The sequence below is a fragment of the Rugamonas fusca genome (genome assembly GCF_014042365.1).
GTDB lineage: Bacteria > Pseudomonadota > Gammaproteobacteria > Burkholderiales > Burkholderiaceae_D > Rugamonas > Rugamonas fusca.
On the sequence record NZ_JACEZS010000027.1, the window covers coordinates 1 to 56,848 of the forward strand.

48 protein-coding genes and 1 other RNA gene (1 of these 49 cut by a window edge) are annotated in these 56,848 nt (G+C 65.7%); 28 read left to right on the forward strand and 21 right to left on the reverse strand.

Annotation, left to right across the window (positions count from 1 at the left end):
• Positions 1–200: 200 nt before the first annotated feature.
• The 4 genes from H3H36_RS22860 to H3H36_RS22875 form a co-directional block, all read right to left on the reverse strand.
• Entirely contained in the window at positions 201–803 is a 603-nt protein-coding gene (locus H3H36_RS22860) for a short chain dehydrogenase (protein ID WP_182220375.1), read from the reverse strand.
• Positions 804–1,047: 244 nt separating this feature from the next.
• Positions 1,048–2,520, reverse strand: a complete 1,473-nt coding sequence (locus H3H36_RS22865) for an efflux transporter outer membrane subunit (RefSeq protein ID WP_182220376.1) — start codon at positions 2,518–2,520, stop codon at positions 1,048–1,050.
• Between the two features lie 48 nt (positions 2,521–2,568).
• Positions 2,569–4,182, reverse strand: coding sequence for a DHA2 family efflux MFS transporter permease subunit (locus H3H36_RS22870; protein WP_182220377.1), 1,614 nt, complete (start codon positions 4,180–4,182; stop codon positions 2,569–2,571).
• A gap of 12 nt (positions 4,183–4,194) precedes the next feature.
• A complete protein-coding gene (locus H3H36_RS22875; protein WP_182220378.1) occupies positions 4,195–5,352 on the reverse strand; it encodes an HlyD family secretion protein in 1,158 nt (385 codons plus the stop codon).
• 128 nt (positions 5,353–5,480) lie between these two features.
• On the opposite strand from H3H36_RS22875, the gene H3H36_RS22880 reads away from it, so the two are divergent.
• From H3H36_RS22880 to H3H36_RS22895, 4 genes are all read left to right on the forward strand, one after another.
• On the forward strand, positions 5,481–6,206 hold the full coding sequence (locus tag H3H36_RS22880) for a TetR/AcrR family transcriptional regulator (protein ID WP_182220379.1): 726 nt from the start codon (positions 5,481–5,483) through the stop codon (positions 6,204–6,206).
• Positions 6,207–6,261: 55 nt separating this feature from the next.
• On the forward strand, positions 6,262–6,444 hold the full coding sequence (locus H3H36_RS22885; RefSeq protein ID WP_182220427.1) for a hypothetical protein: 183 nt from the start codon (positions 6,262–6,264) through the stop codon (positions 6,442–6,444).
• 236 nt (positions 6,445–6,680) lie between these two features.
• Entirely contained in the window at positions 6,681–8,585 is a 1,905-nt protein-coding gene (locus H3H36_RS27175) for a methyl-accepting chemotaxis protein (protein ID WP_229220059.1), read from the forward strand.
• A gap of 347 nt (positions 8,586–8,932) precedes the next feature.
• The gene (locus H3H36_RS22895) at positions 8,933–10,798 is read left to right on the forward strand and encodes a methyl-accepting chemotaxis protein (RefSeq protein WP_182220380.1); all 1,866 of its coding nucleotides are present in this window, start codon (positions 8,933–8,935) and stop codon (positions 10,796–10,798) included.
• Between the two features lie 16 nt (positions 10,799–10,814).
• Here H3H36_RS22895 and H3H36_RS22900 read toward each other — a convergent pair whose 3' ends face one another.
• From H3H36_RS22900 to aceE, 4 genes are all read right to left on the reverse strand, one after another.
• Positions 10,815–11,276, reverse strand: a complete 462-nt coding sequence (locus tag H3H36_RS22900; protein WP_182220381.1) for a cache domain-containing protein — start codon at positions 11,274–11,276, stop codon at positions 10,815–10,817.
• Positions 11,277–11,460: 184 nt separating this feature from the next.
• The gene (lpdA, locus tag H3H36_RS22905) at positions 11,461–13,239 is read right to left on the reverse strand and encodes a dihydrolipoyl dehydrogenase (protein WP_182220382.1); all 1,779 of its coding nucleotides are present in this window, start codon (positions 13,237–13,239) and stop codon (positions 11,461–11,463) included.
• Between the two features lie 12 nt (positions 13,240–13,251).
• Positions 13,252–14,919 carry a dihydrolipoyllysine-residue acetyltransferase gene (aceF, locus tag H3H36_RS22910; protein ID WP_182220383.1) on the reverse strand — a complete coding sequence of 556 codons (1,668 nt, stop codon included), beginning with the start codon at positions 14,917–14,919 and terminating at the stop codon, positions 13,252–13,254.
• Between the two features lie 21 nt (positions 14,920–14,940).
• A complete protein-coding gene (gene aceE / locus H3H36_RS22915) occupies positions 14,941–17,637 on the reverse strand; it encodes a pyruvate dehydrogenase (acetyl-transferring), homodimeric type (protein ID WP_182220384.1) in 2,697 nt (898 codons plus the stop codon).
• A gap of 483 nt (positions 17,638–18,120) precedes the next feature.
• Between aceE and arsD the strand changes: the two genes are divergently transcribed.
• The 9 genes from arsD (at position 18,121) to H3H36_RS22960 (ending at position 26,731) form a co-directional block, all read left to right on the forward strand.
• Positions 18,121–18,480 (forward strand): arsenite efflux transporter metallochaperone ArsD, encoded by a 360-nt coding sequence (gene arsD, locus H3H36_RS22920; RefSeq protein WP_182220385.1) that lies wholly within the window; start codon positions 18,121–18,123, stop codon positions 18,478–18,480.
• 14 nt (positions 18,481–18,494) lie between these two features.
• Entirely contained in the window at positions 18,495–20,267 is a 1,773-nt protein-coding gene (gene arsA, locus H3H36_RS22925) for an arsenical pump-driving ATPase (protein ID WP_182220386.1), read from the forward strand.
• Positions 20,268–20,456: 189 nt separating this feature from the next.
• Positions 20,457–20,834 (forward strand): hypothetical protein, encoded by a 378-nt coding sequence (locus H3H36_RS22930; RefSeq protein ID WP_182220387.1) that lies wholly within the window; start codon positions 20,457–20,459, stop codon positions 20,832–20,834.
• A 29-nt stretch (positions 20,835–20,863) separates the two neighbouring features.
• Positions 20,864–21,709: a bifunctional methylenetetrahydrofolate dehydrogenase/methenyltetrahydrofolate cyclohydrolase FolD gene (folD, locus tag H3H36_RS22935; RefSeq protein WP_182220388.1), complete on the forward strand. Its 846-nt coding sequence runs from the start codon at positions 20,864–20,866 to the stop codon at positions 21,707–21,709.
• 125 nt (positions 21,710–21,834) lie between these two features.
• Positions 21,835–23,919: a M3 family metallopeptidase gene (locus H3H36_RS22940; RefSeq protein WP_182220389.1), complete on the forward strand. Its 2,085-nt coding sequence runs from the start codon at positions 21,835–21,837 to the stop codon at positions 23,917–23,919.
• 27 nt (positions 23,920–23,946) lie between these two features.
• Positions 23,947–24,615 carry a glutaredoxin family protein gene (locus H3H36_RS22945; RefSeq protein WP_182220390.1) on the forward strand — a complete coding sequence of 223 codons (669 nt, stop codon included), beginning with the start codon at positions 23,947–23,949 and terminating at the stop codon, positions 24,613–24,615.
• A 45-nt stretch (positions 24,616–24,660) separates the two neighbouring features.
• Positions 24,661–25,086 (forward strand): DNA polymerase III subunit chi, encoded by a 426-nt coding sequence (locus H3H36_RS22950; protein WP_182220391.1) that lies wholly within the window; start codon positions 24,661–24,663, stop codon positions 25,084–25,086.
• Positions 25,083–25,463, forward strand: coding sequence for a DUF2486 family protein (locus tag H3H36_RS22955; RefSeq protein WP_182220392.1), 381 nt, complete (start codon positions 25,083–25,085; stop codon positions 25,461–25,463). Before H3H36_RS22950 ends, H3H36_RS22955 begins: the two co-directional genes overlap by 4 nt.
• A 125-nt stretch (positions 25,464–25,588) precedes the next feature.
• The gene (locus H3H36_RS22960) at positions 25,589–26,731 is read left to right on the forward strand and encodes a branched-chain amino acid ABC transporter substrate-binding protein (protein WP_182220393.1); all 1,143 of its coding nucleotides are present in this window, start codon (positions 25,589–25,591) and stop codon (positions 26,729–26,731) included.
• 98 nt (positions 26,732–26,829) lie between these two features.
• Here the strand turns inward: H3H36_RS22960 and H3H36_RS22965 are convergent, their stop codons facing one another.
• Positions 26,830–27,147, reverse strand: coding sequence for a c-type cytochrome (locus H3H36_RS22965; RefSeq protein WP_182220394.1), 318 nt, complete (start codon positions 27,145–27,147; stop codon positions 26,830–26,832).
• Between the two features lie 167 nt (positions 27,148–27,314).
• Here H3H36_RS22965 and H3H36_RS22970 point away from each other — a divergent pair, with 167 nt between their 5' ends.
• On the forward strand, positions 27,315–27,542 hold the full coding sequence (locus H3H36_RS22970) for a TIGR04438 family Trp-rich protein (protein WP_182220395.1): 228 nt from the start codon (positions 27,315–27,317) through the stop codon (positions 27,540–27,542).
• Between the two features lie 27 nt (positions 27,543–27,569).
• Here the strand turns inward: H3H36_RS22970 and H3H36_RS22975 are convergent, their stop codons facing one another.
• Together H3H36_RS22975 and ilvD are read right to left on the reverse strand one after the other, a co-directional pair.
• Positions 27,570–29,003: an aldehyde dehydrogenase family protein gene (locus H3H36_RS22975; protein ID WP_182220396.1), complete on the reverse strand. Its 1,434-nt coding sequence runs from the start codon at positions 29,001–29,003 to the stop codon at positions 27,570–27,572.
• A 213-nt stretch (positions 29,004–29,216) separates the two neighbouring features.
• Positions 29,217–31,079 (reverse strand): dihydroxy-acid dehydratase, encoded by a 1,863-nt coding sequence (gene ilvD, locus H3H36_RS22980; protein ID WP_182220397.1) that lies wholly within the window; start codon positions 31,077–31,079, stop codon positions 29,217–29,219.
• 155 nt (positions 31,080–31,234) lie between these two features.
• On the opposite strand from ilvD, the gene H3H36_RS22985 reads away from it, so the two are divergent.
• Both H3H36_RS22985 and lgt read left to right on the forward strand, forming a co-directional pair.
• Positions 31,235–32,137 carry a LysR family transcriptional regulator gene (locus tag H3H36_RS22985; RefSeq protein ID WP_182220398.1) on the forward strand — a complete coding sequence of 301 codons (903 nt, stop codon included), beginning with the start codon at positions 31,235–31,237 and terminating at the stop codon, positions 32,135–32,137.
• Entirely contained in the window at positions 32,131–32,991 is an 861-nt protein-coding gene (gene lgt / locus H3H36_RS22990) for a prolipoprotein diacylglyceryl transferase (protein WP_182220399.1), read from the forward strand. Before H3H36_RS22985 ends, lgt begins: the two co-directional genes overlap by 7 nt.
• Before the next feature lie 4 nt (positions 32,992–32,995).
• Here the strand turns inward: lgt and H3H36_RS22995 are convergent, their stop codons facing one another.
• The 6 genes from H3H36_RS22995 to H3H36_RS23020 form a co-directional block, all read right to left on the reverse strand.
• Entirely contained in the window at positions 32,996–33,799 is an 804-nt protein-coding gene (locus tag H3H36_RS22995) for a sulfite exporter TauE/SafE family protein (RefSeq protein WP_182220400.1), read from the reverse strand.
• Positions 33,799–34,266 (reverse strand): EVE domain-containing protein, encoded by a 468-nt coding sequence (locus H3H36_RS23000; RefSeq protein ID WP_182220401.1) that lies wholly within the window; start codon positions 34,264–34,266, stop codon positions 33,799–33,801. The genes H3H36_RS22995 and H3H36_RS23000 overlap by 1 nt, the downstream gene beginning before the upstream one ends.
• A gap of 77 nt (positions 34,267–34,343) precedes the next feature.
• Positions 34,344–34,523: non-coding RNA, 6S RNA (gene ssrS / locus H3H36_RS23005), on the reverse strand.
• 48 nt (positions 34,524–34,571) lie between these two features.
• Positions 34,572–34,883: a cell division protein ZapA gene (locus H3H36_RS23010; RefSeq protein ID WP_182220402.1), complete on the reverse strand. Its 312-nt coding sequence runs from the start codon at positions 34,881–34,883 to the stop codon at positions 34,572–34,574.
• Positions 34,880–35,155 carry a hypothetical protein gene (locus tag H3H36_RS23015; RefSeq protein WP_182220403.1) on the reverse strand — a complete coding sequence of 92 codons (276 nt, stop codon included), beginning with the start codon at positions 35,153–35,155 and terminating at the stop codon, positions 34,880–34,882. Before H3H36_RS23015 ends, H3H36_RS23010 begins: the two co-directional genes overlap by 4 nt.
• 134 nt (positions 35,156–35,289) lie before the next feature.
• On the reverse strand, positions 35,290–36,225 hold the full coding sequence (locus H3H36_RS23020; RefSeq protein ID WP_182220404.1) for an AraC family transcriptional regulator: 936 nt from the start codon (positions 36,223–36,225) through the stop codon (positions 35,290–35,292).
• Between the two features lie 146 nt (positions 36,226–36,371).
• Here H3H36_RS23020 and H3H36_RS23025 point away from each other — a divergent pair, with 146 nt between their 5' ends.
• The 5 genes from H3H36_RS23025 (at position 36,372) to H3H36_RS23045 (ending at position 40,718) form a co-directional block, all read left to right on the forward strand.
• A complete protein-coding gene (locus H3H36_RS23025) occupies positions 36,372–36,908 on the forward strand; it encodes a carboxymuconolactone decarboxylase family protein (RefSeq protein ID WP_182220405.1) in 537 nt (178 codons plus the stop codon).
• Positions 36,909–37,136: 228 nt separating this feature from the next.
• The gene (gene groES / locus H3H36_RS23030) at positions 37,137–37,427 is read left to right on the forward strand and encodes a co-chaperone GroES (protein WP_161015212.1); all 291 of its coding nucleotides are present in this window, start codon (positions 37,137–37,139) and stop codon (positions 37,425–37,427) included.
• 46 nt (positions 37,428–37,473) lie between these two features.
• Positions 37,474–39,120 carry a chaperonin GroEL gene (gene groL, locus H3H36_RS23035; protein ID WP_182220406.1) on the forward strand — a complete coding sequence of 549 codons (1,647 nt, stop codon included), beginning with the start codon at positions 37,474–37,476 and terminating at the stop codon, positions 39,118–39,120.
• Between the two features lie 156 nt (positions 39,121–39,276).
• A complete protein-coding gene (locus H3H36_RS23040) occupies positions 39,277–40,092 on the forward strand; it encodes a class I SAM-dependent methyltransferase (RefSeq protein ID WP_182220407.1) in 816 nt (271 codons plus the stop codon).
• Between the two features lie 74 nt (positions 40,093–40,166).
• Entirely contained in the window at positions 40,167–40,718 is a 552-nt protein-coding gene (locus tag H3H36_RS23045) for a hypothetical protein (protein ID WP_229220060.1), read from the forward strand.
• 69 nt (positions 40,719–40,787) lie between these two features.
• Here the strand turns inward: H3H36_RS23045 and H3H36_RS23050 are convergent, their stop codons facing one another.
• The 4 genes from H3H36_RS23050 to H3H36_RS23065 all read right to left on the reverse strand — a co-directional run bounded on the left by H3H36_RS23050 (position 40,788) and on the right by H3H36_RS23065 (position 46,545).
• The gene (locus H3H36_RS23050) at positions 40,788–42,017 is read right to left on the reverse strand and encodes an MFS transporter (protein ID WP_182220408.1); all 1,230 of its coding nucleotides are present in this window, start codon (positions 42,015–42,017) and stop codon (positions 40,788–40,790) included.
• Positions 42,018–42,054: 37 nt separating this feature from the next.
• Positions 42,055–42,582 carry a PadR family transcriptional regulator gene (locus H3H36_RS23055; RefSeq protein WP_182220409.1) on the reverse strand — a complete coding sequence of 176 codons (528 nt, stop codon included), beginning with the start codon at positions 42,580–42,582 and terminating at the stop codon, positions 42,055–42,057.
• A 196-nt stretch (positions 42,583–42,778) separates the two neighbouring features.
• Positions 42,779–44,653 (reverse strand): glucokinase, encoded by a 1,875-nt coding sequence (locus H3H36_RS23060; protein ID WP_182220410.1) that lies wholly within the window; start codon positions 44,651–44,653, stop codon positions 42,779–42,781.
• Positions 44,654–44,892: 239 nt separating this feature from the next.
• Positions 44,893–46,545, reverse strand: coding sequence for an alpha-glucosidase (locus tag H3H36_RS23065; RefSeq protein WP_182220411.1), 1,653 nt, complete (start codon positions 46,543–46,545; stop codon positions 44,893–44,895).
• Positions 46,546–46,748: 203 nt separating this feature from the next.
• Between H3H36_RS23065 and H3H36_RS23070 the strand changes: the two genes are divergently transcribed.
• The 7 genes from H3H36_RS23070 to H3H36_RS23100 form a co-directional block, all read left to right on the forward strand.
• On the forward strand, positions 46,749–48,269 hold the full coding sequence (locus H3H36_RS23070) for a POT-type proton-dependent oligopeptide transporter (RefSeq protein WP_182220412.1): 1,521 nt from the start codon (positions 46,749–46,751) through the stop codon (positions 48,267–48,269).
• 296 nt (positions 48,270–48,565) lie between these two features.
• Positions 48,566–49,531, forward strand: coding sequence for an ABC transporter substrate-binding protein (locus H3H36_RS23075; protein ID WP_182220413.1), 966 nt, complete (start codon positions 48,566–48,568; stop codon positions 49,529–49,531).
• A gap of 12 nt (positions 49,532–49,543) precedes the next feature.
• Positions 49,544–50,365, forward strand: coding sequence for an ABC transporter permease (locus H3H36_RS23080; protein WP_182220414.1), 822 nt, complete (start codon positions 49,544–49,546; stop codon positions 50,363–50,365).
• 1 nt (position 50,366) lies between these two features.
• Positions 50,367–51,164 carry an ABC transporter ATP-binding protein gene (locus H3H36_RS23085; protein WP_182163335.1) on the forward strand — a complete coding sequence of 266 codons (798 nt, stop codon included), beginning with the start codon at positions 50,367–50,369 and terminating at the stop codon, positions 51,162–51,164.
• A gap of 201 nt (positions 51,165–51,365) precedes the next feature.
• The gene (locus H3H36_RS23090; protein ID WP_182220415.1) at positions 51,366–53,198 is read left to right on the forward strand and encodes a sensor histidine kinase; all 1,833 of its coding nucleotides are present in this window, start codon (positions 51,366–51,368) and stop codon (positions 53,196–53,198) included.
• A 10-nt stretch (positions 53,199–53,208) separates the two neighbouring features.
• On the forward strand, positions 53,209–54,579 hold the full coding sequence (locus H3H36_RS23095; protein ID WP_182220425.1) for a sigma-54-dependent transcriptional regulator: 1,371 nt from the start codon (positions 53,209–53,211) through the stop codon (positions 54,577–54,579).
• A 183-nt stretch (positions 54,580–54,762) separates the two neighbouring features.
• Positions 54,763–56,848, forward strand: the 5' portion of a protein-coding gene (locus H3H36_RS23100) for an alpha-1,6-glucosidase domain-containing protein (protein WP_182220416.1). It continues 647 nt past the right edge of the window; 2,086 of the gene's 2,733 nt are visible here — the first part of the coding sequence; it begins with the start codon at positions 54,763–54,765; its stop codon lies off the right edge, out of view.

Consider the following 56,848-nt stretch of genomic DNA (forward strand, 5'->3'; position numbering starts at 1 on the left):
TACCGCTATACTTGCTCATACCAGCCTCCCTGTACGTAAGTTCAACTCGACATTGAATGCTTACTGTACCCCCGGCGTATGCCGGAGGGAGGTTGGCTAGATGATTATCAGGTCCGGCATCGCGCCACATTGGTGGCGCGATGCCGGACCTGACCCCGCTTTCCCCGCGCTTACCTGTGACCCAGCTTACCTGCCCCCGCTTACCAGACGCGGTATTCCTGCCCCGTCTCGGCGCCATCGACGCTGCGCGCGTAAGCCAGCGCCACGCGGCTGGCCTTGACCGGCTCGAAGCCGACAAAGAACGGGCCATACACGGGCATCGATTCTTCCAGCACGCTGGGGCTGACCAGGTTGATGCGCAAGCCGCGCCGCAGGTCGATGGCGGCGCCGCGCACGAAGCCGGCCAGCGCGCAGTTGACGGCGGCCGCGCTGCTGGCGTGGCGGATCAGCGGCCGGTCGCCGACGATGCCGCTGGTGAGGGTGATGGAGCCGCCATCGTTCAGGCAATGCTGGGCCACCATGGCTACGTTGACCTGCCCCATCAACTTGCTGTCCACGCCCACGCGGAATTCCTCGGGCGTGATGTCGGCGAATGGCACCAGCCGCAACGCGCCGGCGGCCACCACCACCTCCTCGACCTTGCCGACCTGCTCGAACAAGCGGCGCACCTGGGCAATATCCGATATGTCAGCCTGGTACTGGCCGCTGCTGGCGCCCACGGTGATGATGTCATGGCGCTGGCCCAGTTGTTCCACCACGGCCTTGCCAATGGTGCCGGCGGCACCGATAACGACGACTTTCATGGTCTTGCTCCTGTCTGAGTGAGTGAGAAGCGACAGTGTGACCACGAACCAATAATACAGAAATAGCCCCGCACTTAGATCATCCGAAACAAAAAGTTAGGAATGCGGATGGCGCAAGGGGATGGCAAGCAGCCGGCAAACGCATCGGGCCAGCGGCACATTTGCCGCTGGCCTCTTCCGCGTTTTCTTGGGGAGGGAGGGGAACCCGGATCGCGGCGCAGCAGCCAGGCCGCCGCGCCTTCGCTTACTGCGCCTTGGCGGCGGCGCCGGTGGACACGGCCGCCAATGCCGGCGACGGCTGCCAGCCGGCGCCCAGTGCGCGCGCCACGTTCACGGTGGCGAGCAGGCGCTGGGTGTTGATCTGCACGGCGGCGCGGTCGGCCGCCAGCGCGCTGCGCTGGGCGTCCGTCACGTCCAGGTAGGTCGACACGCCACGCTCGTAGCGGGCGCGCGCCACCAGGTAGGCGCGCGCGGCCGCCACTTGCGAGGCCGCTTGCGCCTGGCCCTGCAACTGGCGCTGCTCGGCGTCCGACAGCGCATCCTCCACTTCGCGCAGGGCCGTCAGCAGCTTGCTCTCGTGGTTGGCCACGGCTTCCTCGTAACGGGCCTTGGCCACGGCCAGGTTGGCCTTGTTGCGGCCACCGTCAAAAATTGGCAGCGACAGCGCCAGCGGGCCGACGCTGAACTGGCGCGCGGCGCCCTTGGACAGTTCGCGCAGGCTTTCGGAGGCGAAGCCGAAATTGCTGGTCAGCGACAGCGAAGGATAGAACGCCCCTTCGGCCACGCCGATCTGGGCGTTGGCCGCGCGCAGGCTGGCCACGCTGCCGGCCAGGTCGGGACGCTGGGCCAGCAGGCTGGCCGGCAGGCCGACGGGAATGGCGGGCGGCTGCGGCAGCGCGCCGGCGTTGTCGGCCGCCGGCAAGCGCATGGCCGATGGCGAGGCGCCCACCAGCGTGGCCAGGCTGTGTTCAAGCAGGTTGCGCTGGCGTTGTACTTCATGCAGGTCGGCCTGGGCATTGGCGCGCTCGATGCGGGCGCGCGACACATCCAGTTCATTCGACAGGCCGGCGTCGAAGCGGGCCGTGACCAGTTCCTCCGTTTCGCGGCGCGTGTCGAGCGCGCCCTTCAGGATCGCCATTTCCGCGTCCATGCCGCGCAACTGCCAGTAGGTGGTGGCCACTTGCGACGACAGCAGCAACAGCACGCCGTCGCGGTCCGCTTCGGCCGCCAGCGCTTGCGCGTCGGACGCTTCCACCAGGCGGCGCACGCGGCCCAGCAGGTCCACTTCATACGACATCGAGGCGCCCACCGTGTACTGGTTGCCCTTGATGGCGCGGCCGCCCAGCGCCAGCGCCTGCGACGTTTCGGCCGAAGTACGGGAGTTGGCGGCCGAGGTGCTCAGGTTCACGGACGGCGACTGGCTGGCGCGCGTCACGTCCGATTGCGCCTGCACTTGCAGCAGGCGCTGGCCGGCCGCCTTCACGCTGGGGTTGTCGCGCAGGGCCGTCTGCTCCAGGCGGTCCAGGGTGGCGTCGCCGAACACGGTCCACCACTGGGCCGGCAGATGCGCCTCGCTGGCGGCGCCGGGCGCCTGGTGGCGGAAGCTGGCGTCGGCCACGTTTTTTGGCGCGGCGAAGTCGCTGCCCACGGTGGCGCAGCCGGTCACGGCCAGCGCCACGGATGCGGCCAGGGTCAGGCGTTTGAATGCTGTGTACATGGCATTACCTCGAAATCAGTATAAATAGTATTGTTCTTTAATTGGAGCTTAATGCGCGCCACCACCGCCGCCGCTGGACGGGGCCTTGACCTTGTCGGAGAACCACAGCACGAAGATGCAGCCGATCAGCACCGCGCCCACGAGGAAGAAGCCGTCGTTGTAGGCCATCACATAAGCCTCGCGGCGCACGATGGAGTCGACCGCCTTGAGCGCCATGTCCGAGGCCGTGCTGGCGTCGATGCCCTTGGCGATGAAGGACTGGGTCAGCAGGTCCAGGCGCAGCTGGGTGGCGCTGGAGAAGCTGTTCACGGCTTCGCCCAGGCGCTGCGAGTGGAAGTGCTCGCGGGCGCTCAGGGCCGTGGCCAGCAGCGCGATGCCGATCGAGCCGCCCAGGTTGCGGGTCATGTTGATCAGGCTCGAGGCGGACGGCGTGTCCTTGGGCGCGATGCCGTTCATGGCGAAGTTCGACAGCGTCAGCATCACGAATGGCTGGCCGGCGGCGCGCACGATCTGCGAAATCAAGAGCTGATCATAGCCGGTGCTGGCATCCATGTAGGCGTTCATCAGGCAGGAGCCGCCGAACAGCAGCAGGCCGAACGTGCACAGGATGCGGTTGTCGACCTTGATCGACAGCTTGGCCACGAACGGCATGATGAACAGTTGCGGCAGGCCGGCCCACATGATCACTTCACCGATCTGCATCGGCGAGTAGCCGGCGATCTGGCCCAGGTACAGCGGCAGCAGGAACGAGGAACCATACAGGCCCATGCCCATGCAGGCCGACAGCGCGGTGGCGGCCACGAAGTTGCGCTGGCCGTACAGGCCCAGGTTGACGAAGGGCTGGGCGCGCATGGTGCTGGTGACCACCCAGCCCAGCAGGCCGACGATGGCCAGCGCGGCGAAGGTGACGATGAAGGCCGAGTCGAACCAGTCCTTGGAGTTACCCTCCTCGAGGAACACGGTCAGGCTGCCCAGGCCCAGGGCCATGAAGGCGATGCCCAGCCAGTCGGCGTTGAACAGCTGGTCCAGCTTGACCTTCTCGCGGTCCAGGCCATACGAGATGCCGCCGATCAGCAACAGGCCGGGCACCCAGTTGATGTAGAAGATGGAAGGCCAGCCATACAGCTCGCTCAGGTAGCCGCCCAGCGTCGGGCCCATGGACGGCGCCAGCGTGGCCGTCAGGCCGAAGATGGCCATGCCGGTGGCGCGCTTGGACGCGGGCAGCTTGGCCATCACCAGCGTCATGGCCATCGGGATCAGGGCGCCGCCCGTGAAGCCTTGCAGCATGCGGAAGCCGATCATGCTGGGCAGGTTCCAGGCCGAGCCGCACAGCGTGGAGAACACCAGGAACAGGGCCGTGGTGCCCATCATGTAGGCGCGCATGCCGAACACGCGCGCCATCAGCGCCGTCATCGGGATGATGATGATTTCCGCCACCAGGTAGGCGGTGGAGATCCACGAACCTTCCTCCTGGGTGGCCGACAGCGTGCCCAGGATGTCCTTGAGCGAGGAATTGGTGATCTGGATGTCGAGCACGGCCATGAAGGCCCCCAGCATGCCGGCCGCCACGGCCATCCAGGTGCGTGCCGAGACGTGTTCGCCCACCATGGGCGGGCCCAGCGGCTTGGCGCCGGGCGGCAGGGTTTGCGTGCTGCTCGTCATGGCCGGCGCTCCTTATTTCTGCGCCACGTTGGCGGCGGCAGGCTCGCCCCGGTTCACTTCCACTTCAGCCAGCGCCGACATGCCGGGCACCAGGCGGCCGCCCAGGGCCTTCACGTCCTCCGGCTTGAACACGATCTTGACCGGCACGCGCTGCACGATCTTGGTGAAGTTGCCGGTGGCGTTATCGGCTGGCAGCAGCGCGAACTGGGCGCCCGAGGCTGGCGAGAAGCTCTCCACCTGGCCCACCAGGGTCTTGCCGGGAATGGCGTCGATCGTCACTTTCACGGGCTGGCCGGTGCGCAGGTCGGCCAGCTGGGTTTCCTTGAAGTTGGCCGTCACCCACACGTTGTCCTGCACGATGGCCGTCAGCTGCTGGCCGGGCTGGACGCGCTGGCCCACTTCCACGGCGCGCTTGCCGATGCGGCCCGTGACGGGCGCCACGATCTGGTTGTAGGCCAGTTGCTGCTGGGCGTCCTTGAGCTGCACGCGCAGCACCTTGATCTGGGCCTTGAGCACGTCGCGCGCGGCCGTGGCGGCGCCGATGTTGGCCTTGGCGGCGGCGGCGCTGTCGCGGCGCGCGGCCAGGTCGGCCACGGCGCTGGCGCGGCCGGCGTTGGCGGCGTCCAGTTCAGCCTTGGAGACGGCCTTCATCTGGCTGTTATACAGCTGGCCGAAGCGCTCGGCGTCCTGCCTGGCGCGCACCAGCTGGGCTTCCGACTGGGCCACCTGGGCGGCGGCGGCGCTGGCCTGGGCCTGCACTTGGGCGATCTGGGCGTCGGACTGGCCCACCTGCTGTTCGGTGGTGGCGATCTGGGCCTCGATCTGCTCGACCTTGGTGCGCTGGTCGAACGGGTCCAGTTCGGCGATCACGTCGCCTTCGTGCACCAGCTGGTTATCTTCAATCATCACGCGCGTGACGACGCCGGCAATGCGCGACGACACCGGATGCACATGGCCCGTCACATAGGCATTTTCCGTCTCGACGAAATAATGGCTGCGGTACCACATGCGGCCGCCGCCGGCCAGCGCGGCCAGGGCCACCAGGCCAGCCACGACCAGCACGCGGCGGTTGGGCTGGGGAGCGGCCGGGGCGGGGCCGGAGACGCCCGAGTTTGCGCCGGGTACGGCGTTGAGCACTTTTTGTTCTGCTTCGGTGTGCAGGTTGGACATGGGACGCTCCAGAAATGAAATTGGGTAGGAGCATTATTGGTCAAGTTTTGGGCAAAGTCAAGAAATGAAACGATTGCATTTCATTTTAATTTGGACTACATTATCGGCATCGACTACCATTGCGTCCCATGAAGATTTCCGCCCCCACCGCCCTGGAACCGGACAGCGTCCAGCTCGATCGCGCCGCCAACGACGCCAGCGACCATCAGTGCCTCGGCAAGACGGCCGGCCGCCCGCGCGCGGCCGACAAGCAGGCCCGGCTGGAGAGCTTGCTGCACACGGCGGCCTGTCTGTTCCTGGAAAAAGGCTACAGCAAGGTCAGCCTGGAAATGATCGCCCGCGAAGCCCACGTGGCCGTGCGCACCATTTATGTGAAGTTCGGCGGCAAGGCCGGCTTGCTGAACGCCGTCATCGCCGAAGGCCGGGCCCGCTTCTTCGCCGGCATGAGCAGCATGGACACGGACACCCGCCCCATGGAGGAAGTGCTGGCCGATTTCGGGCTGCGCTTCCTGGGCCTGGTGTCGGCGCCCGCCTTCGTCAAGCTGCACCGCATGGTGATCGCCGAAGCGCACACCACGCCGGAACTGGCCACCACCTTCAACCAGGCCGGTCCGCAACAGACGCGCGAACAACTGTCGCGCTTTTTCGCCCGGCCCGAGATCAAGGCCCAGCTGCGCACCGAAGTGCCGCACGAAGCGCTGGCCGTGCACCTGATTAACTGCCTGCTGGGCGACCAGTTGAGCCGCGTGCTGTTCGCCGCCGACGCGCCGCCCACGCCCGAAGAAAACCAGCGCCGCGTGGCCCGGGGGCTGGACCTGTTCCTCAACGGCGTACGGCGCCCCGCGCGCGACTGACGCTGCAAAACATTATATTTTGCGCCATACTATCTCTTTACCAACAGGAGACAGCATGAGCAAGTCGAATCGTCTTGAGTGGAGCAGGCAGGTGGCGCAATTGAACGAGCGCATCAAGGGATTCCAGGCCAACCCTGACCAGGAACAGCTGGAGGCGGCCATCGCCGAGCTGCGCGCCTATGCCGAGGCGGCCCGCAACGGCGGCATCGAAATCCCCGCCCGATTCATCGCCAACTGAGCACACCGCCCCACCGCCCCGTGCCGCCCCGGCACGGGCGCCACCGCGCCTTGCGGACAAAAAGCAACACCAAGTCCCGCCCTGCCCCCGCGCGCTCCAGCAAGCCGTTCAACCAGTCGAACGACTTCCATGGTCATGTTGATGATCGTCAAATATGAGCGTATAAAAGTAACATTCACCGCGGCCAGCCGGCCGCCCCGCCGCCTGTAGAGAGCCATTCAACGGAGAGCACCACCATGCATTTCTTGCAGCGCATGCGCTTGTGGCAACGGTTCGCCCTGCTGGGCATCATCGGCATCCTGCTGGTGGCGCCGCCGCTCTACCTGTACCTGGAAGGCGCCAACAAGGACATCGCTTTCTCCAGTACCGAGCAAGATGGCCTGGCGCCCGGCAGCGCCGCGCTCACGCTGCTGCAAAAGACCCAGCAGCACCGGGGCCTGTCGGCCGCCTACCTGGGCAACGGCCAACTGGCCAGCGAGCGCGCCGCCAAGGAAGCGGAAGTCAATGTGGCGCTGGCCGCCGTCGTCCAGTCGCTCAAGGGCAGCGGCCGCGACATCGACGCCTCGCTGGACGCCATCCGCCAGGCCTGGGACAGCCTGGCCAAAGGCGTGGCCGCACGCACCATCACGCCGGCCGACAGCCTGCAGCGCCATGCGGCCCAGTCCGACCGGGTGCTGATGCTGATCGAACAGGTGGCCGACCACTACGGCCTGTCGCTCGATCCGGACGCCGATACCTACTACCTGATGCGGGCCGTGTACTTCGACCTGCCGCAGGAGACGGAATACCTGGGCCGCACCCGCGCCAAGGCCACCGCCCACCTGGCGTCGCGCCAGATCGATGCGGAGGGCCGCTCCACGCTGTACAGCCTGATGGCGCAAAGCGAGCTCTACTCCAACCTGGCCGGGCGCACGCTGGGCAAGGCCTACGCCGCCAACGGCGCGCTGCGCCAGGCGCTGGACCAGGACGCGACGGCCGCCAGCACCATGGCCGCCAACGCCCTCGGCGTCAGCCGCACCAAGGTGGCCGCCGCCGACACGCTGACGCTGCCAGCGGCCGACTACCTGGACCTGATGACGCGCACCATCGACCAGCAATTCAAGACCGCGTTCCATGCCAAGGACCAGCTCGACCAGCTGGTGGCGGCCCGCGTGGCCAGGCTGCGCAGCACCCGCAACCTGCTGGCCGGCGTGGTGGCGTCCATCGCCCTGCTGGCCGCGTTCGCCGGCTGGGCCATCAGTGTCAGCCTGATCCGCCAACTGGGCGGCGAGCCGGCCTACGTGGCCGACATGCTGGCCAAGGTGGCCAGCGGCGACCTGCGCGCCAGCATCCAGGTCCGGCACAACGACCGCAACAGCATCGTCTACTGCCTGAAAGCGATGGTCGAGCGGCTGTCGGCCGTGGTGGCCGAAGTGCGCGGCGGAGCCGAGGCGCTGGCCAACGCTTCCAACCAGGTCAGCAGCACGGCCCAGGCCCTGTCGCAATCGACCAGCGAGCAGGCGGCCGGCGTCGAGCAGACCAGCGCCTCGGTGGAACAGATGACGGCCTCGATCGCCCAGAATACGGAAAACGCCAAGGTCACGGACGACATCGCGTCGCGCGCGGCCACCGAGGCCGGCGAAGGGGGCGAAGCCGTGCGCTCGACCATGCAGGCCATGCAGCAGATCGCCAAGAAGATCGCCATCATCGACGACATCGCCTACCAGACCAATCTGCTGGCGCTGAACGCGGCCATCGAGGCGGCCCGCGCGGGCAGCCACGGCAAGGGCTTCGCCGTGGTGGCGGCCGAGGTCCGCAAGCTGGCCGAACGCAGCCAGGTGGCGGCCCAGGAAATCGAATCCGTGGCCAGCGGCAGCGTGGCGCTGGCGGAACGGGCCGGCGGCCTGCTGAACCAGATCGTGCCCAACATCAGCAAGACATCGCAGCTGGTGCAACAGATCACGCAGGCATCGGCCGAGCAAACGACGGGGGTACGCCAGATCAACGTGGCCATCAACCAGTTGAGCCAGAGCACCCAGCAGAACTCGGCCAGCTCCGAGGAGCTGGCCTCCACGGCCGAGGAAATGAGCAGCCAGGCCGAGGAACTGCACCAGACCATGTCATTTTTCAAGGTGGGGCCCGCGGCGCTGCGGGCGGCCTGACACGCGAGGCAAAAAGGCGACATGGCGCGCGCAATCGCGCCCCCTGCGGGCGCGGGCGAGTGGTCGAGCCACAAGAAAACTTGTGTTGAATTCGGTCAAGTTTGATAGTATAAAAGTGATAGTCACCTCATCCAGCTAGCCGCACCGGACACTCCGGACGGCCATCTGACCGGAAGGAGAGGCCCATGGATTTCTTCCTGCGACATCGTCATCGCTGGCGACGACACGCCGCACCGCCGCCGTTCCCCCAGGCGAATTGATCACGGCCTGACACGGCTTTCCCTTTTTGGTACCGGCCACCGCGCCAGCGCGCGGTGCGGGATCGGTCGTCCCCGCAGGAGAGCATCATGCGCAGCAGATTGTCCATCAAGCAGATTTTCACCGGATTTTTCGTCATCACCCTCACCCTCTCGGGCCTCAGCCTGTGGGCCTTGTCCCAGATCGCATCGCGCCAGGCCGAATCGACCCGCGCCAGCGAAGCGCGCTACCAATCCTACCTGCTGGCCGACGAACTGCGCCAAAGCTCGGACGATCTGACCCGGCTGGCACGCACCTACGTGGTCACGGGCGATCCACGCTACGAGCAACAGTACATGGACATCCTGGCCATCCGCAACGGCGCCAAGCCGCGGCCCCAGCACTACGAGCGCATCTACTGGGACTTCATCGCGGCCGGCATGGACAAGCCCACGCCCGATGGCGAGACCGTGGCGCTGGCCGACCTGATGAAAAAGGCCGGCTTCACCGACGCCGAGTTCGCCAAGCTCAAGCAGGCGCAGGCGAATTCGGACGGCCTGGTCAAGACCGAAGTGATCGCCATGAACGCCGTCAAGGGCTTGTTCGACGATGGCACCGGCAAATTCACCAGGAAGGGCGAGCCGGATCTGGAGATGGCGCGCCGCATCATGCACGACGCCGAGTACCACAAGAACAAGGCCAGGATCATGCAGCCGGTGAATGAATTCCTCACCATCCTCGACCAGCGCACCGGCGAGGCGGTGGACGCGGCGGCGGCCGGCGCCCGCCATGCCTACCTGCTGGCCATCAGCCTGCTGGTGCTGTCGGTGGCCGCCTCGCTGGTCGGGCTGTACTTCGTGTACCGCCATATCCGCAACAGCATCCGCAGCGCCGTGGGCTGCGCGGAAATGATCGCCGCCGGCGACCTGACGGGCCACATCGACGCGCAGGGCAGCGACGAGGTGGGCCTGCTGATGCGGGCCATGGACACCATCAACAACAACCTGGCGCGCATGATAGGTGACATCCGCAGCAGCACCGACGAGATGACGACCGCCACCCATGAAATCGCGCTGGGCAATGCGGACCTGTCGGCCCGCACCGAGGCGCAAGCCAGTTCGCTGGAGGAGACGGCCAGTTCGATGGAGGCCCTGACGGGGACGGTCACCCAGAACGCCGGCCACGCGCGCGAAGCCAACGAACTGGCCGCCAGCGCCTCCACGGTGGCGGCCCAGGGTGGCGAAGTGGTGGCCCAGGTGGTGCAGACCATGGGCGCCATCAAGGACAGCTCGGGCAAGATCGTCGACATCATCGGCGTGATCGACGGCATCGCGTTCCAGACCAATATCCTGGCCCTGAACGCGGCCGTGGAGGCGGCGCGTGCCGGCGAACAGGGACGCGGCTTCGCCGTGGTGGCGTCGGAAGTGCGCAGCCTGGCCCAGCGCAGCGCGGCGGCGGCCAAGGAGATCAAGGCCCTGATCAACGATTCCGTGGAGCGGGTGGACACGGGCAGCAAGCTGGTGAACGACGCCGGCCAGACCATGGACCAGATCGTGCAATCGGTGCGCCAGGTGGCCGACATCCTGGTCGAGATCACGGCCGCCAGCCAGGAGCAAAGCACCGGCATCACGGAAGTGAACGCGGCCATCACGCAGATGGACAGCATCACCCAGCAGAACGCGGCGCTGGTGGAACAGGCGGCGGCGGCGGCCGAGAGCCTGCAGGAACAGGCGCAGGCGCTGGCCCATGCCGTGAGCATCTTCCATGTGCCCGGCGGTGCCCATGCGGCGCCCACGCGGCCCGCGCTGGCGCCGGCCAAAGCACCCGCGCCTGCCGCCGCGCCAGTCGCGGCGCCTCGCCCGCGTCCCGTGCTCAAGCCGGTGCCACGCGCGCCCGCGCCGCAACTGGCGGCCAAGCCGGCCAAGGCGGCCAGCAAGGCGCACAGCGCGCCCGCCGACGAGTGGGAGGAATTCTAGTGGCGGCCGGTCGCGCTTATTTGTAGATGCCGGAGCCGACGATCAGATCGCCGCTACGCTCAACATAACCGGCTTTCAGGTCGACCTGTTTGGTGATGGGATTGGGCCACTTGTATTCGACCCAGCCCTTGCCTGCCGGTCCGCTGGCCGTTTCGATGAAGCTCTTGACGATGTACTTGCCCTCGCCGTCGCGCAGCTCGAGCAGGTTGCGCCCGACCATCTTGGGATTGACGCCGTGCGCCACGGCCACGCCCTTCATGTCGTACACGTAGACATACAGGTCGCGATCGTGGAAGGTGGTGTTGGCGGGGTTGGCGAATTCGGCGAACGCCTTGTCCTTGCCGTGATCCTTGATGTAGGCGATGGCCTTCTGGGTCATGGCGACGGCTTCGGCCGCCGTGCCTTTCTCGGCGGCGCCGGCTGGCGCCAGCGCGCATAAGGACGCGCCGAGAATGGCGCAGCTGAGCAGGGTTTTCATATGATGTCTCCGTGGTTGGTCTGATTATTCTGCAGGGGAGCCCGCGAGCTACCAGCATGCAGTATCGGAGAAAATCGCCAGCTTGTCGTCCGTAGAAATACGGAGTGACGGCTGGGCCACGGCGCCGGATCGACGAAAAAAAGCCGGGAACCAGTCCCGGCTTTCGTGTTGCCCGCTGTCCGCCTTAGCGCTTGCGCGGCGGCGGCAGATCGGTGCAGCTGCCTTCGTACACTTCGGCGGCCATGCCGATCGACTCGCCCAGCGTCGGGTGCGGGTGGATGGTCTTGCCGATGTCGGTGCCGTCGCAACCCATCTCGATGGCCAGCGCGATCTCGCCGATCATGTCGCCGGCGTGCGTGCCGACCATGGTGCCGCCGATGATGCGGTGCGTCTCGGCGTCGAACAGCAGCTTGGTGAAGCCTTCGGCGCGGCCATTGGCCACGGCGCGGCCGCTCGCGGCCCACGGGAAGTGGCCCTTCTCGACCTTGATGCCCTTGGCCTTGGCTTCGTCTTCCGTGATGCCGGCCCACGCCACTTCCGGATCGGTGTAGGCCACCGACGGAATCACCTTGACGTCGAAGTGCGACTTCTGGCCCACGGCCGCTTCGGCCGCCACGTGCGCCTCATGCACCGCCTTGTGCGCCAGCATGGGCTGGCCCACCAGGTCGCCGATGGCGAAGATGTTGGGCACGTTGGTGCGCATCTGGCTGTCGACCGGGATGAAGCCGCGGTCCGTCACCACCACGCCGGCCTTGTCGGCGGCGATTTTCTTGCCGTTCGGGCTGCGGCCCACGGCCACCAGCACCAGGTCGTACAGCTGCGGCGCAGGCGCCGTGGCACCGGCTTCGGCGGCCTCGAAGGTGACCTTGATCCCTTCCGGCAGCGCTTCCACCGCGACCGTCTTGGTCTTGGTCATGATGTTGTCGAAGCGCGCTTCGTTGTACTTCTGCCAGACCTTGACGGCGTCGCGGTCGGCGCCCTGCATCAGGCCGTCCATCATTTCGACGACGTCGATGCGGGCACCGAAGGTCGAATAGACGGTCGCCATTTCCAGGCCGATGATGCCGCCGCCGATGACCAGCATGCGTTTCGGGATCTGGCGCAGTTCCAGCGCGCCGGTCGAATCGACGATGCGCGGATCTTCCGGCACGAACGGCAGCTTCACCACCGACGAACCGGCGGCGATGATGGCCTGCTTGAACTGCACCACCTTCTTGCTGCCATCCTTGGCCGTCACTTCGATATGGTTCGCGCTCAGGAACTGGCCCACGCCCACCACCACCTGCGTCTTGCGGGCCTTGGCCATGCCGGCCAGGCCGCCGGTCATGTTCTTGATCACACCTTCCTTGTACTTGCGCACCTGGTCGATGTCGATGGTCGGCTTGGCGAAGGTGACGCCGGTCTTGGCCATGTGCGCCGTCTCGTCGATCACGGACGCCACGTGCAGCAGCGCCTTGGACGGGATGCAACCGACGTTCAGGCACACGCCGCCCAGCGTTTCGTAACGCTCGACGATAACGGTGTTCAGGCCCAGGTCGGCCGCGCGGAAGGCGGCCGAGTAGCCGCCAGGGCCGCCGCCCAGCACCATCATGTCGCAGTCGATATCAACAGCGCCGGTGTAGCTGCCGCCGATCGGCGCCACGGCCGGGGTGGCGCTCGGTGCGGGTGCGGGGGCTGCGGCGGCAGGTGCCGGCGCGGCGGCGGCTGCAGGTGCTGCTGCCGCGCCATTCGCTTCCACGATCAGCAGCAGGCTGCCTTCGTTGACCTTGTCGCCCGCCTTGACCTTGAGTTCCTTGACCACGCCGGCGTGGGTCGAAGGGATCTCCATGCTGGCCTTGTCCGACTCCACCGTCGCCAGCGACTGGTCGACCTTGATGGTATCGCCCACCTTGACCATCACCTCGATCACTTCCACATCCTTGAAGTCGCCGATGTTCGGTACTTTCACTTCCACAGTGCTCATAGATCGCTCCCCTTACAGCAGAATTTTGCGCATGTCGGCCAGCACTTCGCCCAGGTACACGGCGAAGCGCGCGCCCATGGCGCCGTCGATCACGCGGTGATCGTAGGACAGCGAGGTGCCCATCATCAGGCGCGGCTGGAAGGCCTTGCCATCCCACACCGGCTTGATCGAAGCCTTGGACAGGCCCAGGATCGCCACTTCCGGCGCGTTCACGATAGGCGTGAAGTGCGTGCCGCCGATGCCGCCCAGCGAGGAGATGGTGAAGCTGGCGCCCTGCATGTCGGTCGGTTTGAGCTTGCCTTCGCGCGCCTGCGCGGACAGTTCGGCCATTTCCTTGGCGATCTGCGCCACGCCCTTCTTGTCGGCGTCCTTGATCACGGGGACCACCAGGCCGTTTGGCGTGTCGGCCGCGAAGCCGATGTTGTAGTACTGCTTGAGGATCAGGTTCTCGCCCTTCTCGTCGAGCGAGGCGTTAAAGGCCGGGAACTTCTTGAGCGCGGCCACGGATGCCTTGATCACGAAGGCCAGCATGGTCAGCTTGGCGGCGTCCTTGTTCTTGGCGTTGGCGGCGTTCGATTCGACGCGGAATGCTTCCAGGTCGGTCACGTCGGCTTCGTCGAACTGCGTCACGTGCGGGATCATCACCCAGTTGCGGTGCAGGTTCGGGCCGCTGATCTTCTTGATGCGCGACAGCGGCAGCAGCTCGGTGGCGCCGAACTTGCTGAAGTCCAGCGACGGCCATGGCAGCAGGTCCAGGCCCACGCCGGTGCCGCCGGCGGCAGGCTTGGCGGCGCCGGCTGGCGCGGCCACGGTGCCCGCCATCACGCCCTTGACATAGCTTTGCACGTCGAGCTGGGTGATGCGGCCTTTCGGGCCGGTGCCAGGCACCAGGCCCAGGTCCACGCCCAGTTCACGGGCGAACTTGCGGATCGACGGCGATGCGTGCGACAGCTTGCCCGTCACCACAGAACCGGCCGAGGCGGCAGGCGCAGCGGCGGCGGCAGGAGCGGCGACCGCAGGTGCGGCAGGCGCGCTGGCCGCTGCGGGTGCGGCGGCGGCTGGTGCAGCTGCAGCAACGGCGGCCGGTGCGGCGCCGCCGGTTGCATCGACCACCAGCACCAGCGAACCTTCAGCGACCTTGTCGCCCACCTTGACCTTGATTTCCTTGACCACGCCGGCGTGGCTGGACGGGATCTCCATGCTGGCCTTGTCCGATTCCACGGTGATCAGCGACTGGTCCACCTTGACCGTATCGCCAACCTTGACCATCACTTCGATCACTTCCACTTCCTTGAAGTCGCCGATGTCCGGCACCTTCACTTCGACCGGGCCGGCCGCAGCGGCTGGCGCGGCGGCGGGTGCCGGGGCTGCGGCTGGTGCAGCGGCAGCTGGCGCGGGCGCGGCGGCCGGCGCGGCGGCCGGCGCAGGAGCAGCACCGGCGCCGTCAGCTTCCACCAGCAACAGCAGCGAGCCTTCGGCCACCTTGTCGCCCACCTTGACCTTGATCTCCTTGATCACGCCGGCCTGGCTGGAGGGGATCTCCATGCTGGCCTTGTCCGATTCCACGGTCACCAGCGACTGATCGACCTTGATCGTATCGCCCACCTTGACCATCAATTCAATGACTTCGACTTCCTTGAAATCGCCGATATCCGGGACTTTGACTTCCACAATGCTCATAGCGTTTGCTCCGTATTCTGTTTATTGGGTCACCGGATTTGGCTTGTTGGCGTCGATGCCATACTTGGCGATCGCCTGCTCCACCACGGACACGTCGATCTTGCCTTCTTCGCTCAGCGACTTCAGCGCGGCGACCGTGATGTAGTAACGGTTCACCTCGAAGAACTCACGCAGCTTGGCGCGGCTGTCGGAGCGGCCGAAACCGTCCGTGCCCAGCACGCGGTAGGTGCGGTTCTTCGGCACGTAGGCGCGGATCTGTTCCGCGAAGGCGCGCATGTAGTCGGTGGTGGCGATGATCGGGCCATCGGTGCCTTGCAGGCATTCGGTGGCGTACGGCACGCGTTGCGTCTTGCCCGGGTTGACCAGGTTCCAGCGCTCGCAGTCCTGGCCATCGCGGGCCACCAGCGTGAGCGACGGAGCGGACCACACGTCGGCGGCGATGTTCCAGTCGTTCTTCAGCAGTTCGGCGGCGAACATCGATTCGCGCAGGATGGTGCCCGAGCCGATCAGCTGCACGCGCTGCTTGGCCGACTTGTCGCCTTCCTGCAGCAGGTACATGCCCTTCAGGATGCCCGCTTCCTGGCCAGCCTTCAGGCCTGGGTGCGGGTAGTTCTCGTTCATGATGGTGATGTAGTAGAACACGTCTTCCTGTTCCGCCACCATGCGGCGCAGGCCATCCTGGATGATGACCGCCACTTCATGCGAGAAGGTCGGATCGTACGGTACGCAGTTGGGGATGGTGGCCGCGATGATGTGGCTGTGGCCATCCTCGTGCTGCAAGCCTTCGCCATTCAGCGTGGTGCGGCCGGCGGTACCGGCCATCAGGAAGCCGCGGGCGCGCATGTCGCCTGCCGCCCAGGCCAGGTCGCCGATACGCTGCATGCCGAACATCGAGTAGAAGGTGTAGAACGGCACCATCACGCGGTTGTTGGTGGAGTACGACGTGGCCGCCGCGATCCACGAACTCATGCCGCCCGCCTCGTTGATGCCCTCTTGCAGGATCTGGCCGGCCTTGTCCTCGCGGTAGTACATCACCTGGTCCTTGTCGACCGGCTCGTACAACTGGCCTTGCTGGTTGAAGATACCGATCTGGCGGAACAGGCCTTCCATGCCGAAGGTACGCGACTCGTCGACCAGGATAGGCACCACGCGCTGGCCCAGATTAGGGTCTTTCAGCAGCGAGGTGATGATACGCACGTAGGCTTGCGTGGTCGAGATTTCACGGCCTTCCGGGGTCGCGTCCAGCACGTTCTGGAACGTCGACAGCGCCGGCACCGGCAAGGACTCCTCGGCCTTCTCGCGGCGCTGCGGCAGGTAGCCGCCCAGCGCGGCGCGGCGCTCGTGCAGGTATTTCATTTCCGGCGAATCCTCGGCCGGCTTGAAGAACGGGATCTCGGCCAGCTTGTCGTCCGGGATAGGCAGCGCGAAGCGGTCGCGCATTTCGCGGATGGCCGCGTCGTCCAGCTTCTTGGTCTGGTGCGCCGTGTTGCGCGCCTCGCCCGACTTGCCCATGCCGAAGCCCTTGACGGTCTTCACCAGGATCACGGTCGGCTGGCCCTTGTGTTCCTGCGCGACCTTGAAGGCGGCGTAGATCTTGTGCGGATCGTGGCCGCCGCGGGTCAGGCGCCAGATGTCGTCGTCGGTCATGTTGGCGACCATTTCCAGCAGCTTCGGATGCTTGCCGAAGAAGTGCTTGCGCACGTAAGCGCCATCCTTGGCCTTGTAGTTCTGGTATTCGCCGTCCACGGTTTCCATCATCACGCGCTGCAGGATGCCGTCCTTGTCGCGCGCCAGCAGCTCGTCCCAGCCCGGGCCCCAGATGACCTTGACGACGTTCCAGCCGGCGCCGCGGAAGTCCGCTTCCAGTTCCTGGATGATCTTGCCGTTGCCGCGCACCGGGCCGTCCAGGCGCTGCAGGTTGCAGTTGACGACGATGACCAGGTTGTCCAGCTGTTCGCGGGCGGCCATGCCGATGGCGCCCATCGATTCCGGTTCATCCATCTCGCCGTCGCCGCAGAAGGCCCACACTTTGCGCTCGGCCGTGTCGGCGATGGAGCGGGCATGCAGGTACTTCAGGAAGCGCGCCTGGTAGATCGCCATCAGCGGGCCCAGGCCCATGGACACGGTGGGGAACTGCCAGAACTTGGGCATCAGTTTCGGGTGCGGGTACGACGACAGGCCCTTGCCATCGACTTCGCGGCGGAAGTTCAGCAGTTGCTCTTCGGTCAGGCGGCCTTCCAGGAAGGCGCGCGCGTAGATGCCGGGCGAGGAGTGACCCTGGATGTACAGCAGGTCGCCGCCGTGGGTGTCGCTGGGGGCTTTCCAGAAGTGGTTGAAGCCGATGCCCAGCATGTTGGCCAGCGAAGCGAAGCTCGACAGGTGGCCGCCCAGGTCGCCGTCAGCGCGGTTGGCCTTGACCACCATCGCCATCGCGTTCCAGCGCATGTACGAGCGCAGGCGCTCTTCCAGTTCCAGGTTGCCGGGGCAATGGGCTTCCTGGTGTTGCGGGATGGTGTTCACGTAGGCCGTGTTGGCGGAGAACGGGATGTGGGCGCCGCGGCGGCGCGCCAGGTCCACCAGGCGCTCCATCAGGTAGTGCGCGCGATCCGGACCCTCTTGCTCGAGCACCGCTTCCAGTGCGTCCAGCCATTCTTTCGTTTCCTGCGAATCAGGGTCGATGGCGGTGAGCGCCGTTACCTGGTCAAGTTGAGCTGACATGTATGAAGTCTCCTGTGTGAATGCCTGGATCCAGGGATCGCCGGCGGACGGTACTGCGCTGATTATTTACCAATACGACAATTTAGTGGGTAGATTCTAACAGCACTTCCACGCTTTTTCAAATAGCGATATGAGTTTTTATAATGTGAAATTCAATGTCGTTTTTTGCCACGCTGGGTGCTGCATTGCAGCACGACCGTGCGCCGGAAAGGTCGCGGAAAATGGGAAAGAAAGCGCGCCACTAAAGGCGGCGTGCGAAAGCTGGGGGATTTTCTCAAAAAGACTTGACAGTCAGGATTAAGGTGCTATAGCAGCGAGCGCATGCATGGCCGCTTATCGCATGCTGCGCGCGCATTGAACCCTTCCTTGCGTTGCCGCTATATGAATCGCAGCGAGAAGAAGCTAAGCTCAAACGGGAATGGGATTGCATCGGCTCATTGATGGCCAGACATATTCAAACGCACGACCTTGAAAGGATCAACCATGGCAACCATACAGATTTTCGACCCCGCGCTGTGCTGCAGCAGCGGCGTGTGCGGCGTGGACGTCGACCAGGCGCTGGTGGGCTTCGCCGCCGACGCGGACTGGGCCAAGGCGAACGGCGCGCAGCTTGAGCGCTTCAACCTGGCGCAGCAACCGCTGGCATTCGCGCAGAACCCGACCGTCAAGGCGTTCCTGGAGCGCTCCGGCGCCGACGCGCTGCCCTTGATCCTGGTCGATGGTGAAGTGGCGCTGGCTGGCCGCTACCCCAGCCGGGCCGAACTGGGCCGCTGGGCCGGCATCGCCGCCGCTGGCGCGCCGCCGGCGCAAGGCGGCCGCTGCTCCGGCGGCCGCTGCTGCTGAACGGAGGGGCCCCCATGCACTTTCTCGATCAAGCTCCCCGCCATCTGTTTTTCACCGGCAAAGGCGGCGTCGGCAAGACCTCCATCGCCTGCGCCACGGTCGTGCAACTGGCCGCCGCCGGCAAGCGCGTGCTGCTGGTGAGTACGGACCCCGCGTCGAACGTGGGGCAGGTATTCGGGCAAACCATCGGCAACCAGATCAAGGCGATCCCCGCCGTACCCAGGCTGTGGGCCATCGAGATCGACCCGCAGGCGGCCGCCCAGGCCTATCGCGACCGCATCGTCGGCCCGGTGCGCGGTGTGTTGCCCGAGAGTGTAGTCAAAGGCATCGAGGAACAGCTATCGGGCGCCTGCACCACGGAAATCGCCGCCTTCGATGAATTCACGGCGTTGCTGACCGACTCGGCCCTGACGGCCGATTATGAGCACATCATTTTCGACACCGCCCCCACTGGCCACACCATCCGCCTGCTCCAGCTGCCCGGTGCATGGAGCGGCTTTCTGGAGGAAGGCAAAGGCGACGCATCGTGCCTCGGTCCGTTGGCCGGGCTGGACAAGCAGCGTGCCCAGTACAAGGCCGCCGTTGACGCGCTGGCCGATCCGCAACGTACCCGCCTGGTGCTGGTCGCGCGCGCGCAACATGCCACCTTGCGGGAAGTGGCGCGCACCCATGAGGAGCTGGCCGCTATCGGGCTGACACAACAATACCTCGTCATCAATGGCGTGCTGCCATCGAACGAGGCGGAACACGATGGGCTGGCGGCCGCCATCTGCCAGCGCGAACAGGCGGCGCTGGCCGCCATGCCGGACGTGCTCAAGTCCTTGCCGCGTGATCAGATCGCCCTGAAACCATACGACCTGGTCGGGCTGGAAGCCTTGCGCCACTTGCTGGCCCATGGCGCCGGTCCACGCGCCGCGGGCCCCGTCGAATTGCCCGACCGGCTGGACGCGCCCAGCCTGGCGGCGCTGGTCGACGACATCGCCGTGGACGGGCACGGCCTGGTCATGCTCATGGGTAAAGGCGGCGTCGGCAAGACCACGCTGGCGGCCGCCGTGGCCGTGGAACTGGCCCACCGCGGCCTGGCCGTGCACCTGACGACCTCCGACCCCGCCGCTCACCTGGTGGAAACACTGGAAGGGACGCTGCCCAACCTGACGGTCAGCCGCATCGACCCGCACGCGGAAACGGCACGCTACCGCCAGCACGTGCTCGATACCCGGGGCGCGCAACTGGACGCCGAAGGGCGGGCGCTGCTGGAAGAAGATTTGCGCTCGCCATGCACGGAAGAAATCGCCGTGTTCCAGGCGTTTTCCCGCGTCATCCGGGAGGCGGGCAGGCAGTTCGTCGTGATGGACACGGCCCCCACGGGGCACACGCTGTTGCTGCTGGACGCGACCGGCGCCTATCACCGCGAAGTGGCCCGCCAGATGGGCGGCACGGGCCTGCACTACACCACCCCGATGATGCAACTGCAGGATGCGCACCAGACCAAGGTATTGCTTGTCACCCTGGCGGAAACCACCCCGGTGCTGGAAGCGGCCAACCTGCAATCGGATCTGCGCCGCGCGGGCATCGAGCCGTGGGCATGGGTCATCAACAGCAGCGTGGCGGCCACGCGCCCCACCTCGACGCTGCTGCGCCAACGCGCCCACAACGAACTGCGGGAAATCGAGGCGGTGGCCAAGCGGCACGCCAAACGGTATGCGGTGGTGCCACTGTTGCAACAGGAGCCGGTCGGGGTGGCGCGGCTGCGCGCGCTGGCGGGCGCTGCGCACGAGGCAGGCTGAGAAAGGTTGCCTGGCATCACCATCAGGACGGGCGCAAACTCGCCCCAGCCCGCTTTCTCGCATTACTATACAGGACGATCTTTCACCCGCTCACACTGATGTTTTCTCATGAGAACTCCAAGCCGTCAAACAGCGCTGGTGTGTCGTCTGGTGTTGGGCCTGCTATGCAACAGTGCGGCGGCGGAGAGCATGAGTTGGTGGCTGACCGACTTGCCGCCCTACGCCAGCCCGGAGCATGGCGAACCTGGCAACGGCGCGGTGGATCTGGTGCTACGCGGTGTCATCGCGGCCTGGCCAGAGAAGATGGACCATCGATTCTGGGTCGCCAACACCAGCCGCATCTGGACTGCCATTGATGCCGGCACCGAGGCCTGCCAGACGAGCGCCTTGCATACGCCGCAACGCCTCAGGCAGGCCTACCTTAGTGACGTTTTCATGCTGCCGCCGATCCAGCTGATCGTCCGCAAGGACCGCCTCGATAAGTTGCCGATGAACGCGAACGGGGAAGTGCAGTTCGCCGCCCTGCGGCCTGCGAGACTCGTCGCCCACCCCCGCTCGGCTTTATAATCGTGTTTTTCCCTCCCATTGCCAAAATCATGCCTGCACAACTGATCGACGGAATCGCCCTCTCCCAAAAACTGCGTGGTGAAATCGCCGCGCGCGCCGCCGCGCTGACCGCCAAGGGCAAGCAGCCCGGCCTGGCCGTGATCCTGGTCGGCGAAGACCCGGCCAGCCAGGTCTACGTGCGCAACAAGGTCAAGGCTTGCGGCGACGTGGGCTTCCACTCGGTGCTGGAAAAATACGAGGCCGACCTGTCCGAGGCCGCCCTGCTGGCCCGCATCGCCAAGCTCAACGCCGACCCGGCCATCCACGGCATCCTGGTGCAAATGCCGCTGCCCAAGCACATCAACCCGCACAAGGTGATCGAAGCCATCTCCACCACCAAGGACGTGGATGGCTACTCGGTGCTCAGCGCCGGCGAACTGATGACGGGCCTGGCAGGCTTCCGCCCCTGCACCCCGTACGGCTGCATGAAGCTGATCGAATCGACCGGCGTCGACCTGCGCGGCAAGCACGCCGTCGTGATCGGCCGCAGCAACACGGTCGGCAAGCCGATGGGCCTGCTGCTCTTGCAGGCCAACGCCACCGTCACCATCTGCCACAGCGCGACGGCGGACCTGGGCGTGCACACGCGCCAGGCCGACGTGGTGGTGGCCGCCGTGGGCCGCCGCAACACGCTGACGGCTGACATGGTCAAGCCGGGCGCCATCGTGATCGACGTCGGCATGAACCGCGACGACGCGGGCAAGCTGTGCGGCGACGTCGATTTCGCCGGCGTCAAGGAAGTGGCCTCGCACATCACGCCCGTGCCCGGCGGCGTGGGACCGATGACCATCACCATGCTGCTGATGAACACGGTGGAAGCGGCCGAGCGCATGTAATGAAATTTTCCCGCCAGTGCAGGCGCTGGCGGGAATCCATACCCAGCCTGCCTCTTGCGAGGCGCGCTGGGCATGGAGCCCCGACAGACGCGGGGACAACGCCGAACGCACACCCAGGAACCGACATGACTACCGACGCCCTCAATCCCCTGCTGGACTTCAGCGGCCTGCCCCGCTTCGACGCGATCAAGCCCGAGCACGTCACGCCCGCCATCGCCACCCTGCTCGAACGCAGCCGTGCCGTGGTGGCCCAACTGGAGGCGGACACGGGCGCCGTGAGCTGGGACAGCTTCGTGGCGCCGCTGGAGAACGCCACCGAACTGCTGGGCCGCGCGTGGGGCATCGTCAGCCACCTGAACAACGTGGTCGATACGCCCGAGCTGCGCGCCACCTACAACGAGAACCAGCCCAAGGTGACGGAATTCTGGACCGCGCTGGCCCAGAACGAAGCCTTGTTCGGCAAATACAAGGCGCTGCGCGCCAGCGCCGAATTCGCCGCGCTGGCGCCGGCCCGCCAGCGCATCATCGACAACGCCGTGCGCGACTTCCGCATGGGCGGCGCCGAACTGCCCGCCGACAAGAAGGAACGCTTCGCCGCCATCCAGGAAGAACACGCGGCCGTCTCCACCCGCTTCTCCGAAAACGTGCTCGACGCCACCAACGACTACAAGCTGCTGGTGGCCGACGAAGCCGAGCTGTCCGGCGTACCCGACGACGTCAAGCGGGCCGCCCGCGCCGCCGCCGAAAAGGACGGCAAGGCCGGCTACCAGTTCTCGCTGCACTTCCCGTCCTACTTCCCGATCCTGCAATTCGCGGACCAACGCGCACTGCGCGAAACCGTGTACCGCGCCAACGCCACCAAGGCCTCGGCCGAAGGCACCATGTTCAGCGAGCGCGAGAAGTGGGACAACACGGCCAACATCGTCACCCTGCTCAAGCTGCGCGACGAGGAAGCCAAGCTGCTGGGCTACCGCAACTTCGCGGAAGTGTCGCTGGTGCCGAAGATGGCGCAAAGCCCGGAACAGGTGATCGCCTTCCTGGAAGACCTGGCCAGGCGCGCCCGTCCATTCGCGGAACAGGACCTGGCCGAATTGCGCCAGTTCGCCAGGGATGAACTGGGCCTGGCCGAGCTGGCCGCCTGGGACTTGCCGTACGCATCGGAAAAACTGCAGGAGCGCCGCTATGCGTTCTCGGCCCAGGAAGTGAAGCAGTACTTCCCCGAACATAAAGTGATCGACGGCCTGTTCCGCCTGGTGCAGAACCTGTTCACCGTCACCATCCTGCCGGACACGGCCACCACCTGGCACAAGGACGTGCGCTTCTTCCGCATCGAGCGCCATGGCAAGCTGGTGGGCCAGTTCTACCTCGACCTGTACGCGCGCGCCGGCAAGAGCGGCGGCGCGTGGATGGACGACGCGCGCGGCCGCCGCATCGACAGCGGCGGCGCCGTGCAGACGCCGGTGGCCTACCTGACCTGCAACTTCACGGAGCCGGCCGTGGTGGACGGCAAGGTGCAGCCATCGCTGTTCACGCACGATGAAGTGATCACGCTGTTCCACGAGTTCGGCCACGGCCTGCACCACATGCTGACGCTGGTGGACGAGATCGGCGTGTCCGGCATCTCCGGCGTGGAGTGGGACGCGGTGGAACTGCCGTCGCAGTTCATGGAGAACTTCTGCTGGGAATGGGAAGTGCTCGAGCACATGACGGCCCACGTGCAAACGGGCGAACCGCTGCCGCGCGCGCTGTACGACAAGATGCTGGCTGCCAAGAACTTCCAGTCCGGCCTGCAGACGCTGCGCCAGGTGGAATTCTCGCTGCTCGACATGCACCTGCACTTCGATTATGACCCGAACGGCACGCAAACCGTGCAGCAGCTGATCGACGACGTGCGCCGCCAGTTCGCCGTCATCATCCCGCCCGCGTTCAACCGCTTCCAGAATGCGTTCGGCCACATTTTCGCCGGTGGCTACGCGGCCGGCTACTACAGCTACAAGTGGGCCGAAGTGCTGTCGGCCGACGCCTACGCCGCCTTCGAGGAAGCCAAGGCGCTGGGCGGCGCCGACCTGACCTCCGAGACGGGCAAGCGCTTCCAGCAAGAGATCCTGGCCGTGGGCGGCTCGCGTCCGGCGCTGGAATCGTTCACGGCCTTCCGTGGCCGCGAGCCCAGCATCGACGCGCTGCTGCGCCACAGCGGCATGGCGGCCTGACTACCCAACACTGAACGGGAGCGCATCATGACACGTACACCGGCCACGCCGCTGGCCTCCCGACTGGCCCTGCCGCTGGCCGGCGCAGTGGCCGTGTCACTGCTGCTGTGCGCCGGCCCGGCCGCCGCGCAAATGTACAAATGGGTGGACGGCAACGGCGTCACCCACTACAGCGACGCGCCACCGCCGCCCGATGCGCCGGCCCGCACCAAGGTGGAAATCAAGTCCTTCGCCGCCGGCCCGCAGGCGGAACTGCCGCCGCAACTGGCCGAGGCGGCGCGCTACCGGCCTGTCACCCTGTACAGCACCAGCCCGTGCGACATCTGCGACCAGGCCCGCGCCATGTTGCAGGCGCGCGGCATTCCCTACAAGGAAAAGACCGTCAACACGCCGGAAGACCGGGCTGCGTTGAACCAGGCGGGCGGCAACGGCCAGTTGCCCCTGCTGCTGGTGGGCCGCACCCGGCAAATCGGGTTTGAACAAAACAGCTGGGATGTATTGCTCAGCGACGCGGGCTACCCCACCCAGAATATGCTGCCGCCCGATTTCCGGCAGGCGGCGCCCACACCCGCCGCGCCCCCGCCCCAGCCCAGCGCCGAGGAACAGGCGGCCGCAGCAGCCAAGGCGGCCGCCGACGAGGCGGCAAGGCTGAAGAAATTGCCGCCGCTCAATGCAACACCCGATTTTCAGTTTTAGCATGGGACCTTTACAATCCGGTTCCAGCTTCCCTACCATCGACTTATGACCCGCATCGACTTCCACACCAACGTGCCCGACAAGCTCGCCTACGCCTGCCGGCTGGCCCGCAAGGCTTACGCGGCCGGCAACCGCATCGTGCTGATGCTGGACGATGAGGCGCAGCTGGCCGAACTTGATGGCATGATGTGGACATTTTCCGCCACCGACTTCCTGCCGCACGTGCCCGCTGGCGATGCGCTGGCAGCCGCCACCCCCATCATCCTGGCCGACAGCGACGGCGCCGAGCTGCCGCACCGCGAGCTGCTGGTGAACCTGTCGCGCCGCATGCCGGCCGGGGTGGACAGCTTCCAGCGCGTAATCGAAGTGGTGTCCGCCGATGAGGCCGACGCGGCCGCCGGCCGCCAGCGCTACGTAGCCTACAAGCAGCAAAACCATCCCCTCACCCACTTCGTCGCCAACAAGTCATGACTCCAGCCCAACCATTTGACGCCAGCATTCCCGTCCTGACCGAAGTGTTGCGCGACGATCCGGCGCCGGCCGCCAACAACGCGGCCATGCCGCCTGCCGAGCTGGGCGCCCAGCTCGAAGCGCAGGCGCTGGCCGGCTGGAGCGAACAGGAGTGGGACGTACTGGAAAGGCGCCTGGCCACCCGCATCGTGCAGCAACTGCAAAGCCGGGTCGATTTCGTGCTCGAGCAACGCATCAAGGACAGCATGGCCGAGGTGCTGAGCCACGCCCTGCGCGACCTGACCAGCGAAATCCGCGGCGGCCTGCAGGACACGATAGAAAAAATCGTGGCCCGCGCCGTGAGCCAGGAATTGACCCACCTGCAGGCCCGCAAATAACGGCGAACAGCGCACCGTAACAAATCATCCTTTGCTAACGGGATAATTTGTTGTACCTTTTGCCCTTGTACAAATTTCCGACCGGCCTCACTGCGGCGCCGTGACCTATTCATTGGAGAATGTTTATGCTGTTGAAGACTAAGTTCATTCCTCTCGCCATCGCCCTCGCATTCGCAGGCAGCGCCGGCGCGCAAGAAGTGGTCAAGATCGGCCATGTGGGCCCCGTGTCGGGCGCCTCCGCCCACCTGGGCAAGGACAACGAGAACGCGGCCAAGATGGCGATCGACGACCTGAACGCCAAGGGCGCGAAGATCAACGGCAAAGCCGTCAAATGGGTGCTGGTTCCCGAAGATGACGGCGCCGATCCGAAACAGGGCACGGCCGTGGCGCAGAAGCTGGTCGATGCCAAGGTCAACGGCGTGATCGGCCACCTGAACTCGGGCACCACCGTGCCCGCCTCCAAGATCTACTTCGACGCCGGCATCCCGCAGATTTCGCCGGCCGCCACCACGCCGCAGTACACCAGGCAGAACTTCAACACGGCCTTCCGCGTGGTCGCCAACGACAACAAGCTCGGCGGCACGTTGGGCGCCTACGCGGTGCAGAAACTGAATGCCAAGAAGATCGCCATCATCGATGACCGCACGGCCTACGGCCAGGGCGTGGCCGAGGAATTCGTCAAGGGCGCCAAGAAGGCGCTGCCTGGCGTGCAAATCGTCGGCAAGGAATTCACCAACGCCAACGCCACCGACTTCAACGCCATCCTGACCAGCATCAAGGCCAAGAACCCGGACCTGGTGTTCTTCGGCGGCATGGATTCCGTGGGCGGCCCCATGCTGCGCCAGATGAAGGCGCTGGGCATCAAGGCCAAGTTCATGGCCGGCGACGGCGTCTGCACGGAAGCGCTGCCGCGCCTGGCTGGCGACGGCATCGGCGAAGGCCAGGTCACCTGCGCCGAAGCGGGCGGCGTGACGGCCGACCAGCAGAAAGGCATGGACGACTTCCGCGCGCGCTACAAGCAGAAGTTCAACATGGACGTGCAACTGTACGCACCGTATGTGTACGACGCCGTGATGACCATGGCCACCGCGATGCAGGACGCCAAGTCGGCCGAGCCGGCCAAGTACCTGCCTTACCTGGCCAAGGTCAAGTACCAGGGCGTGACGGGCCTGATCACGTTTGATCCGAAAGGCGACATCAAGGATGGCGCGCTGACCCTGTTCACCTACAAGGGCGGCAAGAAGACCAAGATGGAAGTGGTCAAGTAAGCACCCACTACGGCCGGGCCATCCGCCCGGCCACGCCTGGGGCAGAGACGAAAAAAAACGCGCCGTCACCGGCGCGTTCGTTTTTGGATCCGGGCAGATTATTTCTGCGCCAGCACCCACTTCACCAGGGTGTGGGCTTCCGCCTCGCTCACCTGTGGATTAGCTGGCATCGGGATCGCGCCCCAGGTGCCCGAACCGCCCTTCAAGACTTTCTGCACCAGCTTGCCTTCAGCATCCTTCTGGCCAGCGTATTTCGCGGCGACATCCTTGTAAGCCGGGCCCACCAGCTTGGTGCTCACTGCGTGGCAAGCCAGGCAGTTTTTCGACTTGGCCAAATCCAGACCTGCATCCGCCATCGCAGCTTGCGAAGCGAAAGCCGACACAACCATACCAACCATCATCAAAGTGCGTTTCATCGTCATCTCCATAGTAAAACCAGCGGCAATTCTACCGTGTTTTGCGCCAGCGCACGGCAGCGAACGAGAATACAACGCAGTCCGTTCAACAACCGTTGACGCGCGAACGAAAATTGCCCCCAGTTAAGGCCATTTCTTTGTAAGATGATGTAATACAAGGAGTTGCCATGCCACTGATATTGCTCATCGTCGCCCTGGTCGGACTGCGTTATTTCGAAGTCTGGCGTTTCGCCCAACTGTCCTGGTGGTGGATCGTGGGGTTGATGGTATTCGCCTTCATCTGGTTCGAATTCCTGGAACCGATGCTGGGCCTGGACAAGCGCAAGGCCCACAACGTGGACGAACAGCGCCGCAAGGACCGCGTCAAGCAAAGCTTCGACAAGAAGAAGAAATAGCCTGCGCGGTCAGTGGGCGCGCCGGCCTCAGGCGGTACTGCCCATGATCGCCTTGCTTTCCAGGAATTCCTCGATACCGGCCACGCCCCATTCCCGTCCCACGCCCGATTGTTTGTAGCCGCCGAACGGCGCCGCGGGATCGAGGTTGGCGCCATTCAGGTGCACCATGCCCGTGCGCAGGCGCTTGGCGACCTCACGCGCGCGCTCGACGGTGCCGCCCCAGACATAGCCGGACAAGCCATAGACGGTATCGTTGGCGATCGCGATTGCCTCCTCCTCGCTATCGTAAGGGATCATGGTCAGCACCGGTCCGAAAATCTCCTCGCGGGCGATACGCATGTTGTTATTGGCGCGGCTGAAAATGGTGGGCTGCGCGAAGTAGCCGCGCTCCAGCCCCGCCGGCCGGCCACAGCCGCCAGCGACCAGCGTCGCGCCGTCGCTCAGGCCCTGGTCTATCATGGCCTGCACGCGCTGGTACTGGCGGCGGTTGGCGATGGGGCCGGTGGTGGTGGCCGGGTCCTGCGGGTCGCCCACCACCAGTTGGCGCACGGCGGCGGCCGCGATCCGTTCAGCCTGTTCCAGCTTGGCGGCCGGCACCAGCATGCGCGACGGCGCATTGCAGCTCTGGCCCGTGTTGAGCATCATGCCCAGCACGCCGGCCGTGACGGCCTGCTCCAGCGGCGCATCGTCCAGGATGATATTGGCCGACTTGCCGCCCAGCTCCAGCGACACCACCTTGACCGTATCGGCCGCGTTCTTCGCCACCGACGCGCCGGCGCGGGTGGAACCGGTGAGCGACACCATGTCCACCAGCGGATGGGACGACATCACGGGTCCGATCTCCGCGCCATCGCCGTGGACCATATTGAACACGCCGGCCGGCACGCCGGCCTCGTGCATGATCTCGGCGAACACCTGGGCCGAGAACGGCGCCAGTTCGCTCGGCTTCAACACCATGGTACAGCCAGCCAGCAAGGCCGGTGCGACCTTGCACACGACCTGGTTCATGGGCCAGTTCCACGGCGTGATGAGGGCGCACACGCCGACCGGCTCCTTGACCAGCAAGGTGCTGCCCTGCTGGCGCTCGAACGGGAACTGGTCGGCCGCCGCCAGCGTGGTCTGCAAATGCCACAGGCCGATCGGCGCCTGCATGGTCAGCGCCAGCTGCTGCATGGGTGCGCCCATTTCCTCGCTGATGGCGGCCGCCATGTCGCCCAGGCGCCGTTGATAGATGGCGGTGATATTGGCCAACAACTGCTTGCGTTCGGCCAGCGTGGTGCGCGAGAAGGTGGCGAAGGCGCGGTGCGCGGCCTGCACGGCGCGCTCCACGTCGGCCGCGCCGCCCAGGCGGATGCTGCCGGCCACTGCCTCGGTCGCCGGATTGATCACGTCGCACGGCTGGCCGCCGTCGACCGGATCGACCCATGCACCATCGATGTAGAACTGCTGGTAGTTACGCATTGCATGTCTCCTTGGCTGCCCGCTCGTGCGGACAAGTATTGTCGAAATAAGCACTGCCCCACTATCGGGACGCTGCCATGATAGGCGGTCGCCCGTGGGATTTCTTGTGGTTTTTCGCCAAGAAGCAAAATCGGGGACGTAACACGGTTTTCCCGCCTGGGAAAACCGTGTTACGTCCCCGATTTTGCTTGGGGTTACGACTCCGGCTGATGCTTAGCGCTTGAGCTGGCTCAGGTCGCGCACGGCGCCGCGGTCGGCGGACGTGGTCAGCGCGGCGTACGCTTGCAGCGCCTGCGACACGTAGCGGTCGCGGTTCACGGGCTGCCAGGCCTGGTCACCCTTGGCTTCCATGGCGGCGCGGCGCGCGGCCAGGTCGGCGTCGCTGATGCGCAGGCTGATCTTGCGGTTCGGGATGTCGATGTCGATCATGTCGCCCTCCTCCACCAGGCCAATGGCGCCGCCTTCGGCCGCTTCCGGCGAGGCGTGGCCGATCACCAGACCCGACGAGCCACCCGAGAAGCGGCCGTCCGTCAGCAGCGCGCAGGCCTTGCCCAGGCCCTTGGACTTGATGTACGAAGTCGGGTACAGCATTTCCTGCATGCCGGGGCCGCCCTTCGGCCCTTCGTAGCGGATGATGACGACGTCGCCTTCGTGCACGGTGTCGCCCAGGATGCCTTCCACGGCCGCGTCCTGGCTTTCGAACACGCGCGCCTTGCCGCTGAATGTCAGAATGCTTTCGTCCACGCCGGCTGTCTTCACGATGCAGCCGTTTTCGGCCAGGTTACCGTACAACACGGCCAGGCCGCCGTCCTGCGAGTAGGCGTGGGCCTTGTCGCGGATGCAGCCGGTGGCGCGGTCCGTGTCCAGCGATGCATAACGCTCCGATTGCGAGAACGCCACCTGGGTCGGCACGCCGCCGGGCGCGGCGCGGAACAGCTGCTGCACGGCCGGGTCGTCGCTGACCTTGATGTCGTTGCGGGCGATGGACTCGCCCATGGTCGGCGCGTGGATGGTGGGCAGCGAGGTGTCGAGCAGGCCGGCGCGGGCCAGCTCACCCAGAATCGCGACGATGCCGCCGGCGCGGTGCACATCCTCGATGTGGAACTTGTCCGTCATCGGCGCCACCTTGCACAGGCAGGGTACCTTGCGCGAGATGCGGTCGATGTCGGCCATGTCAAACGCCACGCCCGCTTCGTGCGCGGCGGCCAGCAGGTGCAGCACGGTGTTGGTCGAGCCGCCCATGGAGACGTCCAGCGCCATCGCGTTTTCAAACGCGGCCTTGGTGGCGATGGAGCGCGGCAGCACGCTGGCGTCATCCTGCTCGTAGTAGCGCTTGGCCAGATCAACGATCAGGCGGCCGGCACGCAGGAACAATTCCTTGCGGTCGCCGTGGGTGGCGACGATGGTGCCGTTGCCGGGCAGGGACAGGCCCAGCGCCTCGGTCAGGCAGTTCATCGAGTTGGCCGTGAACATGCCGGAGCACGAGCCGCAGGTGGGGCAGGCGGACCGTTCGATCTCGGCCACGTCGGCGTCGCTGACGCTGTTGTCGCCGGCCTTGATCATGGCGTCCACCAGGTCCAGCTTGATGACTTTCTGCGCGCCGTCCACCACCTTCAGCACCTTGCCCGCTTCCATCGGGCCGCCGGACACGAACACCACGGGGATGTTCAGGCGCATGGCGGCCATCAGCATGCCGGGGGTGATCTTGTCGCAGTTGGAGATGCACACCATGGCGTCGGCGCAGTGGGCGTTGACCATGTATTCGACCGAGTCGGCGATCAGGTCGCGCGAGGGCAGCGAGTACAGCATGCCGCCGTGGCCCATGGCGATGCCGTCGTCCACGGCGATGGTGTTGAATTCCTTGGCCACGCCGCCGGCCGCTTCGATCTCGCGCGCCACCAGCTGGCCCAGGTCCTTCAGGTGCACGTGGCCGGGCACGAACTGGGTGAAGGAGTTGACGACGGCCACGATGGGCTTGTCGAAGTCGCCATCCTTCATGCCCGTGGCGCGCCACAGGGCGCGTGCGCCTGCCATGTTGCGTCCGTGGGTGGTGGTGCGTGAGCGGTATTGCGGCATGATCGATGTCTCCAGAGTGAAAGCTAAGGGCTATCTAAGCCCAGCGTAATACCATCAGGGTGCCTTGCGCCGGTGGGCCTGTCAAATATATGATTTGCCTGTCTGTGAGTCGTAAAACATATCGAACCATTCGAAATACTTAGAAACGCATATCAATGAACCTGGAATTGCGGCAACTGCGCTATTTCGTCACCGTGGCCGAGGAACTGCACTTCGGCAAGGCGGCGCTGCGCCTGCACATGACCCAGCCGCCGCTGTCGCAAACCATCCAGGCGCTGGAGGAATTGCTGGGTGCGCCGCTGTTCGAGCGCAACCGGCGCGGCGTGACCCTGACGGCGGCCGGCGCCGCCCTGCTGCCCGAGGCGCGCCGCATGCTGGGCCAGGCCCAGGAATTACCGCAACTGGTGCAGCGCGCCGCCGCCGGCGAGGTGGGACGGCTGTCGCTGGCCTTCGTCTCGTCGGCCGACTACAGCGTGCTGCCGCCGTTCCTGCGCGCCTACCGGGCCGCCTATCCGCAAGTGCAGATCAACCTGCAGGAAGCGACCTCCGACCTGCAACTGGACGACCTGCTGCACGCGCGCATCGACGCCGGCCTCTTGATCCCGCCCCTGCCCGACAAGAGCCGCGCCGAACTCGATTACCTGCCCGTGCTGAACGAGCCGCTGATCCTGGCCGCGCCGGCCGGGCTGGATGCGCTCAAGGCAGCGGGCCCGGTGGCGCTGGCCGACCTGCCGCCGCTACCGCTCATCATCTTCCCGCGCGCCATCGCGCCGGCGCTGTACGACGCCGTGCTGGCCGTGTTCGGCGCGGCCGGCATCACGCCCGAGATCGGCCAGCAGGCGATCCAGATGCAAACCATCGTCAGCCTCGTGTCGGCCGGCATGGGCCTGGCACTGGTGCCGCAATCGGTGTCTAACCTGATGCGCCCCGGGGTAGAATACCGCTCGCTGCGCGACCCCACGCCGCTGGTCGAAACGGGACTGGCCTGGCGCCGCGACCACGTGACGCCCGTGCTGCAAGGCTTTTTGGATTTACTACGAAAGAACACACCATGCTGATACACCCTATGCCCGATCCGGTCGCCGTTCACCTGGGGCCGATCGCCGTCCACTGGTACGGCCTGATGTACGTGCTGGCCTTCGCCATGTTCATCGGCCTGGGCCGGGTGCGCATCAAGCAGCCGCACATCGCGGCGCTGGGCTGGAAGAACGAGGACCTGGACGACATGCTGTTCTATGGCATGCTGGGCGTGGTGCTGGGCGGCCGCCTCGGTGAAGTGCTGTTCTACCGGCCCGCCTTCTTCTTCGCCAACCCGATCGAGATCGTCGAGGTGTGGCACGGCGGCATGTCGTTCCACGGCGGCTTCCTCGGCGTGATGGTGGCCATGTGGCTGTGGTCGCGCAAGGCCGGCCGCAACCTGCTGGACGTGTACGACTTCATCGCGCCGATGGTGCCGCTTGGGTATGCGGCCGGACGCCTGGGCAACTTCATCAACGCCGAACTGCCGGGCCGCGTGGTCAGCGACCCGTCGCTGCCATGGGCCATGCTGTGGCCGGACACCAGCTACCCGCTGACGCCCAACCCCGTGTTCCTGCAAGGCTTGCGCCATCCGTCGCCGCTGTACCAGATGCTGATCGACGGCATCCTCGTGTTCGTCATCCTGTGGCTGTACGCGCGCAAGCCGCGGCCACGGCTGGCCGTGGGCGCCATGTACACGCTGCTGTATGGCTGCGCGCGCTTTTTCACCGAATACTTCCGCACGCCGGACTGGGAAGTGAACTGGGGCGGTGTGCCCATCACGTCGGGCCAGATGCTGTCGCTGCCGATGATCATCGGCGCCATCATCCTGCTGGTGTGGTCCTACAAGCGCAACGTGGTGATGGGCGTGACGCCCGCCACCAAGGCCGCCTGACGGATCAGCGCAGTCCCTTCCACAGCATGTAAGCGGCCAGGCAATACAGCACCACCGCGAACATCTTCTTGAGCGACTGCACCGGCAAACGGTGCGCCGTGCGCGCACCGACCGGCGCCAGCAGCACGCTGGACGTCACGATCACGGCCAGCGCTGGCAGGTAGATGAAGCCCAGCGAATACTGGGGCAGTCCCGCCACATTCCAGCCGAAATAAATGTTCGACAGCGTGCCCGCCAGCGCGATGGGGAAACCCAGCGCGGCGCTGGTGGCCACGGCGTTGTGGATCTTCACATTACACCAGCTCATGAACGGCACGGAGATGAAGCCGCCGCCCGCGCCCAGCAGGCCGGCCAGCACGCCGATCACGCCACCGGCCGCGAACATGCCCGCGCTGCCGGGCAGCTCGCGGCCGGCCGCCGGCTTGCGGTTCAACAGCATCTGCGTGGCCGAGAACGAAATGAAGATGGCAAACACCAGCGCCAGCGTGGGCGCCGGCAGCTGCTTGCCTATCCACGGCCCCACCCACGAACCAACCAGGATACCCGGCGCCAGCAAGGCCACGATGGGCCAGCGCACGGCCCCGTGCAGGTGATGCGCGCGCACCGACGATAACGATGTAAACAGTATGGTGCCTAACGAGGTGGCGATCGCCATGTGCACGATCACCTCGGGCGGAAAGCCCTTGGCGCTGAAGACCATGGTGATGAACGGCACCAGGATCATGCCACCGCCTATGCCCAGCAGGCCGGCGCAAAAGCCGCCAAAGGCGCCCATGGCCAGCAAGGCCGCGATCAGGGTCCAGTCCATCAGGCGTCCTTGTCCAGCAGCTTGACGATGGTGTTCCACTGGCCCTTGGTGACGGGCGTGATGGACAGCCGGCTGCCCTTTTGCAGCAGCACCATGTCCTCCAGCGCGGGGATGGCGCGCAATTCGGCCAGCGGCAGCAAGCGCGTCTTCTTCGTCGCGCGCACGTCGATGGAAATCCAGCGCGGCTGTTCCGGCGTGGCCTTGGGGTCGTGGTATTTGCTGTGCGGGTCAAACTGGGTGGCGTCCGGATACGGCGTGCCCACCACTTCGGCCAGGCCGGCGATGCCCGGCTGTGGGCAGCTCGAATGGTAGAACAGCACGCCGTCGCCGGGGCGCATGGCGTCGCGCATGAAGTTGCGCGCCTGGTAGTTGCGCACGCCGAACCACGCCACCGTGTGCGCGGGCGCGGCCAGCACGTCGTCGATACTGACTTCGTCCGGTTCGGATTTCATCAACCAGTATTGCATCGGGCACCGCCTCTCAAAACGTACGGACGTAAAAAAGCGGCTGCGCATTCAACATGCTTGCAACCGCTTTTTTGGAATGAAGCCCCGCCTGTGCCGTTATGCCGGCATCCCGAACCTGATGGTTCAAGGTGGTCACAGTTAGTTCAATTTCGGGTTCGTCGGACTAGCGACGCTCACGCCCACCAAACAAATTCCCGCAACCGATGCACATAAATGGTTCAAGGAATATATGGCAATCGCGAACACTGCAGGGGTGACACGGAGTTTACTCTCTTTAGCCCGTTTTTGGGAAGGCGTTTCGCAAACTAAAACAGCGCCTCCTGTGGCGTCAAGGCGCTATCGAGGACCTGATTCATGGCCGCGATCTTCTGCTGCACTTCCAGTATAGACAAGTCCGACAACGGTCCCTGCGGCGCTTTCACGGACAGGAATTCGGCCGCCACGCCCAGCGCCGCCATCACGGCGATGCGGTCGTTGCCCTTGACTTTGCCCGCGTCGCGGATGGCGCACATCTTCTTGTCAAGGAAAGCGGCCGCCTCGCGCAACGCGCGTTCCTCGTCCGCCTTGCACATCAGGCGGTAGGACTGGCCCATGATGGTGACGTCCAGCTGCTTCATTGGGTCTGCTCCTGGTCAGGCAGGGCGCCATCGGCGCGGGCATCGACGTTGGCATGCGCTTCCGCGTCCCCCTCACCGTCGAGCGCGGGGATCTGTTCGAGCAGGGCCGAGACGCGGCTGTGCGCTTCGCTCAGGCGTTTCTGGTAACCGATGTTCTCCACCACCAGCGCCGCATTAGCTTGACGCAACTGGGCGTTCTCGCGGCGCAGGGCCAGGGTCATCGCGGCCAACTGGTCGATCTTGTCGGAAAGTTCTTGGAATTCTGAAATCATCCCGTCACTATAGGATGGCTTGCGAACGCGCGTCAACCGCTACGCGGCAGAGAACGCGCATATTTTTGAGGCAAGGCAGGAATGGGGCCGGAACGGGCAATTGGACGTCCATATCCGCTGCCGCCCAAGCCGCATCAGCTCGCGATGGCGGCCTGCGCGCGCTTGCGCCACGCGCCGGGGCCGACGCCATAGTGGCGCTTGAAGGCGCGGTTGAAGGCGGCCTCGGACTGGTAGCCAACCATTTCGGCGATACTGCCGGTCACCTGTTGGCCCTGGTCCAGCAGCCGCGCCGCCTGCGCCATACGCAGCCGGGCCAGCACCTCGGCCGGGGTGGCGCCGGCCGTCTGCTTGAACAGGCGCGCGAACGTGGCGCGCGACACGTAGCACAGCGCCGCCAGTTGTGCCAGATCCCACGCCCGCTCAGGCTGCGCCAGCATGCCGTGCAGGGCCGCCTGCAGGCGGCGCCCGGCCAGCAACGCGAACAGGCCGGGCACCGTCGGCGCCTGGTCCATCCAGGCCCGGATCAGCAACGCAAACAGGGCCGACGCCAGCTGGCTGATGACCGCGCCAGAACCGGCGCGCGGCATTTCCGCCTCCGACTGCAGCATCGCCATCAGGCTGCGCAGGCTGGCCGCGTCCGGCCGGCCGGCCGTGCGCACGACCAGCAGCGGCGGCAAGGCCGCCAGCAGGCCGGGGCCGCCGCCCGCTTCCGCGTCGAAGTGGAATTCGCCGCACAGGATGTCGGCGGCGGGACCGTCGCCGCCGTTGCGCACCTCGCGCAGCGAATGCTCGCCAGGCAACACGTGCAGCGGCGACGCGGCACCGGCCTCCCCCAGCGACAAGCGGTGCGCGCCACCGTGCGGAAATACCACAATGTCGCCGGCCTGCAACGGCACGCCGTGCCCGGCGGCGCAATCGAGTGTCGCGCTGCCGCGCACGATCAGATGATAAGGCGCGACACCCGGTCCGGCGGCCGGGTGGTCCAGCACCCACGGCGCGCCGAAATGGCAGCGCACGTCCAGGGCGGTACGCAGGGGATAGACGGCGAGCAGGCGGCTGAGAGTATCCATGGCACGGATGATGGCTAACATGGTTGAGACGAATGAGCAAATTTTAGCGCATTTCGAGCATTAAAAGACTCAACAGCCCGGCCTACACTGCGCTCCATGGCATCGACATCGCATGCCAACCCTGTTCACCATTGAAAGGAATCACCATGGACCGTCTGTTCACCCAACCCGCCGCCAACGCCACCGGCGCTGCCGCCCAACTGTTTAACGCCATCAAAGGCGCGATCGGCAAGGTACCCAACGCCTATCTGGCGCTGGGCAACAATAGCCCGGTGGCGCTGGAGGCGGCCCTGCATCTCGATGGCGCGCTGCGCAAAAGCGCCCTCAGCGCCCAGGAAGTCGAAGTGATCAAACTGGCCGTCAGCCAGCAAGCGGGCTGCGACTATTGCGTGGCCGCGCACACGCTGATGGGCGGCAAGGCCGGCCTGAGCCCGGCAACCATGCGCGCAGTGCGCAGCGGCGATGCCAGCGGCGAAGTGCGCCTCGATGCGCTGGCGACCTTTGTCCATACGCTGGTCAGCACCAGCGGCACGGTGCCGGCTGCGGCGGTGGCGGCCGTCAAAGCGGCCGGTGTGACGGACGCGCAGATCGCCGACACCACGCTGGCGATCGCCGCCATCACGCTGACCAACCTGTTCAACCGCGTCAACGACACCACGGTCGACTTCCCTGCCGTCGCCTGACGCGCTGCGATGTGAACACCACCCGGCTGCCGCCCTCGCGCTGGCCGCCGGGTAGCGGCCGGCACCCACCCAGGCCAACAGTTTGACAAGTATGTCTTGAAATAGCCCCCCACCGTCCCTATAATTGGCACTCGTTAGCGAGGAGTGCTAACAACGATTTCCGCTGTTACAACGACTGAAACAGCCTTTGTGATTCTTTTAGCAACAACCCATTGATAGGAGTTTTGTATGAACCTTCGCCCCTTGAACGATCGCGTCATCGTCAAACGCCTGGACCAGGAAACCAAAACGGCATCCGGCCTGATCATCCCTGATGCGGCTGCTGAAAAACCTGACCAAGGTGAAGTGCTGGCCGTCGGCAATGGCAAGATTCTCGATGACGGCAAAGTGCGTCCGCTGGACGTCAAAGTCGGCGACCGCGTCCTGTTCGGCAAATACGCCGGCCAGACCGTCAAGATCGACGGCCAGGAACTGATGGTCATGCGCGAAGAAGACATCATGGCGATCGTCACCAAGTAATTGGTCACGTCCCTCACAAATTCCACGAAATTCAGGAGAAAACAACATGGCAGCTAAAGAAGTAATCTTCGGCGACGCAGCGCGCGCCAAAATGGTCGAAGGCGTCAACGTCCTGGCCAACGCAGTGAAAGTCACCCTGGGCCCGAAAGGCCGCAACGTCGTGCTGGAGCGCTCGTTCGGCGCCCCTACCGTCACCAAGGACGGCGTGTCCGTGGCCAAGGAAATCGAGCTGAAGGACAAGCTGCAGAACATGGGCGCGCAGATGGTCAAGGAAGTTGCTTCCAAGACGTCCGACAACGCCGGTGACGGCACCACCACCGCCACCGTGCTGGCCCAGGCCCTGGTACGCGAAGGCATGAAATACGTGGCCGCCGGCATGAACCCGATGGACCTGAAGCGCGGGATCGACAAGGCCGTGGCCGCCACCGTCGAGCAGATCGCCGCCATCGCCCGTCCATGCACCACCTCCAAGGAAATCGCCCAGGTCGGTTCGATCTCGGCCAACTCCGATTCCTCGATCGGCGAGCGCATCGCTGAAGCGATGGAAAAAGTGGGCAAGGAAGGCGTCATCACCGTGGAAGACGGCAAGTCGCTGAACGACGAACTGGACATCGTGGAAGGTATGCAGTTCGACCGCGGCTACCTGTCGCCGTACTTCATCAACAACCAGGAAAAGCAAGTGGCCATCCTGGAGAACCCGTTCGTACTGCTGTGCGACAAGAAGATCTCCAACATCCGCGACCTGCTGCCGGTACTGGAGCAAGTGGCCAAGGCTGGCCGTCCGCTGCTGATCATCGCTGAAGACATCGAAGGCGAAGCGCTGGCGACCCTGGTGGTCAACAACATCCGCGGCATCCTGAAGACCTGCGCCGTGAAAGCCCCAGGCTTCGGCGACCGTCGCAAGGCCATGCTGGAAGACATCGCCATCCTGACCGGCGGCCAGGTGGTGGCGGAAGAAGTCGGCCTGACGCTGGAAAAAATCTCGCTGGCCGAACTGGGCCAGGCCAAGCGCATCGAAGTGGGCAAGGAAAACACCATCGTCATCGACGGCGCTGGCGAAGCATCGAGCATCGAAGGCCGCGTCAAGCAGATCCGCGTGCAGATCGAAGAAGCGACCTCGGACTACGACCGTGAGAAGCTGCAAGAGCGCGTGGCCAAGCTGGCCGGCGGTGTTGCCGTGATCAAGGTTGGCGCTGCCACCGAAGTCGAAATGAAAGAGAAGAAAGCCCGCGTGGAAGACGCCCTGCACGCTACCCGCGCTGCCGTGGAAGAAGGCATCGTGCCAGGCGGCGGCGTAGCCCTGCTGCGTGCCCGTGCTGCCCTGAACGTCAAAGGCGACAACCCTGACCAGGAAGCCGGCATCAAGATCGTGCTGCGCGCCATGGAAGAGCCTCTGCGCATGATCGTGCAGAACGCCGGCGAAGAAGCTTCGGTGGTCGTGGCCGCCGTGCTGGCTGGCAAAGGCAACTACGGCTACAACGCTGCCAACGGCACCTACGGCGACATGGTCGAAATGGGCGTGCTGGACCCAGCCAAGGTGACCCGCTCGGCACTGCAGAACGCCGCGTCGATCGCCGGCCTGATGCTGACCACCGACTGCATGGTTGCTGAAATCGTCGAAGACAAGCCAGCCGGCGGCATGGGTGGCATGGGCGGTATGGGCGGCATGGGCGGCATGGACGGCATGATGTAATCGCCGGCTCCCGGTTCGCCGGGAGCACCGCAGCCCGCTGCGCACAAGGCCAGCTTCTTCGGAAGCTGGCCTTTTCTTTTGCGCGGCCACAAGGGCGGCGCGCCGCCGCGCGCATATAGTGACGCCAGCGGTGGCCGGACGCCGCGCGGAGGGAACATGGAACACGTCAACGTGGCGCGGCCCACTGTGGCCTGCCCACAGATGCAACGGGCATTCGAGGAACAGGCGCGCAAGCTGGGCCTGCATCCGCGCGACCCGTGGGTGGGCGGCTACGTCGATTACGAATGGGACCATTTGCGGCTGGTGCTCGACCATTTGCCGCTGCGGCTGGAAGGCTTGCCGGTGCTGGAATTCGGCTGCAACGTGGGCGCGTCAGCCATCCTGTTCGCCTGCCTGGGCGCGCGCGTGAGCGCCACCGACATCGACGCCGGCTGGGTCACGCTGGCGCGCCTGAACGCGGCGCGCCACGGCGTGGGCGGCATCGATTTCATCCACGCGCCCGATTCCTGTCGCCTGCCGTTCGCGGACGGCCAGTTCCAGCTGATCGCCTGCAACAGCGTGCTCGAATATGTGGCCGCCAGCGAGCAGCGCGCCGTGCAGCGCGAGCTGGACCGCGTGCTGGCGCCCGGCGGCGCCATCTTGCTCACGGGCACCAGCAACCGTCTGTGGCCGCGCGAAGCGCACACGGGCCGCTGGCTGATCAACTACCTGCCGCGCGCGTGCGACCGGCTGTGGGGCAAGCCGCTGCAGCGCGGCGTGTGGCCATGGACGGCGCGCCACGGTTTCGGCTCCCACTACCGCAACCTGGACACGGCCAGTGCCGCCAACTATTTCGCCCGCTCGCGCCGCGCCATGGGCACGCCGCCGCACCTGCTGGCGCCGCTGCTGTGGGCGGCGGGGGCGCTGGGCGTGGGCCCGGGACTGCTGGCCCAGCACATTTCCTGCCTGCTGCAAAAACAGGCGACGGACTGACTATGCCACATTGCCCACGGACGGGCTTTGCTTTAGTATGGCCGCTTTCCACCGCTACGCGACCGTTTCCCCTCATGGCAATGCAGGCCCCGATTTCCCGCCGTACCGCCGTCGTCGCCGCCCTCGCAGGCGCATTGACGGCGGGCGTGGGCGCTTATTACCAGCTGTCGGCAGCGGCGAACACACCGCCGGCGTCGCAGCCGGGGACGCCGGCCGCCGCTTCCGCGCCGGCCACGGCCGAAGCGAACGCGGCGGCCACGGCGGCAACTCCCGCCGCATCCGCACCCGCGCGCGCCAGCCGGACCAAGGAACAAGCGGCCGCCGCATTGATGGCGCTGCCGGAATTGCAAGCCTGGTCGGCCCTGCTGGAAAAGCAATCAGGTGGCAGGACGCACGGCGCCCTGATCGAATATGACCCCACGCCGCGCACCGTGCGCGGCAAGACCTACTGGCAATTCAGCTTCGTGGAAAACAGCGCGGAAGCGGCGCTGCGCTGGGAGAGTTTCCTGCTCTCGACCAGCGACGATGAAATCCTGGTGGAAGACCTGGCCACCGACGAGCTGCTCAGCCTGGAACGGTGGCGCAAGGAAAAGCAGCCCGCCAAGCGCAGCGGCATCGACGGCTGACGCGCAGCGGCGCCCGCCTCAGCTGCGGCGCCAGCGTTCCCGCCACCATGCGGCCGCGCACGCGGCATCTCAAGCGGCGGAGCGCGCCCCCGCCGGGCTGGCGCCACGCACCTGCCCCACCCACGTCACCGTCAGCACCGTAATGCCGGCCGCGAGCCAGCCGTTGATGCCATAGCCGGCGATATGGCCGGCGCTGTCGGTCTGCAAGGTCAGCCCGCCCAGCAAGGCGCCCAGGCCGCTGCCCAGTTGCTGCAAGGCTGAATTGACGCTGAGGAAAGCGCCGCGGTTGGCCGGCTCCGGCACGGTCGTCATCAAGGCTTGCAGCGGGATATTGCGGCCCGATACGGACAGCATGAAGAACGGGAAGAACGCCATCACGGCCAGCAGCGGCATCTGGGGCAGGTGGGTCATGAACAGGAAGCACAGCGCGGAGAACAGCGCCACGTAACGGTACACCTGCGGCTTGCCGGCCCGGTCCGACCACACCCCGATCAGGCGCGCCGTGAACAGCGTGACGCAGCCGCCGGCCAGGTACACATAGGTGATCTGGGCCGGCTCGATACCGAGGTTCCCGACCAGCACGGGCGAGATGAACGGAATGATCAGCATGCCCGCCATCATGTTCAGCACCGACAGCAGGAAGGCGCGCAGATGGCGCGGCACGCGGAACAGGCCGACCAGGTTGGGCAGCACCTCGGACAGCGGCGCCTTCTGGCTCAGGTGGCCACGCAAGGTCGGCAGCACGCTCCAGCCGCCCAGCCACACGAGCAGCGACAACAGCACCAGCAAGTAGAACGGCGAGGCCCAGCCGAAATGGGCCGCCAGCATGATGCCGGTGGGGACGCCGGCCACGGCCGCCATGCTGAACGAGGTCATCACGATGCCCATGGCCGCGCCACGGCGCTGGGCCGGAATCAGGTCACCGATGATGGCCTGGCCGATGGCCCCCAGCACGCCGCCCGTGAGGCCGGCGAAGGCGCGCGACCACACCAGCGTGGCGAAGTCCGGCGCCAGCGCGCACGCCAGGTTGGACAGGGTGAACAACAGGAACACCGTCAACAGCAGGCGTTTGCGGTCGAAGCGGTCGATATAGGTGGCCGCCAGCAGGCCGGACAGGCCGGCGCACCAGGCATAGGCCGACACGGCGCCCGACACGGCGGCCGGTGAAATGGAAAAGGCCCGCATCAGCTGGGGCGCCAATGGCATCATCACCATATAGTCCATGATGACGGTGAATTGCGTGAGGGCCAGCAGCCACAGCACGTTGCGCTCGCGCGCGGGAGTCAGGGTTGTTTGCACTGGTTATTGTCCTTGGAAAGTGAAAGGGACGCCGGCGTCAGTCCAGCGCCTCGATATCGGTGATGGCGCGGCGCAGGATGGCGCGCACCTGCTCCAGCCGCGCCAGGTCCGGCTGGCCATCGCGCGCGCGCGCATGCACCACGTTCCGCAACGCATGCATGAGGTTGCGAATGTCGCCGCGCGCGTCGCACGGCTCGCCCATGCGGGCCAGAATGGCATCGACGAACTGGCGGTTCTCGGCCAGGAAGGCCTCGCCTGCGGGCGTGATGGTATGCAGCTTCTTGTTGCCATCGGCCGTGGCCGACACATGGCCCATGTCGAGCAGCATGGACAGCAGCGGATAGATGGCGCCGGGGCTGGGCGTGTAGCCGCCGCCGGAGCGCTGTTCGAGCTCCTTGATGATCTCGTAGCCATGGCGCGGCTTTTCGGCGATCAGTTGCAGCACCACGTAGCGCATGGCGCCGGCGTCGAACATCTTCGGCCCGCGCCCATGGCCGCGCCCGCCGCCGTGGTGGCCGTGCATGAGCGAATGGAAACGATGGGCACCGTGCAGGAATCGGAACATGGCAAACTCATTAAGATATATCGAATTAAGATATATCGTAAACGTATTCCACCAGAGTTCAAGCACAAATTTGTAACCGCCAAAAAAAGAATCCGGACGGCAAAATCGGGGACGTACCCCAATATTGCGCTAGCGCCATATTGGGGTACGTCCCCGATTTTGCCGTCCGGATTCTTTTTTTGGCCGGGAGGGTGCTTTAGCTGTCGAGGTGGGAGATCAGCAGGCGCCGCGTTTCCGATTCGATGCCCTCGCCTTTGCGCTCGAGCACCAGCTCGGCGTTCTGGGCGTCCAGCGAAATGCCCACCGACAGGATGTCGATCAGCAGCAGTTGCAGGATGCGCGAGATCATCGACAGGAACGTCGTGCTGTCCTCGCTGTGGTCGACCGCCAGGCACACCGTGGCCTTCTTGGCCAGCGGCGAATTGCTGGCCGTGATGGCGATGACGTCGGCGCCGGCCGCGCGGGCCGTGTCCACGGCGTCCAGCAGGTCGGGCAGCTTGCCGGAGTTGGAGATGGCGATCACCACGTCACCGGGCTTGAGCAAGCCGGCCGCCAGGCCGAACAGGTGCGAGTCGCCATACGACGAGGTGGGGATGCGGAAGCGGAAGAACTTGTGCTGGCCGTCCAGCGCCACCACGCGCGAATTGCCCATGGCGTAGAACTCGACCCGCTTGGCCTTGCTGATCAGGGCGATGGCGCGGTCCAGCGAGCGCACGTCGAGCTGGTCGCGGAATTTCAAAATGGCCGACACGGTGTTGTCGATCACCTTGGCGCTCAGGTCGTGCGTGCTGTCGCTGATGCGCACCTGGCTGTGGCGCACGGGAATGGCGCCCGTCAGGCTGCTGGCGAACTTGAGCTTGAAGTCGGCCAGGCCCAGGAAGCCGAGCGAGCGGCAGAAGCGGATCACGGTCGGCTGGCTCACTTCGGCCAGCCGCGCGATATCGGCAATCGGTTCGTTCAGCACCAGGCGCGGCTGCTCCAGCACCAGGCTGGCCACGCGCTGCTCGGCCGGCGTCAGTTCGTGCTGCAAGTGCTGCACGCGTTCCATCAGCGTATTGGCGCCGCTGCGCCCGCGCAAGTGCTCGGACAAAATCGTCGCCACGCCATAGAACGCGGGGTTGGGCGTGGTGATCACATAGGTCGGGATTTCCGACAGGTAGCTGGTGAAGCGGCCCTTGGCTTCGAAGCGGGCCCGGAACGGCGAGCTCTTGAACCATTCGCCCAGGCGCGGCACGATGCCGCCGCCGATGAAGATGCCGCCGAACGCGCCCAGCGTGACGGCCAGGTTGGCGCTGGCGCCGCCGAGCATGGCGCAGAAGCATTCGAGCACTTCCAGGCACAGCGGGTCCTTGTCCGTCAGCGCGCCGGACATGATTTCCTGGTTGGTCAGGTCGCGCACCTGGCGCCCGTTGCGCTTGGCGATGGCGCGGTAGATGATCTCCATGCCGGGGCCGGAGATCAGGCGCTCGGTCGACACGTGCGACCAGGTCTGCCATGCGTATTGCAGGATCGCGTATTCGCGCTCGTCGGCCGGGGCGAAGTTGGTGTGGCCGCCTTCACTGCCCAGCGTGACGAAGCCGTCCACGGTGGGGATCACGCCCGACACGCCGAGGCCCGTGCCCGGCCCCAGCACGCCAATCACGGAGTTGCTGATCGGCGCGCCGCCGCCCACCTGCATCAGGTCGGCCGGCTTGAGGCCGGGCAGCGACATGGCCAGCGCCGTGAAGTCGTTTACCACCAGCAGCGTGTGCAGGCCCAGGGCGCGGCGCACTTCGTCGGTGGAGAATTCCCAGTCGCGGTTGGTCATGCGGACCTGGTCGCCGCTGACGGGGTTGGCCACGGCCAGCGCCGCATGGTTCAAGGTGATGTCGCCGTGCGCCGACAAATAGGAACGCAGCATGGCCACGATGTCGGGGAAGTCGTCGCACTTGAGCACGCTAACGGCGCGGAACTCGCCCGGCGCCGTCTGCAGCGCGAAACGGGCGTGGGTGGCGCCGATGTCGGCCAGCAGCCGGGGGCCGTCGGCAAACGCCGTGCGATTGATTTTCGGGTCAACTTCAGCTTGTTTCATCGTCGATAAAGTCAAAACGTTGGGCAGCGGGTTTTGTTTGGAAGATAACGCGCCGGAAGGCGGCAAGCATACCCGAAATACGGCCCTTAAAGAAGTTGTTTCAAAATGACCATGGCTAGGCGTGGCGACGAAGACAGTGCGCTTGCACGGCGAGGCACCACAACAACGCCATGGGCGTTTTGAAACGACTTCTAAGAAGAAAACCCCGCACAAACTGATTGTGCGGGGTTTCTCGTTACTTACTGGCCGGCGGGAATCAATCCGAACCAGGCGCCGTAGGCTGGCAGGCTGACCTGCTCGCCCCGCACTTCGCCGGGCAGGCCGTGGCCACGCATCGCCTCGGCCCCTGCCACTTGTGGCAGCGTGAGGCTGACTGGCTCGCCACCGAGGTTGAAGATGGCAACGATGCCGCGCTCACCCTCGACATCGCGCCGCAGCGCCAGCACCGGCTCGGGCGCGTCGAAGAAAGTGATGCCGCCGCGGGTCAGTTGCGGCAGCGCGCGGCGCCAGGCGATGAACTTGCGGGTGAACGCCAGCGACGAGTCCGGATCGTTTTCCTGCACGGAGGCGGCACGCGCCAATTGAGGCGCCACCACGGGCAGCCAGGGCTTGCCGCTGGTGAAGCCGCCGTGCGCAGCGGCGTCGTCGGTCCAGGCGATCGGCGTGCGGCAGCCGTCACGACCCTTGAATTCGGGCCAGAACGTGATGCCGTACGGGTCTTGCAGCAATTCATAGGGCACGTCCGCTTCCGGGAAGGCCAGCTCGTCGCCCTGGTACAGGCAAGGCGTGCCCTTGAGCGAGAGCTGCATGGCCAGGATCATCTTGGCGAAGGCGACGGGCGCGTCCGGGCCGCCCCAACGGGTGGCCACGCGCTGCACGTCGTGGTTGCCCACCGACCAGGAGGCCCAGCCGCCCTTGACGCGCGCTTCAAACTGTTCGACCTGCTTGCGGATATATTCCGCCGAGCAGGTTGGCACCAGCAGATTGAAACTGTAGGCCATGTGCAGCTTGTCGCCGTCGGCCGTGTACTCGGCCATCACGGCCAGCGAATCGTCGGCGCCCACTTCGCCGATGGCGACGGCGTTGTATTCGTTGAGCAGGCTGCGCAGCTTTTGCAGGAAGGCCAGGTTTTCCGGGCGGCTCTTGTCGTACACGTGGGCTTGCATGCCGTAGGGATTGACGTCGGACACGGTGGCCGTGTCGCGGTTGACGGCCGGCGGATTGCTGCGCAGCTGCGTGTCATGGAAGTGGAAGTTGCAGGCGTCCAGGCGGATGCCGTCCACGCCGCGCTCGAGCCAGAAGCGCAGGCTGTCCAGGTGGGCTTGCTGCACTTCGGGGTTGTGGAAGTTCAGGTCGGGCTGGCTGACGAGGAAGTTGTGCATGTAGTACTGGCGGCGGCGGCTGTCCCACTGCCAGGCCGAACCGCCGAACACGGACATCCAGTTGTTGGGCGGATTGCCGTCGGGCAGCGGATCGGCCCACACGTACCAGTCCGCCTTGGGATTGTCGCGGCTGGAGCGGCTTTCCTTGAACCAGGGGTGATCCTCGGCCGAGTGCGACATGACCTGGTCAATCATGATGCGCAAGCCCAGGCTGTGGGCCTTGTCGATGAGCGCGTCGAAATCGGCCAGCGTGCCGAACAGCGGATCGACGTCGCAGTAATCGGACACGTCGTAGCCGAAGTCCTTCATGGGCGACTTGAAATACGGTGAAATCCAGACGATGTCCACGCCCAGCGATGCGATATAGTCCAGCTTGGCCGTAATACCAGGCAAGTCCCCCACGCCATCGCCATTGGTGTCGAGGAAGCTGCGCGGATACACCTGATAGATGATGGCTTCGCGCCACCATAGGCGTTGCTGATCGGAAGGCTGGGAGAGTTGTTTGGTCATGGCATGGCCCGCTGTTGAATTTGTAGACAATATACATCAGCAATATGCATTTTTCAATGGGGAGATGGTTTGCGCAACACCAAGCAAAAACCAATTAAATCAATAACTTACAAAGTTAAATGAAAACAGGGGCAATAATGAGCAGTAGTCAAACTACACAAAAGATAGCGCCAAGCGAGGAATTGGATGCCGGCAACGGGCCGATGCCGCGGCAAATTCCCTACATCATCGCCAACGAGGGCTGCGAGCGCTTCAGCTTCTACGGCATGCGCAACATCCTCACGCCCTTCCTGATCAGCACGCTGCTGCTGTTCCTGCCCCAGCCCGACCGGGCCGGCGAGGCCAAGCACGTCTTCCACACCTTCGTGATCGGCGTGTATTTCTTCCCGCTGCTCGGTGGCTGGGTGGCCGACCGCCTGTTTGGCAAGTACAACACGATTCTCTGGCTCAGCATGGTCTACGTGGCCGGCCATGCCTGCCTCGCCATTTTCGAAAACAACCTGCAAGGCTTCTACCTTGGCCTGTTCCTGATCGCGCTCGGCTCGGGCGGCATCAAGCCGCTGGTGGCCTCGTTCGTGGGCGACCAGTTCGACCAGAGCAACAAGAACCGCGCCAAAGTGGTGTTCGACGCGTTCTACTGGATCATCAATTTCGGCTCCTTCTTCGCCTCGCTGCTGATGCCCATCTTCCTGCGCGACTATGGTGCGGCCGTGGCGTTCGGCATACCGGGCCTGCTGATGGCCATCGCCACGCTGGTGTTCTGGATGGGGAACAAGCAGTATGTGCACATTCCGCCGGCGCCGGCCAATCCCGATTCCGTGCTGCGGGTGGCGCGCACGGCGCTGCTGGCACGCCAGCCCGGACAGGGCCGGCCCGGCCTGGCCGTGGCGGCCGTCGGCGCGGCCGGCGCGCTGGCCTCGCTGGCCATGACGCCGCAGTGGGGCTTCGTGATCGCGGCCTGCCTGGCGCTGGTGCTGGTGCTCGCGTTCGGCGGCCTGGGCACGGCCATGCAGCTGGAACGGGCCCGTGGCGCCCATCCGGACGAGACGATCGAAGGCGTGCGGGCCGTGCTGCGCATCCTGATCGTGTTCTCGCTGGTGACGCCGTTCTGGTCCCTGTTCGACCAGAAAGCATCGACCTGGATCGTGCAGGCCAACGACATGACCAAGCCGGACTGGTTCCTGCCCGCGCAGATGCAGGCGCTTAACCCCTTGCTGGTGATGCTGCTGATCCCGTTCAACAACTTCGCCCTGTTCCCGCTGCTGCGCCGGCTGGGCTGGGAGCCGACCACGCTGCGCCGCATGACGGGCGGCATCGCCTTCACCTCGCTGGCGTGGGTGGTGATCGGCGCCATCCAGTTGCAGATGGATGGCGGCACGCCCACCTCCATCGCGTGGCAGATCCTGCCCTACACCTTGCTCACGTTCGGCGAAGTGTTGGTATCGACGTCGGGACTGGAATTCGCGTACAGCCAGGCGCCAGCCTCGATGAAGGGCACCATCATGAGCTTGTGGTGCCTGGCCGTCACCATCGGCAGCCTGTGGGTGTTGATCGTCAACGCGGGCGTGAAGAACGACGCCATCACGGCCATGATCGCGTCCACGGGCCTCAGCTCGATCGCGTTCCAGATGTTCTTCTTCGCCGGCTTCGCGCTGGTTGCGGCCATCCTGTTTGGCTGGTACGCGCGCAGCTATCGCATGACGGACCATTACCGCCAGGGCTGAGGCGCTTTGGGCGGAAATCCGCCATCGGCGTGATGCCGTATGCGGATTTCCGCCCTGGATGCTGACGGCGCGCAAACGCCGCGCCGTCACGATCCGATATAAATCAACACCTTAGCGCTCCCCTTAGCGTCTCCTTGTGGCTGGCACAGAACCTGCAATTGCTCTGGAAGTCATTTCAAAATGGCCATGGCCAGGCGTGGCGCCGAAGACAGTGCGCTTGCACGGCAAGGCGCCACAACTACGCCATGGGCATTTTGAAATGACTTCTTAGGCACACAACCACAATGGAGACCAGCATGTCCAAGTACCGCCTGTTCGCACTCGCCGCCGCCGTCCTCTGCACCGCCGCCCAGGCGCAAGACGTGGTCCGGCTCGGCAATCTCAAATTCGCCCACTACGGCGCCGTTTCCTACATCAAGGAGATCGCGCCCAAGTGCGGCATCAAAGTGGAAGAACACGTGTTCGCCAAGGGCCCGGATGTGATGCAAGCCATCCTGGCCGGTGAACTGGACGTGGGCGCCACCGCCTCCGAGGCCGCCATTTCCGGCCGCGCCAACGGCGCGCCCATCTACGTCGTCGCCGGTTTCGCCAAAGGTGGCGCGCGCCTGGTCGCGCGCCCCGACGTCGGCATCAAGTCGATCAAGGACTTGAAGGGCAAGAAGGTGGGTGTGACGCGCGGCGGCATCCATGAAGTGCTGCTGGTGGCCGAACTGGCCCAGCACGGCCTGACGGCCTCCGACCAGCCGGGCAAGGACGTGCAGCTGGTGTACCTGGCCTTCGCCGACTTGAACCAGGCGCTGCTGGGCAAGAACCTGGACGCCATCATGCAAAGCGAGCCGCAATCGTCGCAGGCCATCAACAAGGGCTATGGCGTGGAAGTGATGAAGCCCTACGACACGCCCATCGGCGCGCCCGTGCGCACCATGGTCATGAGCGAGAAGTTCTACAAGGAGCACCGCGCCGTGGCGGCCAAGTTCATGAACTGCTTCGTGCAGTCGACCAAGCTGTTCATCGACAACCAGGCCGTGGCCGAGAAATACGTGCGCGAAGTGATCTTCAAGAACCAGATCACCAAGAACGACTTCGATGACGCCATCAGCAATTCGCCCTACAGCTACGACATCACGCCCGAGCACATCCAGCTCACCACGGACGTGATGGCGAAAACCGGCACCGGCAAGATGCGCACTCCGCCCGTGGCCAGGGACTGGGTCAAGACCGACCTGCTGGAAGCGGCCAAGAAAAGCCTCAACATCCAGTAAGCGGGGGACACCATGAAACTACAACACTGGCGTGAACTCGCCGCCGGCATCGTGGTGCCGGTACTCGTCGTCGCCCTGTGGCAGGCTAGCGCCATGCTGGGCTGGGTCAATCCGCAAGTGCTGCCATCGCCGGCGGCCGTGGTGCACAAGTGGTTCGAATACCTGCTGCCGCTGCAGCCCTACGATGCCGCGGCCGGCTCCTGGCTGGCGTGGGCGTTTTCCGGTGAACTGGTGGGCGACACCTTGAGCAGCATGTACCGCGTGGTGGTGGGCTTCGTGGTGGGCGCGGGACTGGCGCTGCCGCTGGGCCTCGTGATGGGATCGAGCAAGCGCATGTACGCATGGTTCAATCCACTGATGCAGGTGCTGCGCCCGATTCCACCAATCGCCTACATTCCGCTGGCGATCCTGTGGTTCGGGCTCGGCAACGCGCCGGCCGTGTTCCTGATCGCGCTGGGCGCCTTCTTCCCGGTGCTGATGAACACCATCGCCGGCGTGCGCCAGGTGGACGGCATCTACATCCGCGCCGCCCGCAACCTGGGCGTGGGCCAGCACACCATGTTCTTGCGGGTGATGCTGCCGGCCGCCGTGCCCTACATCCTGTCGGGCGTGCGGATCGGCATCGGCACCGCCTTCATCGTCGTCATCGTGTCCGAGATGATCGCCGTGAACAACGGGCTGGGCTTCCGCATCCTGGAGGCGCGCGAGTACTTCTGGTCGGACAAGATCATCGCCGGCATGATCAGCATCGGCTTGCTGGGGCTGGCCATCGACGTGGCCATGAACAAATTGAACAACCATCTGCTGCGCTGGCACCGCGGCCTGGAGAACTGACATGAGCGCATCCCACATCGCCGTCCGCGGCGTCAACAAGGTATTCCAGGCCGATGGCCGCGAAGTCGTCGCCCTGAAGAACATCGAGCTCGATATCCCGCAGGGCCAGTTCGTGTGCCTGCTGGGGCCATCAGGCTGCGGCAAGTCCACGCTGCTCAATGCCGTGGCGGGCTTCTCGCTGCCCTCGTCGGGCACCATCCACGCGGACGGCAAGCTGGTCACGGGCCCCGGCCCCGAGCGCGGCATGGTGTTCCAGGAATACGCGCTGTTCCCGTGGATGACGGTGGCCAAGAACATCGCCTTCGGCCTGGAGATCAAGGGCATGGGCCAGCGCGAGATCGACGCCAAGGTGGCCGAACTGCTCAAGATGCTGTCGCTGCAGGACTTCGCCCAGCGCTATCCGAAAGACCTGTCGGGCGGCATGCGCCAGCGCGTGGCCATCGCCCGCGTGCTGGCGCTCGACTCGCCCATCATGCTGATGGACGAGCCGTTCGGCGCATTGGATGCGCTCACGCGGCGCAACCTGCAGGACGAACTGCTGCGCATCTGGTCGGAGCTGAAGAAGACCATCATCTTCGTCACCCACAGCATCGAGGAAGCGATCTACCTGGCCGACCGCATCATCGTGATGACCTACCGCCCCGGCACGGTCAAGCGCGACATGCTGGTGGAGCTGCCCCGTTTGCGCGACCCGGCCGCCGCCGAGTTCAACGCCCTCAAGCGGGAGCTGGGCCAGTTGGTGATGGAAGAACAGCAGCGTCACCACAACGACGAAATCCGCCTGGCCGCCGTGGATTGACGTAGCAGCCAGGGCGCATCCGCGCCGCCAGCCAGGGTCCGTTCGCGCCGCCAGCAAGGGTCCGTCCGCGCCGCCAGCGAGGGGACGGACCCTTCATCGGTTATCGTGGCCGCAGTTCGCGCCACGGAATGTGGGTCCGTCCCCGGTTCCAGCGCCGCTGGCCCACCCGCAGCCCCCCCGCCATGCTGTACAGTACCGACAATGAAGCGCGCGCCCTCGTCCCTGCTGCTGTTCCCGGCCCTGATCGTGGCCGCCTGCATCGTCGCGGGCGCCTATGTGCTCGGCACCCGCCACGCCCGCGCCGAACTGCAGGACCAGGCCCAGCGCCAGCTACAACTGATCGCGCCCGACCTGCAATCGGTGCTGCAAAAATTCGAAACCCTGCCCTTCGTGCTCGGCTTCCAGCCCGACCTGATCCAGGCCCTGGCCCACCCGGACGACCCGCAAGCCATCGCCCGCCTGAACAGCACCCTGCACACCATCCAGCAGCAAGCCAAGGTGGGCGCCATCTACGTGATGGACCGCGACGGCCTCACGCTGGGCGCCAGCAACTGGGACCAGCCGCTGGGCTTCGTCGGCAAGAACTTCTCCTACCGCCCCTACTTCCACGCCGCCCTGCACGGCCAGGCGGGCCGCTTCTACGGCATCGGCACCAGCACCAGCGAGGCCGGCTACTTCATCGCCCAACCCGTGTACCGCGACGGCAGCGCGCGCGGCGCCGTGGCCGGCGTGGTGGCCGTCAAGATCAGCCTGGCCGAATTCGAGCGCACCTGGCGCAGCAGCGCCGATCCCATCGTGCTGGCTGACCGCAGCGGCGTGATCTTCCTCAGCAACCGGCCCGACTGGATCTACCGCAGCCTGCGCCCCCTCGATGCGGCCACCGTGCGGGAACTGGCACGCACCCAGCAATACCTGGGCAAGCCGATCGCGCCGCTGCCCGCCAGCGTGCTCGCCCCCATCGCGCCCGTCACGCAGCCGGTCGGTGAACTGGGCTGGCAACTGATGCTGTTCCCCGGCCAGGACCGCGTGCCCCGCGCCGGCCTGCAATGGGCGCTGGCGGCCGCGCTGTTGCTGGCCTGCGCGGGCGCGTCCACGTGGGCCATCCACCAGCGCCGCCGCCGGCTGGAGGAAGCGCAGGCCTCGCGCGCCGCGCTGCAACGGGCCGCGCTGCAACTGGAGGACCGCATCGCCGAGCGCACCGACCAGCTGCGCCAGACCAACGCCAGCCTGGAAGCGCGCTACGCCAAGCTGCAGGAAACGGAGCAGCTGCTGCGTTCGACCCAGAATGAGCTGATCCAGGCCGGCAAGCTGGCCATGCTGGGCCAGATGGCGGCCGGCGTGACGCATGAACTGAACCAGCCGCTGGCCGCCATCCGCGCCTTCGCCGACAACGCCCGTACCTTCCTCGAACGGGGCATGACGGCGCAAGCGACCAGCAATTTGGGCCACATCGCCGACGCCAGCGCCCGCATGGGCGCCATCATCAGCCAGCTCAAGGGCTTTGCGCGCAAGGATGAAAGCGTGGCCACGGTGGAACTTGCCGCGTGCGTGCGGGCCGCGTGCTTCCTGCTGCAAGGCGAATTCCGCCGGCTCGGCGTGGCGCTGGAGGTGACGGCCGATGAAGGTTGCTGCAAGGTGACGGGCGACGCCGTGCGCATCGAGCAAGTGCTGATCAACCTGCTGCGCAACGCGCTCGACGCCGTGGAGGCGGGCGCGCCCGATGCGCCGCGCCGCGTGCGCGTGGCGCTCGCGCGCGAGGGTGCGCACGAGGCCATGCACCAGCGTGAGAGCGAACCTGCGCATGCGCTGGTAAGCATCAGCGACAGCGGCCCGGGCATCCCGGAGCAGGTGGCGGCCCACCTGTTCGAACCGTTTTTCACCACCAAACCATCTGGCAAGGGATTGGGGCTGGGACTGGCGATTTCGTCGTCCATCGTGCAGGCCATGAACGGCCAGCTCACGGCCCGCAACCTGCCGGAGGGCGGCGCGCGCTTCGAACTGCGCCTGCCACTGTTGATCGAAGGAGAAGTGTGACGTGAGCGCGATGCAAGCGATCCTGGTTGAAGATGAAGATGCGCTGCGCCTGGCCACCAGCCAGACCCTGGAACTGGGCGGCTTTACCGTGCAGGCCTGCGCCAGCGCCGAGCAAGCGCTGCCGCTGCTGCGGGCCGACTACGGCGGCGTGGTGGTGACGGACGTGCGCCTGCCCGGCCGCAGCGGGCTGGAACTGCTGGAACAGGTGGTGGCGCTGGATGCGGAACTGCCCGTCATCGTCGTCACCGGCCACGGCGACGTCAGCATGGCGGTGGCAGCCATGCGTAGCGGCGCCTACGACTTCATCGAAAAGCCGTTCGCCGCCGAACGCCTGCAGGAGACGGTACGCCGCGCCCAGGAACGGCGCGCGCTGGTGCTGGAGAACCGCGCGCTGCGCGCCCAGCGCGCCCTGCATCCGGACCTGCCCGACCTGGTGGGCCGCTCGGACGCCATCGAGCGCGTGAAGGTCATGATCCGCAACGTGGCACCAGCCGCCGTCGATGTGCTGATCCACGGCCAGACCGGCACCGGCAAGGAAGTGGTGGCGCGGCTGCTGCACGCGGCCAGTGGCCGCAAGGGCCAGTTCGTAGCCATCAATTGCGGCGCCCTGCCCGAATCCGTGTTCGAGAGCGAAATCTTTGGCCACGAAGCGGGCGCCTTCACGGGCGCGCAGAAGCGCCGCATCGGCAAGCTCGAATACGCCAACGGCGGCACCGTGTTCCTCGACGAGATCGAGAGCATGCCGATGGCCTTGCAAGTCAAGCTGCTGCGCGTGCTGCAGGAACGCCGGCTGGAACGGCTGGGCGGCAACGACAGCATTGCGCTCGATTGCCGCGTGGTGGCTGCCACCAAGACCGACCTGCTGCAACTGGCGGCCCAGGGCCTGTTCCGCGAGGACCTGTACTACCGCATCGGCGTGGTCAGCCTGGAGCTGCCGCGCTTGCGCGACCGGCCCGACGATATTCCGCTGCTGCTGGCCCACTTCGTTCAAGATGCAGCGGCCCGCTTCCAGCGCCCCGTTCCCGCATGGAGCGCGCAGCAGATGGCGCAGTGGCAGGCCGCCGAGTGGCCCGGCAACGTACGCGAGTTGCGCAACTTCGCCGAGCGGCTGGTACTGGGCGTGGCGCAGATGCCGGCCGCCACAGCGGCCACCGGCGCGGCTGCCGGCATGGCGCCGGCCGATGCAGCCAACGCGCCCCATGCTGAACCGTCCGGCCCCTCCCTGCCCCAGCAGGTCGACCAGTTCGAGCGCGAGCTGATCGTGCGCGCACTGGAGGCCGTGGACGGCAACGTGGCGCTGGCGGCCGACCACCTTGCCGTCCCGCGCAAGACCCTGTACGACAAGCTCAAGAAGTACCAGATCGGCACGGGCAGGAAATAGCTGCGGCCACGGCGCATCGATTGCAGCAGTCTTCAGTCATGTAAATTCGTATCAAAACTACAGAATATGGATTACCATATCTGGCAAATTCAGGGGTAAGCAGGCATTTTTTGTAACTGCACTACCTAATCACGATACGGAGATAAGCTGATGGCTGCACACCAGTACGGCGCGTGGAAACGCATGGCATACCTTTCTGCGGGGGGGGCGCTCGCCCTCACCTGCCAGGCCGCGGCGGCTGCCGACACGGCCGCCCTGGCCAGTTGCGACGGTCCGTCCTCCATCGTGCAGCAAGCGGCCGCCGCCACCGACGCCCGCGCCTACTGGTTCAACCGGCAACTGCTGCGCTGGCCGGGCGCCGACACCGGCGCCACCTTCAAGCTTTACTATTCCAGCGCCGGCACGCTGAACGCTACCGCGGGCGCCAAGGTGACTGGCGCGGATGGCGCCATCACGCTGGAACGCCATGAGGACGCCCTGCCCGCCGGCCTGGCGCAACGCTTCAAGTTCGTTGCTGCCGGCGCCACGCTGGCATTGCCGGCGGCCGACACGGCACGCGCCGGCGCGCTGCTGCGCCAGCAGCTGCTGCTGGTACAGGAAGGACCGGACGGCATCGTGCGCGACGCCACCAGCGTGCAGATCGCCGGCGCGCTCGATGACCTGTACGCCAAGGCCGGCGACGTGGCCGACCTGGGCGTGAGCGTGGCAGCGGGCCGCAGCACCTTCAAATTGTGGGGGCCCACGGCGCGCCAGGTGGCCGTGTGCGTGTACCCGAACGGCAGCGGCGCGGCCAGCGCCATCGTGCCCATGGCGTTCGACGCGGCCACCGGCGTCTGGTCGGCCAGCCGGCCGGCCGACCTGTCGGGCCAGTACTACCAGTACGCGGTGGACCTGTTCGCACCGTCCGCCGGCATGGTGCGCAACCTCGTCACCGATCCCTACTCCATCAGCCTGACGACGGATTCCAAACGCAGCTACATCGCCAGCCTCGATGCGGCCAATCTCAAACCGGCCGGCTGGGAGCATGACCACGCGCCGCGCAACGTGGTGGCGCAACCCGACATGGCCGTCTACGAGCTGCACGTGCGCGACTTCTCCATCAACGACAAGACGGTCAGCGCCGCCCATCGCGGCAAGTATGCGGCCTTCACGGAGACGAACTCCAACGGCATGAAACACCTGGCCGCGCTGGGCCGCGCCGGCATGACGGACGTGCACCTGCTGCCCGTGTTCGACTTCGGCTCCGTGCCGGAACAAGGCTGCGTGATGCCCCGTCCATCGGGCGCACCCGACGGCGATGCGCAGCAGGCACAGATCAAGACCACCCAGGCCTCCGACTGCTACAACTGGGGCTATGACCCCTACCACTACGGCGCGCCGGAAGGCAGCTATGCCAGCGACGCGGCCGACGGCGCGCGCCGCGTGATCGAGTTCCGCCAGATGGTGATGGCGCTGCACAAGGCCGGCCTGCGGGTGGGCATGGACGTGGTCTACAACCACACCTACAACAGCACACCAGGCGCGCCTTCGCTGCTCGACCGGGTGGTTCCCGGCTATTACCACCGGCTCGATGCCAAGGGCGCGATCGAGCGCTCCACCTGCGGCGCCACCTGCGAGAACACGGCCACCGAAAACCTGATGATGGCCAAACTGATGGCCGATTCGGCCACCCAGTGGGCCGTGCAATACAAGATCGATTCGTTCCGCTTCGACCTGATGGCGCACCAGCCGCGCGCAGCGATGGAGCAGTTGCAGCGCCGCGCCGACGCGGCCACCGGCCGCCACGTCAACCTGATCGGCGAAGGCTGGAACTTCGGTGAAGTGGCCAATGGCGCGCGCTTCGTGCAAGCCTCCCAACTGTCACTGAACGGCAGCGGCATCGGCACCTTCAGCGACCGCGGGCGCGACGCCGTGCGCGGTGGCGGCGCCGGCGACACGGGCCAGCAGTTGTTCAGCAAGCAGGGCTACATCAACGGCCTGGTCTACGATCCGAACGCACAAGCGGGCCAGCACACGGCCAGCGAATTGCTGCATGCGGCCGATATGGTCAGGGCCGGCCTGGCCGGCTCCATCCGCACTTACCCGCTGCCGATGGCCGACGACAGCACGCGCGAACTGCAGGCCATCGACTATGCCGGCCAGCCTGCCGGCTATGCCAGCGAGCCGGGCGAGGTGGTCAACTACGTGGAGAACCACGACAACCAGACCATGTACGACAACAACGTATTCAAGCTGCCGCTGGCCACCAGCACGGCCGACCGGGCGCGCG

What these genes read in the sequence shown, in the direction of transcription:
- arsD (WP_182220385.1), top strand. Translation starts at nt 18,121, where the DNA reads ATGGCAACCATACAGATTTTCGACCCCGCGCTGTGCTGCAGCAGCGGC.
- H3H36_RS23045 (WP_229220060.1), top strand. Translation starts at nt 40,167, where the DNA reads ATGGCAATGCAGGCCCCGATTTCCCGCCGTACCGCCGTCGTCGCCGCC.
- H3H36_RS27175 (WP_229220059.1), top strand. Translation starts at nt 6,681, where the DNA reads ATGCATTTCTTGCAGCGCATGCGCTTGTGGCAACGGTTCGCCCTGCTG.
- H3H36_RS23095 (WP_182220425.1), top strand. Translation starts at nt 53,209, where the DNA reads ATGCAAGCGATCCTGGTTGAAGATGAAGATGCGCTGCGCCTGGCCACC.
- folD (WP_182220388.1), top strand. Translation starts at nt 20,864, where the DNA reads ATGCCTGCACAACTGATCGACGGAATCGCCCTCTCCCAAAAACTGCGT.
- H3H36_RS23055 (WP_182220409.1), bottom strand. Translation starts at nt 42,582, where the DNA reads ATGTTCCGATTCCTGCACGGTGCCCATCGTTTCCATTCGCTCATGCAC.
- H3H36_RS22895 (WP_182220380.1), top strand. Translation starts at nt 8,933, where the DNA reads ATGCGCAGCAGATTGTCCATCAAGCAGATTTTCACCGGATTTTTCGTC.
- H3H36_RS22965 (WP_182220394.1), bottom strand. Translation starts at nt 27,147, where the DNA reads ATGAAACGCACTTTGATGATGGTTGGTATGGTTGTGTCGGCTTTCGCT.
- H3H36_RS23010 (WP_182220402.1), bottom strand. Translation starts at nt 34,883, where the DNA reads ATGAAGCAGCTGGACGTCACCATCATGGGCCAGTCCTACCGCCTGATG.
- H3H36_RS22885 (WP_182220427.1), top strand. Translation starts at nt 6,262, where the DNA reads ATGAGCAAGTCGAATCGTCTTGAGTGGAGCAGGCAGGTGGCGCAATTG.
- H3H36_RS23085 (WP_182163335.1), top strand. Translation starts at nt 50,367, where the DNA reads ATGAGCGCATCCCACATCGCCGTCCGCGGCGTCAACAAGGTATTCCAG.
- H3H36_RS22930 (WP_182220387.1), top strand. Translation starts at nt 20,457, where the DNA reads ATGAGTTGGTGGCTGACCGACTTGCCGCCCTACGCCAGCCCGGAGCAT.
- arsA (WP_182220386.1), top strand. Translation starts at nt 18,495, where the DNA reads ATGCACTTTCTCGATCAAGCTCCCCGCCATCTGTTTTTCACCGGCAAA.
- H3H36_RS22960 (WP_182220393.1), top strand. Translation starts at nt 25,589, where the DNA reads ATGCTGTTGAAGACTAAGTTCATTCCTCTCGCCATCGCCCTCGCATTC.
- H3H36_RS23070 (WP_182220412.1), top strand. Translation starts at nt 46,749, where the DNA reads ATGCCGCGGCAAATTCCCTACATCATCGCCAACGAGGGCTGCGAGCGC.
- H3H36_RS22900 (WP_182220381.1), bottom strand. Translation starts at nt 11,276, where the DNA reads ATGAAAACCCTGCTCAGCTGCGCCATTCTCGGCGCGTCCTTATGCGCG.
- H3H36_RS23060 (WP_182220410.1), bottom strand. Translation starts at nt 44,653, where the DNA reads ATGAAACAAGCTGAAGTTGACCCGAAAATCAATCGCACGGCGTTTGCC.
- H3H36_RS23075 (WP_182220413.1), top strand. Translation starts at nt 48,566, where the DNA reads ATGTCCAAGTACCGCCTGTTCGCACTCGCCGCCGCCGTCCTCTGCACC.
- H3H36_RS22955 (WP_182220392.1), top strand. Translation starts at nt 25,083, where the DNA reads ATGACTCCAGCCCAACCATTTGACGCCAGCATTCCCGTCCTGACCGAA.
- lpdA (WP_182220382.1), bottom strand. Translation starts at nt 13,239, where the DNA reads ATGAGCACTGTGGAAGTGAAAGTACCGAACATCGGCGACTTCAAGGAT.
- groL (WP_182220406.1), top strand. Translation starts at nt 37,474, where the DNA reads ATGGCAGCTAAAGAAGTAATCTTCGGCGACGCAGCGCGCGCCAAAATG.
- H3H36_RS23025 (WP_182220405.1), top strand. Translation starts at nt 36,372, where the DNA reads ATGGACCGTCTGTTCACCCAACCCGCCGCCAACGCCACCGGCGCTGCC.
- aceF (WP_182220383.1), bottom strand. Translation starts at nt 14,919, where the DNA reads ATGAGCATTGTGGAAGTCAAAGTCCCGGATATCGGCGATTTCAAGGAA.
- H3H36_RS23040 (WP_182220407.1), top strand. Translation starts at nt 39,277, where the DNA reads ATGGAACACGTCAACGTGGCGCGGCCCACTGTGGCCTGCCCACAGATG.
- H3H36_RS22865 (WP_182220376.1), bottom strand. Translation starts at nt 2,520, where the DNA reads ATGTACACAGCATTCAAACGCCTGACCCTGGCCGCATCCGTGGCGCTG.
- H3H36_RS22975 (WP_182220396.1), bottom strand. Translation starts at nt 29,003, where the DNA reads ATGCGTAACTACCAGCAGTTCTACATCGATGGTGCATGGGTCGATCCG.
- H3H36_RS22950 (WP_182220391.1), top strand. Translation starts at nt 24,661, where the DNA reads ATGACCCGCATCGACTTCCACACCAACGTGCCCGACAAGCTCGCCTAC.
- H3H36_RS23015 (WP_182220403.1), bottom strand. Translation starts at nt 35,155, where the DNA reads ATGATTTCAGAATTCCAAGAACTTTCCGACAAGATCGACCAGTTGGCC.
- H3H36_RS22985 (WP_182220398.1), top strand. Translation starts at nt 31,235, where the DNA reads ATGAACCTGGAATTGCGGCAACTGCGCTATTTCGTCACCGTGGCCGAG.
- H3H36_RS22880 (WP_182220379.1), top strand. Translation starts at nt 5,481, where the DNA reads ATGAAGATTTCCGCCCCCACCGCCCTGGAACCGGACAGCGTCCAGCTC.
- ilvD (WP_182220397.1), bottom strand. Translation starts at nt 31,079, where the DNA reads ATGCCGCAATACCGCTCACGCACCACCACCCACGGACGCAACATGGCA.
- aceE (WP_182220384.1), bottom strand. Translation starts at nt 17,637, where the DNA reads ATGTCAGCTCAACTTGACCAGGTAACGGCGCTCACCGCCATCGACCCT.
- H3H36_RS23065 (WP_182220411.1), bottom strand. Translation starts at nt 46,545, where the DNA reads ATGACCAAACAACTCTCCCAGCCTTCCGATCAGCAACGCCTATGGTGG.
- H3H36_RS23090 (WP_182220415.1), top strand. Translation starts at nt 51,366, where the DNA reads ATGAAGCGCGCGCCCTCGTCCCTGCTGCTGTTCCCGGCCCTGATCGTG.
- H3H36_RS23080 (WP_182220414.1), top strand. Translation starts at nt 49,544, where the DNA reads ATGAAACTACAACACTGGCGTGAACTCGCCGCCGGCATCGTGGTGCCG.
- H3H36_RS22940 (WP_182220389.1), top strand. Translation starts at nt 21,835, where the DNA reads ATGACTACCGACGCCCTCAATCCCCTGCTGGACTTCAGCGGCCTGCCC.
- H3H36_RS22945 (WP_182220390.1), top strand. Translation starts at nt 23,947, where the DNA reads ATGACACGTACACCGGCCACGCCGCTGGCCTCCCGACTGGCCCTGCCG.
- H3H36_RS22870 (WP_182220377.1), bottom strand. Translation starts at nt 4,182, where the DNA reads ATGACGAGCAGCACGCAAACCCTGCCGCCCGGCGCCAAGCCGCTGGGC.
- H3H36_RS22875 (WP_182220378.1), bottom strand. Translation starts at nt 5,352, where the DNA reads ATGTCCAACCTGCACACCGAAGCAGAACAAAAAGTGCTCAACGCCGTA.
- H3H36_RS23020 (WP_182220404.1), bottom strand. Translation starts at nt 36,225, where the DNA reads ATGGATACTCTCAGCCGCCTGCTCGCCGTCTATCCCCTGCGTACCGCC.
- groES (WP_161015212.1), top strand. Translation starts at nt 37,137, where the DNA reads ATGAACCTTCGCCCCTTGAACGATCGCGTCATCGTCAAACGCCTGGAC.
- H3H36_RS22970 (WP_182220395.1), top strand. Translation starts at nt 27,315, where the DNA reads ATGCCACTGATATTGCTCATCGTCGCCCTGGTCGGACTGCGTTATTTC.
- lgt (WP_182220399.1), top strand. Translation starts at nt 32,131, where the DNA reads ATGCTGATACACCCTATGCCCGATCCGGTCGCCGTTCACCTGGGGCCG.
- H3H36_RS22995 (WP_182220400.1), bottom strand. Translation starts at nt 33,799, where the DNA reads ATGGACTGGACCCTGATCGCGGCCTTGCTGGCCATGGGCGCCTTTGGC.
- H3H36_RS23000 (WP_182220401.1), bottom strand. Translation starts at nt 34,266, where the DNA reads ATGCAATACTGGTTGATGAAATCCGAACCGGACGAAGTCAGTATCGAC.
- H3H36_RS22860 (WP_182220375.1), bottom strand. Translation starts at nt 803, where the DNA reads ATGAAAGTCGTCGTTATCGGTGCCGCCGGCACCATTGGCAAGGCCGTG.